The organism is Lachnospiraceae bacterium (assembly GCA_022794035.1).
Lineage (GTDB): Bacteria > Bacillota > Clostridia > Lachnospirales > Bianqueaceae > CALWPV01.
On record JAAWDX010000003.1, the window covers coordinates 346,029 to 400,406 of the forward strand.

General features: G+C 45.6%; 71 protein-coding genes, 1 tRNA gene and 1 pseudogene (2 of these 73 running past the window's edge). 56 read left to right on the forward strand and 17 right to left on the reverse strand.

The window, feature by feature from the left end:
• The 9 genes from HFE64_03435 to HFE64_03475 form a co-directional block, all read left to right on the forward strand.
• Positions 1 to 1,472: the end of a tape measure protein gene (locus HFE64_03435; protein MCI8632522.1), read on the forward strand. The gene continues 2,449 nt to the left of window position 1, outside the view; 1,472 of the gene's 3,921 nt are visible here — the last part of the coding sequence; the start codon falls outside the window, past its left edge; it ends in the stop codon at positions 1,470 to 1,472.
• 22 nt (positions 1,473 to 1,494) lie between these two features.
• Positions 1,495 to 3,540, forward strand: a complete 2,046-nt coding sequence (locus tag HFE64_03440) for a phage tail family protein (GenBank protein ID MCI8632523.1) — start codon at positions 1,495 to 1,497, stop codon at positions 3,538 to 3,540.
• Positions 3,537 to 7,079, forward strand: coding sequence for a hypothetical protein (locus HFE64_03445; protein ID MCI8632524.1), 3,543 nt, complete (start codon positions 3,537 to 3,539; stop codon positions 7,077 to 7,079). Before HFE64_03440 ends, HFE64_03445 begins: the two co-directional genes overlap by 4 nt.
• 2 nt (positions 7,080 to 7,081) lie before the next feature.
• Positions 7,082 to 8,971: an InlB B-repeat-containing protein gene (locus HFE64_03450; GenBank protein ID MCI8632525.1), complete on the forward strand. Its 1,890-nt coding sequence runs from the start codon at positions 7,082 to 7,084 to the stop codon at positions 8,969 to 8,971.
• Between the two features lie 25 nt (positions 8,972 to 8,996).
• A complete protein-coding gene (locus HFE64_03455) occupies positions 8,997 to 9,290 on the forward strand; it encodes a hypothetical protein (protein ID MCI8632526.1) in 294 nt (97 codons plus the stop codon).
• The gene (locus HFE64_03460; GenBank protein ID MCI8632527.1) at positions 9,287 to 9,544 is read left to right on the forward strand and encodes a holin; all 258 of its coding nucleotides are present in this window, start codon (positions 9,287 to 9,289) and stop codon (positions 9,542 to 9,544) included. The genes HFE64_03455 and HFE64_03460 overlap by 4 nt, the downstream gene beginning before the upstream one ends.
• A gap of 69 nt (positions 9,545 to 9,613) precedes the next feature.
• Positions 9,614 to 10,357: an N-acetylmuramoyl-L-alanine amidase gene (locus tag HFE64_03465; GenBank protein ID MCI8632528.1), complete on the forward strand. Its 744-nt coding sequence runs from the start codon at positions 9,614 to 9,616 to the stop codon at positions 10,355 to 10,357.
• Positions 10,358 to 10,759: 402 nt separating this feature from the next.
• Complete coding sequence (locus HFE64_03470) at positions 10,760 to 10,942, forward strand: hypothetical protein (protein MCI8632529.1); 183 nt, start codon at positions 10,760 to 10,762, stop codon at positions 10,940 to 10,942.
• A gap of 90 nt (positions 10,943 to 11,032) precedes the next feature.
• Complete coding sequence (locus tag HFE64_03475) at positions 11,033 to 11,302, forward strand: hypothetical protein (protein MCI8632530.1); 270 nt, start codon at positions 11,033 to 11,035, stop codon at positions 11,300 to 11,302.
• Positions 11,303 to 11,550: 248 nt separating this feature from the next.
• Here HFE64_03475 and HFE64_03480 read toward each other — a convergent pair whose 3' ends face one another.
• From HFE64_03480 to HFE64_03490, 3 genes are all read right to left on the reverse strand, one after another.
• Positions 11,551 to 12,156 carry a hypothetical protein gene (locus HFE64_03480; protein MCI8632531.1) on the reverse strand — a complete coding sequence of 202 codons (606 nt, stop codon included), beginning with the start codon at positions 12,154 to 12,156 and terminating at the stop codon, positions 11,551 to 11,553.
• Positions 12,157 to 12,163: 7 nt separating this feature from the next.
• Complete coding sequence (locus HFE64_03485; protein MCI8632532.1) at positions 12,164 to 12,481, reverse strand: hypothetical protein; 318 nt, start codon at positions 12,479 to 12,481, stop codon at positions 12,164 to 12,166.
• 134 nt (positions 12,482 to 12,615) lie between these two features.
• Positions 12,616 to 12,768, reverse strand: a complete 153-nt coding sequence (locus HFE64_03490; GenBank protein MCI8632533.1) for a hypothetical protein — start codon at positions 12,766 to 12,768, stop codon at positions 12,616 to 12,618.
• A 170-nt stretch (positions 12,769 to 12,938) separates the two neighbouring features.
• On the opposite strand from HFE64_03490, the gene HFE64_03495 reads away from it, so the two are divergent.
• From HFE64_03495 to truA, 39 genes and pseudogenes are all read left to right on the forward strand, one after another.
• The gene (locus tag HFE64_03495; protein ID MCI8632534.1) at positions 12,939 to 13,079 is read left to right on the forward strand and encodes a hypothetical protein; all 141 of its coding nucleotides are present in this window, start codon (positions 12,939 to 12,941) and stop codon (positions 13,077 to 13,079) included.
• Positions 13,080 to 13,160: 81 nt separating this feature from the next.
• A complete protein-coding gene (locus tag HFE64_03500; protein MCI8632535.1) occupies positions 13,161 to 13,367 on the forward strand; it encodes a hypothetical protein in 207 nt (68 codons plus the stop codon).
• A 45-nt stretch (positions 13,368 to 13,412) separates the two neighbouring features.
• A complete protein-coding gene (locus HFE64_03505; GenBank protein MCI8632536.1) occupies positions 13,413 to 13,610 on the forward strand; it encodes a hypothetical protein in 198 nt (65 codons plus the stop codon).
• A gap of 29 nt (positions 13,611 to 13,639) precedes the next feature.
• Positions 13,640 to 13,798: a hypothetical protein gene (locus HFE64_03510; protein MCI8632537.1), complete on the forward strand. Its 159-nt coding sequence runs from the start codon at positions 13,640 to 13,642 to the stop codon at positions 13,796 to 13,798.
• Positions 13,799 to 14,035: 237 nt separating this feature from the next.
• Positions 14,036 to 14,359 (forward strand): annotated as a pseudogene (locus tag HFE64_03515) (exodeoxyribonuclease III).
• Between the two features lie 409 nt (positions 14,360 to 14,768).
• Positions 14,769 to 15,092: a 30S ribosomal protein S10 gene (gene rpsJ, locus HFE64_03520; GenBank protein MCI8632538.1), complete on the forward strand. Its 324-nt coding sequence runs from the start codon at positions 14,769 to 14,771 to the stop codon at positions 15,090 to 15,092.
• Between the two features lie 136 nt (positions 15,093 to 15,228).
• The gene (rplC, locus tag HFE64_03525) at positions 15,229 to 15,861 is read left to right on the forward strand and encodes a 50S ribosomal protein L3 (GenBank protein ID MCI8632539.1); all 633 of its coding nucleotides are present in this window, start codon (positions 15,229 to 15,231) and stop codon (positions 15,859 to 15,861) included.
• 60 nt (positions 15,862 to 15,921) lie between these two features.
• On the forward strand, positions 15,922 to 16,542 hold the full coding sequence (gene rplD, locus HFE64_03530) for a 50S ribosomal protein L4 (protein MCI8632540.1): 621 nt from the start codon (positions 15,922 to 15,924) through the stop codon (positions 16,540 to 16,542).
• Positions 16,542 to 16,841: a 50S ribosomal protein L23 gene (rplW, locus tag HFE64_03535; protein MCI8632541.1), complete on the forward strand. Its 300-nt coding sequence runs from the start codon at positions 16,542 to 16,544 to the stop codon at positions 16,839 to 16,841. Before rplD ends, rplW begins: the two co-directional genes overlap by 1 nt.
• A 72-nt stretch (positions 16,842 to 16,913) precedes the next feature.
• Entirely contained in the window at positions 16,914 to 17,753 is an 840-nt protein-coding gene (gene rplB, locus HFE64_03540; GenBank protein ID MCI8632542.1) for a 50S ribosomal protein L2, read from the forward strand.
• Positions 17,754 to 17,766: 13 nt separating this feature from the next.
• Positions 17,767 to 18,048 (forward strand): 30S ribosomal protein S19, encoded by a 282-nt coding sequence (gene rpsS, locus HFE64_03545; GenBank protein MCI8632543.1) that lies wholly within the window; start codon positions 17,767 to 17,769, stop codon positions 18,046 to 18,048.
• 48 nt (positions 18,049 to 18,096) lie between these two features.
• Positions 18,097 to 18,498 carry a 50S ribosomal protein L22 gene (rplV, locus tag HFE64_03550; protein ID MCI8632544.1) on the forward strand — a complete coding sequence of 134 codons (402 nt, stop codon included), beginning with the start codon at positions 18,097 to 18,099 and terminating at the stop codon, positions 18,496 to 18,498.
• 11 nt (positions 18,499 to 18,509) lie between these two features.
• Positions 18,510 to 19,169, forward strand: coding sequence for a 30S ribosomal protein S3 (rpsC, locus tag HFE64_03555; GenBank protein MCI8632545.1), 660 nt, complete (start codon positions 18,510 to 18,512; stop codon positions 19,167 to 19,169).
• Positions 19,169 to 19,606 (forward strand): 50S ribosomal protein L16, encoded by a 438-nt coding sequence (rplP, locus tag HFE64_03560; GenBank protein ID MCI8632546.1) that lies wholly within the window; start codon positions 19,169 to 19,171, stop codon positions 19,604 to 19,606. Before rpsC ends, rplP begins: the two co-directional genes overlap by 1 nt.
• A 34-nt stretch (positions 19,607 to 19,640) precedes the next feature.
• A complete protein-coding gene (gene rpmC / locus HFE64_03565; protein MCI8632547.1) occupies positions 19,641 to 19,844 on the forward strand; it encodes a 50S ribosomal protein L29 in 204 nt (67 codons plus the stop codon).
• Positions 19,845 to 19,894: 50 nt separating this feature from the next.
• Entirely contained in the window at positions 19,895 to 20,125 is a 231-nt protein-coding gene (gene rpsQ, locus HFE64_03570; GenBank protein MCI8632548.1) for a 30S ribosomal protein S17, read from the forward strand.
• Between the two features lie 23 nt (positions 20,126 to 20,148).
• The gene (gene rplN / locus HFE64_03575; protein ID MCI8632549.1) at positions 20,149 to 20,517 is read left to right on the forward strand and encodes a 50S ribosomal protein L14; all 369 of its coding nucleotides are present in this window, start codon (positions 20,149 to 20,151) and stop codon (positions 20,515 to 20,517) included.
• Positions 20,518 to 20,541: 24 nt separating this feature from the next.
• On the forward strand, positions 20,542 to 20,865 hold the full coding sequence (gene rplX, locus HFE64_03580) for a 50S ribosomal protein L24 (protein ID MCI8632550.1): 324 nt from the start codon (positions 20,542 to 20,544) through the stop codon (positions 20,863 to 20,865).
• 27 nt (positions 20,866 to 20,892) lie between these two features.
• Positions 20,893 to 21,423: a 50S ribosomal protein L5 gene (gene rplE, locus HFE64_03585; GenBank protein MCI8632551.1), complete on the forward strand. Its 531-nt coding sequence runs from the start codon at positions 20,893 to 20,895 to the stop codon at positions 21,421 to 21,423.
• Between the two features lie 27 nt (positions 21,424 to 21,450).
• Positions 21,451 to 21,645: a type Z 30S ribosomal protein S14 gene (locus HFE64_03590; GenBank protein ID MCI8632552.1), complete on the forward strand. Its 195-nt coding sequence runs from the start codon at positions 21,451 to 21,453 to the stop codon at positions 21,643 to 21,645.
• Positions 21,646 to 21,681: 36 nt separating this feature from the next.
• Positions 21,682 to 22,083, forward strand: a complete 402-nt coding sequence (rpsH, locus tag HFE64_03595) for a 30S ribosomal protein S8 (protein ID MCI8632553.1) — start codon at positions 21,682 to 21,684, stop codon at positions 22,081 to 22,083.
• 29 nt (positions 22,084 to 22,112) lie between these two features.
• Positions 22,113 to 22,652, forward strand: a complete 540-nt coding sequence (gene rplF / locus HFE64_03600) for a 50S ribosomal protein L6 (protein ID MCI8632554.1) — start codon at positions 22,113 to 22,115, stop codon at positions 22,650 to 22,652.
• A gap of 22 nt (positions 22,653 to 22,674) precedes the next feature.
• Positions 22,675 to 23,037 carry a 50S ribosomal protein L18 gene (locus HFE64_03605; GenBank protein ID MCI8632555.1) on the forward strand — a complete coding sequence of 121 codons (363 nt, stop codon included), beginning with the start codon at positions 22,675 to 22,677 and terminating at the stop codon, positions 23,035 to 23,037.
• Positions 23,038 to 23,054: 17 nt separating this feature from the next.
• Complete coding sequence (rpsE, locus tag HFE64_03610) at positions 23,055 to 23,567, forward strand: 30S ribosomal protein S5 (GenBank protein MCI8632556.1); 513 nt, start codon at positions 23,055 to 23,057, stop codon at positions 23,565 to 23,567.
• A 14-nt stretch (positions 23,568 to 23,581) separates the two neighbouring features.
• Entirely contained in the window at positions 23,582 to 23,767 is a 186-nt protein-coding gene (gene rpmD / locus HFE64_03615; protein ID MCI8632557.1) for a 50S ribosomal protein L30, read from the forward strand.
• A 16-nt stretch (positions 23,768 to 23,783) separates the two neighbouring features.
• Positions 23,784 to 24,227 (forward strand): 50S ribosomal protein L15, encoded by a 444-nt coding sequence (gene rplO, locus HFE64_03620; protein ID MCI8632558.1) that lies wholly within the window; start codon positions 23,784 to 23,786, stop codon positions 24,225 to 24,227.
• A gap of 53 nt (positions 24,228 to 24,280) precedes the next feature.
• On the forward strand, positions 24,281 to 25,543 hold the full coding sequence (gene secY / locus HFE64_03625) for a preprotein translocase subunit SecY (GenBank protein MCI8632559.1): 1,263 nt from the start codon (positions 24,281 to 24,283) through the stop codon (positions 25,541 to 25,543).
• Positions 25,544 to 25,562: 19 nt separating this feature from the next.
• Entirely contained in the window at positions 25,563 to 26,192 is a 630-nt protein-coding gene (locus tag HFE64_03630) for an adenylate kinase (GenBank protein ID MCI8632560.1), read from the forward strand.
• 61 nt (positions 26,193 to 26,253) lie between these two features.
• Complete coding sequence (infA, locus tag HFE64_03635) at positions 26,254 to 26,472, forward strand: translation initiation factor IF-1 (protein MCI8632561.1); 219 nt, start codon at positions 26,254 to 26,256, stop codon at positions 26,470 to 26,472.
• A 28-nt stretch (positions 26,473 to 26,500) separates the two neighbouring features.
• Positions 26,501 to 26,614: a 50S ribosomal protein L36 gene (gene rpmJ, locus HFE64_03640; GenBank protein MCI8632562.1), complete on the forward strand. Its 114-nt coding sequence runs from the start codon at positions 26,501 to 26,503 to the stop codon at positions 26,612 to 26,614.
• Between the two features lie 16 nt (positions 26,615 to 26,630).
• Positions 26,631 to 26,999 (forward strand): 30S ribosomal protein S13, encoded by a 369-nt coding sequence (gene rpsM / locus HFE64_03645; protein MCI8632563.1) that lies wholly within the window; start codon positions 26,631 to 26,633, stop codon positions 26,997 to 26,999.
• Positions 27,000 to 27,015: 16 nt separating this feature from the next.
• The gene (gene rpsK, locus HFE64_03650) at positions 27,016 to 27,414 is read left to right on the forward strand and encodes a 30S ribosomal protein S11 (GenBank protein MCI8632564.1); all 399 of its coding nucleotides are present in this window, start codon (positions 27,016 to 27,018) and stop codon (positions 27,412 to 27,414) included.
• Between the two features lie 18 nt (positions 27,415 to 27,432).
• Positions 27,433 to 28,062, forward strand: a complete 630-nt coding sequence (gene rpsD, locus HFE64_03655) for a 30S ribosomal protein S4 (protein MCI8632565.1) — start codon at positions 27,433 to 27,435, stop codon at positions 28,060 to 28,062.
• Positions 28,063 to 28,094: 32 nt separating this feature from the next.
• On the forward strand, positions 28,095 to 29,054 hold the full coding sequence (locus tag HFE64_03660) for a DNA-directed RNA polymerase subunit alpha (GenBank protein ID MCI8632566.1): 960 nt from the start codon (positions 28,095 to 28,097) through the stop codon (positions 29,052 to 29,054).
• Between the two features lie 158 nt (positions 29,055 to 29,212).
• Complete coding sequence (rplQ, locus tag HFE64_03665) at positions 29,213 to 29,749, forward strand: 50S ribosomal protein L17 (GenBank protein MCI8632567.1); 537 nt, start codon at positions 29,213 to 29,215, stop codon at positions 29,747 to 29,749.
• Between the two features lie 58 nt (positions 29,750 to 29,807).
• Positions 29,808 to 30,659 carry an energy-coupling factor transporter ATPase gene (locus tag HFE64_03670; protein ID MCI8632568.1) on the forward strand — a complete coding sequence of 284 codons (852 nt, stop codon included), beginning with the start codon at positions 29,808 to 29,810 and terminating at the stop codon, positions 30,657 to 30,659.
• A complete protein-coding gene (locus tag HFE64_03675; protein MCI8632569.1) occupies positions 30,644 to 31,543 on the forward strand; it encodes an energy-coupling factor transporter ATPase in 900 nt (299 codons plus the stop codon). The genes HFE64_03670 and HFE64_03675 overlap by 16 nt, the downstream gene beginning before the upstream one ends.
• A gap of 4 nt (positions 31,544 to 31,547) precedes the next feature.
• Complete coding sequence (locus HFE64_03680) at positions 31,548 to 32,381, forward strand: energy-coupling factor transporter transmembrane protein EcfT (GenBank protein MCI8632570.1); 834 nt, start codon at positions 31,548 to 31,550, stop codon at positions 32,379 to 32,381.
• An 11-nt stretch (positions 32,382 to 32,392) separates the two neighbouring features.
• Positions 32,393 to 33,130 carry a tRNA pseudouridine(38-40) synthase TruA gene (gene truA / locus HFE64_03685; protein ID MCI8632571.1) on the forward strand — a complete coding sequence of 246 codons (738 nt, stop codon included), beginning with the start codon at positions 32,393 to 32,395 and terminating at the stop codon, positions 33,128 to 33,130.
• A 20-nt stretch (positions 33,131 to 33,150) separates the two neighbouring features.
• Here the strand turns inward: truA and HFE64_03690 are convergent, their stop codons facing one another.
• The 3 genes from HFE64_03690 to HFE64_03700 are packed head-to-tail and all read right to left on the reverse strand — an operon-like array spanning position 33,151 to position 35,432.
• A complete protein-coding gene (locus HFE64_03690) occupies positions 33,151 to 33,936 on the reverse strand; it encodes an ABC transporter permease subunit (protein ID MCI8632572.1) in 786 nt (261 codons plus the stop codon).
• On the reverse strand, positions 33,933 to 34,814 hold the full coding sequence (locus HFE64_03695) for an ABC transporter ATP-binding protein (GenBank protein ID MCI8632573.1): 882 nt from the start codon (positions 34,812 to 34,814) through the stop codon (positions 33,933 to 33,935). The genes HFE64_03690 and HFE64_03695 overlap by 4 nt, the downstream gene beginning before the upstream one ends.
• A gap of 6 nt (positions 34,815 to 34,820) precedes the next feature.
• Positions 34,821 to 35,432, reverse strand: a complete 612-nt coding sequence (locus HFE64_03700) for a TetR/AcrR family transcriptional regulator (protein ID MCI8632574.1) — start codon at positions 35,430 to 35,432, stop codon at positions 34,821 to 34,823.
• 272 nt (positions 35,433 to 35,704) lie between these two features.
• Here HFE64_03700 and HFE64_03705 point away from each other — a divergent pair, with 272 nt between their 5' ends.
• A complete protein-coding gene (locus HFE64_03705) occupies positions 35,705 to 36,760 on the forward strand; it encodes a winged helix-turn-helix transcriptional regulator (GenBank protein MCI8632575.1) in 1,056 nt (351 codons plus the stop codon).
• Here HFE64_03705 and HFE64_03710 read toward each other — a convergent pair.
• The 5 genes from HFE64_03710 to HFE64_03730 all read right to left on the reverse strand — a co-directional run bounded on the left by HFE64_03710 (position 36,757) and on the right by HFE64_03730 (position 41,681).
• A complete protein-coding gene (locus HFE64_03710) occupies positions 36,757 to 37,950 on the reverse strand; it encodes an aspartate aminotransferase family protein (protein MCI8632576.1) in 1,194 nt (397 codons plus the stop codon). The two genes, HFE64_03705 and HFE64_03710, sit on opposite strands and share 4 nt — an antisense overlap.
• Complete coding sequence (gene argB / locus HFE64_03715; GenBank protein ID MCI8632577.1) at positions 37,947 to 38,825, reverse strand: acetylglutamate kinase; 879 nt, start codon at positions 38,823 to 38,825, stop codon at positions 37,947 to 37,949. The genes HFE64_03710 and argB overlap by 4 nt, the downstream gene beginning before the upstream one ends.
• A 38-nt stretch (positions 38,826 to 38,863) precedes the next feature.
• Entirely contained in the window at positions 38,864 to 40,084 is a 1,221-nt protein-coding gene (gene argJ / locus HFE64_03720; protein ID MCI8632578.1) for a bifunctional glutamate N-acetyltransferase/amino-acid acetyltransferase ArgJ, read from the reverse strand.
• A gap of 70 nt (positions 40,085 to 40,154) precedes the next feature.
• Positions 40,155 to 40,586 carry a GNAT family N-acetyltransferase gene (locus HFE64_03725; GenBank protein MCI8632579.1) on the reverse strand — a complete coding sequence of 144 codons (432 nt, stop codon included), beginning with the start codon at positions 40,584 to 40,586 and terminating at the stop codon, positions 40,155 to 40,157.
• 54 nt (positions 40,587 to 40,640) lie between these two features.
• Complete coding sequence (locus HFE64_03730) at positions 40,641 to 41,681, reverse strand: N-acetyl-gamma-glutamyl-phosphate reductase (protein ID MCI8632580.1); 1,041 nt, start codon at positions 41,679 to 41,681, stop codon at positions 40,641 to 40,643.
• A 180-nt stretch (positions 41,682 to 41,861) separates the two neighbouring features.
• Here HFE64_03730 and HFE64_03735 point away from each other — a divergent pair, with 180 nt between their 5' ends.
• A complete protein-coding gene (locus tag HFE64_03735) occupies positions 41,862 to 42,734 on the forward strand; it encodes a DegV family protein (protein MCI8632581.1) in 873 nt (290 codons plus the stop codon).
• A gap of 17 nt (positions 42,735 to 42,751) precedes the next feature.
• The gene (locus tag HFE64_03740; GenBank protein MCI8632582.1) at positions 42,752 to 43,324 is read left to right on the forward strand and encodes an acetyltransferase; all 573 of its coding nucleotides are present in this window, start codon (positions 42,752 to 42,754) and stop codon (positions 43,322 to 43,324) included.
• 52 nt (positions 43,325 to 43,376) lie between these two features.
• On the opposite strand, the gene HFE64_03745 is transcribed toward HFE64_03740, so the two are convergent.
• From HFE64_03745 to HFE64_03755, 3 genes are all read right to left on the reverse strand, one after another.
• The gene (locus tag HFE64_03745) at positions 43,377 to 44,111 is read right to left on the reverse strand and encodes a nucleotidyl transferase AbiEii/AbiGii toxin family protein (GenBank protein ID MCI8632583.1); all 735 of its coding nucleotides are present in this window, start codon (positions 44,109 to 44,111) and stop codon (positions 43,377 to 43,379) included.
• Between the two features lie 10 nt (positions 44,112 to 44,121).
• A complete protein-coding gene (locus tag HFE64_03750) occupies positions 44,122 to 44,790 on the reverse strand; it encodes a helix-turn-helix domain-containing protein (protein ID MCI8632584.1) in 669 nt (222 codons plus the stop codon).
• 198 nt (positions 44,791 to 44,988) lie between these two features.
• Positions 44,989 to 45,987 carry a glycosidase gene (locus HFE64_03755; GenBank protein ID MCI8632585.1) on the reverse strand — a complete coding sequence of 333 codons (999 nt, stop codon included), beginning with the start codon at positions 45,985 to 45,987 and terminating at the stop codon, positions 44,989 to 44,991.
• Positions 45,988 to 46,181: 194 nt separating this feature from the next.
• Here HFE64_03755 and HFE64_03760 point away from each other — a divergent pair, with 194 nt between their 5' ends.
• Both HFE64_03760 and HFE64_03765 read left to right on the forward strand, forming a co-directional pair.
• Positions 46,182 to 48,371, forward strand: a complete 2,190-nt coding sequence (locus HFE64_03760) for a PQQ-binding-like beta-propeller repeat protein (protein ID MCI8632586.1) — start codon at positions 46,182 to 46,184, stop codon at positions 48,369 to 48,371.
• Between the two features lie 17 nt (positions 48,372 to 48,388).
• Complete coding sequence (locus HFE64_03765) at positions 48,389 to 49,006, forward strand: sugar O-acetyltransferase (GenBank protein MCI8632587.1); 618 nt, start codon at positions 48,389 to 48,391, stop codon at positions 49,004 to 49,006.
• Positions 49,007 to 49,060: 54 nt separating this feature from the next.
• Here HFE64_03765 and HFE64_03770 read toward each other — a convergent pair whose 3' ends face one another.
• Together HFE64_03770 and HFE64_03775 are read right to left on the reverse strand one after the other, a co-directional pair.
• The gene (locus HFE64_03770; GenBank protein ID MCI8632588.1) at positions 49,061 to 49,582 is read right to left on the reverse strand and encodes an NUDIX domain-containing protein; all 522 of its coding nucleotides are present in this window, start codon (positions 49,580 to 49,582) and stop codon (positions 49,061 to 49,063) included.
• Positions 49,583 to 49,644: 62 nt separating this feature from the next.
• A tRNA-Trp gene (locus tag HFE64_03775) sits at positions 49,645 to 49,715 on the reverse strand.
• A gap of 127 nt (positions 49,716 to 49,842) precedes the next feature.
• Here HFE64_03775 and HFE64_03780 point away from each other — a divergent pair.
• Positions 49,843 to 51,006: an SAM-dependent methyltransferase gene (locus tag HFE64_03780; GenBank protein MCI8632589.1), complete on the forward strand. Its 1,164-nt coding sequence runs from the start codon at positions 49,843 to 49,845 to the stop codon at positions 51,004 to 51,006.
• Complete coding sequence (gene pulA / locus HFE64_03785; GenBank protein MCI8632590.1) at positions 51,006 to 53,021, forward strand: type I pullulanase; 2,016 nt, start codon at positions 51,006 to 51,008, stop codon at positions 53,019 to 53,021. The genes HFE64_03780 and pulA overlap by 1 nt, the downstream gene beginning before the upstream one ends.
• Positions 53,022 to 53,055: 34 nt before the next feature.
• Here the strand turns inward: pulA and HFE64_03790 are convergent, their stop codons facing one another.
• Positions 53,056 to 54,138 (reverse strand): hypothetical protein, encoded by a 1,083-nt coding sequence (locus HFE64_03790; GenBank protein ID MCI8632591.1) that lies wholly within the window; start codon positions 54,136 to 54,138, stop codon positions 53,056 to 53,058.
• A gap of 226 nt (positions 54,139 to 54,364) precedes the next feature.
• Here HFE64_03790 and HFE64_03795 point away from each other — a divergent pair, with 226 nt between their 5' ends.
• Positions 54,365 to 54,378, forward strand: partial view of a hypothetical protein gene (locus tag HFE64_03795; protein MCI8632592.1) — the 5' portion only. It continues 910 nt past the right edge of the window; only the first 14 of its 924 coding nucleotides appear in the window; its start codon is at positions 54,365 to 54,367; its stop codon lies beyond the right edge, outside the window.

Sequence of the window (54,378 nt, forward strand, 5' to 3'; positions counted from 1 at the left end):
CCGAGGTTGGTGGGCTTAAAAAAGCATTTTCCGGATTCGATGTGATCGGATCAGCAGTAAAGGATTTCGCTGATGGGCTGACAGCTGTTTCTATGGTTGGCGGAACAGCAGCGGCATCAATTATCATGATCTCAAGGGGGGCCACGCCTCTCGCTGCAGCTCTTGTTTTGATGGTTTCGCCTCTTGGCGTGATAGTTCCAGCTATGAATAAGTTTGCAGTAGCATCCACGACAGCAGCAACGGGGATTTCGAGTTTTAGTCAAAGTTTATTTGCGGCGTTTAGCGTTGCTGTGGCATTTGGCTTGCTATTAACTACATTATCAGGAAATGTGATAGTGCTTAAAACCTCGCTGGTGCTGTTATCTTCTATGGTACTAACTGCCTCTAAGTCTATTATGATATGCTCTACGATGATTTCTACGATGTGCAGTGGTATGAAGATACTTTCAGGCGCAATACTCAATGCCAGCTCATCAGGAACCAGACTATCAGGCGTTTTAACATCTGCCTCGAAATCAGTAACTGTTTTGTCTGCATCTTTGATGGCTCTTATGGGAGTATCGACAGCACTTAGTGCAGCTCTGTTGATGCTGTCCTCTGCCGTGTTTTCTATGCTTCCCGCTGCGGCGTCTGGTGCGATTGGTGTGGCAGCGTTTGGAACTGCTATGATGAGTGCCTTGGGCGGGACCGTTGCTATTGCGGGTGCATTATTACTTGTCGGGTCTTCTATGGCTGACATTGCGGATGATGCAAAAATGGCAGAAAAATCACTCACCAGCATGCGGCAGTCTATGGATATCGTGGATGAAGGTCTATCTGCACTTGGGGATATGGCAAATAATGCGATGGATGCTCTTTGTGGTTCGTTTAGTGCTGCGGAAAAAGATGCAAAGCAATCAGGAAAAGAACTGGCGAACGGATTTACAAACGCCGTTAAAAATGGTCTTGCAAAAGTACCCGTTATTGCAATGGCATCCGTTCAAGGCATTATTAGAATGTTAAAATCCGGTTATTCTGGCGCATACAGTGCCGGAGCCTATATAAGCCAGGGATTTGCACAAGGTATGCTCTCAGCAGTTGGTACAGTTCAGAATGCCGCTGCACAGCTTGCCGCAGCTGCAGATGCTGCTATAAGAGCAAAGGCTAAAATCGGGAGCCCTTCAAAAGTCGCCGATGATAACGGTGTGTATTATGGTGAAGGCCTTGAAAATGGTTTGTTGTCTAAGGTTAGGGATGTTTGGAGGGCGGCAGAGAAACTTGTATCTCTTCCATCTGTTCAAACGCCTGATCTTTCCATGTCCTATGGTGGAGAAATGAATATGGATTACGACTATTATCAGAACGCACGGTACACCGTTGAGGTTCCGCTGTATATTGATGGTAAGGAGTTTGCAAAGGCTACTGCAGACGATATGCAAAACGAGATCGGAAAGAAGTCTATAAGGGTAGGCCGTAAACACGGTATTGTATAAAAGAAAGGGGCAGTATAATTCTATGTATGATTTTATTGATGTAACTGAAACTTCAGACGGGGTTATGCTGCCCGCCGAAGCCATGAAAATCAATGGCGAATATATTGAAAATATGATTCCCGGCTATAGGACGATCTCTGTGTCCGGCCGGGAATCTCTTTCACCTAAAATTTCAACATACGAAACTGGGGTAATGGATGGCTCAAAAATTAAGAGCCGGAAATATCCTTCGCGGACAATAACAGTCCGATATCAGCTGATTGCAGAATCAAACGAGTCTTTTCGATCGGCCTACAATATGTTAGGTGGAATTCTGAACACGGAAAATGCGCAGCTGATATTTGACGATGAACCAGATAAATTTTTCATTGGCACGCCGTCAACCATTGGGGATGTGGCACCGGGATTAAACAGCGTGACAGGTGAATTTGAAATATTATGTGTGGATCCGTTTAAGTACTCGGTATACGAATACGAGGCTGTTCCGGAGTTTGGAGAAAACAGCGTATTGATTGATTATGGTGGAACGCATAAGTCATACCCAAAGCTAGAAGCTGATTTTTACAGTGAGGATGATGGAAACGGAGCGGCGTTGACCGGAAAGGGCGATTGCGGATATGTTGCGTTTTTCACGGAGAATGAAAAAATAATACAGCTCGGTGATCCTGACGAAGTGGACGGGGAAGAGTTTCCAAAGTCACAAACACTGCTCAATCAGATATTTCAGTCTAATACAGCATGGGGATCAACTGCTCAATCTTTATGGTCCGCGAACAATGGCACGATTTTAGGCTATGATGTTGTGCAGTCGGGAGCTGCAGGAATGGGCGGGGCATCGTTTACAGCAGCAGGAAAGCCTCAAAACGCAGTTATTTTGAATACGCAAAGTAAAGCAAGTGCTCCATATGTTAACTATAAAATTTCTTCAATGGAATCATATAGGGGTGCTGACTATGTAGTTCTTAGTGTTACGGTTATGACCTCACTTGCAAATACTAGTTCATACTTTGGAAATGGGTATACACTGAAAGGATCATTATACATCGGTGGCGCATGGCGCGATATCCAGATTAAAAGTGCTGCGGAATACTGGAGTGGCACAAGTGGCCATGCAATATGTCTGAGCATAAAAGTCACGGGTATTTCAGCAACGACAGCCTCTATAACCGGAATCAAATTCAAAGTGACACGTCCTGATGGTCTTGGCACGACGGGAGTCCTTTCCGAAACATCCTGTGCCAATATCCCGATCAGTCAATATATGGGCACGCCTACTTCGTATTATTTGACTGCTGCTGATTTTGGTACATTTTCAGGGAATAAATGGCATGGTCCGTCTATTACCCGGACAATAGGGGCAGATGCGAACGGAGAGACAGGTGCAATAAACTTCACATTTTCCTACAAACAAAAAATGGCTATCGGAAATGGCAGCAGCGATCAAAATCAGCTTGGAGGTTTCCATTGCAATTTGACTGCTGCAGATGGGAGCGTTGTGGCTGGAATCCGCATTGTAAAAAATAAAACAGGAAAGACAGCGCTTTTGATGATGCACGTAAACGGCGTTAAAGTTCATCAGGTAAATCTTGATCTGTCATACAATAATAAATACTTTGGGAATGCATCTAATTCTGTAATGACCTCGACGATCCAGAAAAGTGGCAGCGAGGTTATTTTTAATATTGGCGGATATCGAAAAGTATTTACGAACTCAGCGATTGCGGCAACGAAGGTTGTTAAAATCACATTCATGTTTGAAAAGTGGATGAGTCGTACCCCCCTTGCATTTAATGGTCTGTACTGGGCGAAATTTACGAAGGACAATTGTACAACATTTAAGGATATTCCAAACAAATTCGGAGCAAACGATGTTTTGATCGCAGATTGCAGCGATGCAAAAGTATATCTGAATGGTAGTTTAAATGAAGATCTCGGAGCTCTTGGCAATGATTGGGAAGATTTTGTATTAACGCCCGGCTTGAATCAGATTTTTTTCTCTTACTCTGATTTTGTGGAAGAAGGATATGAACCGACAATCAAAGTGCGGTACCGTGAGGTATTTTTATGATTATCTATTTTGCAGATCGACAGTTGAATATCATAGGCAGCGCAAGCACGAGTCTGCCTGATGGTTTGACGGTTACGGATGATAAGAAAACGGAGGATGTCGAAACCGGCGTTTCGATTTTTGAATGTAAAATCCACTTTGAAGACGGCACTAGAGGCGATGTAAAGCGCTCTGTAGAGGTTGGAAATTATTTACTGCGCAGCAACGGAAAAGAAAACGAATTTTATCAGATCATTGAAACGGAAGAAGACACTAAAAAGCAAAATATCTATGCCTATGCTGAAGATGATGGAATGGATTTGCTTAATGAGGTAGTGGGTCCATACAAGGCGGATAAAGCGTATAATATTGCCCACTATATCAGCAAATTTGCATCCGGATCTGGTTTCGTTATCGGTGTGAATGAAGCGTCAACGCTTACCAGAAAGCTAAGCTGGGACGGAGAAGCGACGGCAGCGGAGCGAATTGCCAGCGTTGCAACTCAGTTTGATAATTGCGAAATATCGTATAGTTTTGATATCAAAGGTCTCACCGTCCGAAAGAAGTATATCAATATTCATAAAAAGCGGGGGCAGGATTCCGGCGTGCAGCTGCGGCTAAATTATGACATTGACAGCATCATTACGTCAAAATCAATTGCGAATCTTGCAACTGCACTGCACTGCGAAGGCGGAACGCCTGACAATGCAGAGGATCCCATAACACTGGGCGGTTATAGTTATGACGATGGGGATTTCTATGTTGAAAATGGCGTTTTGAAGTCAAGGGAGGCCTTAAAAAATTGGTCACGCTATCTTTGGAAGATTGATGATTCGCATCTGTCAGGCGCACACATTACAAAACGATATTCCTACGACACGCTCAGTCAATCAACACTTTGTGCTCATGCGATTACGAAGCTTAAAGCACTTCGACAAATCGAGGTGAATTATGAAGTTGATATCAAGAAATTGCCGGATAATGTGCGAATTGGAGATCGGGTAAACATTATTGATGATGATGGCGAGTTATACCTATCTACTCGCATTTTGACGCTGGAAACATCTGTTGCAAACGAAGAAATGAAGGCTATACTCGGCGAATACCTGATAAGAAACAGCGGTATATCACAGAAAGTTTCAGATCTGGCTGCTCAGTTTTCAAAGATGTCTATTTCTGCATCTCGCGCTTTGTCGATCGCAAATAATGCAAAATCTACAGCTGATACAGCTCAATCAGCTGCAAATTCCGCTGCAGCAGAAGCGGAAACAGCACAGCAAGTGGCCAGTTCGGCGCAATCAGCTGCAAACAATGCTGCACAGTCTGCAGAGGCAGCACAGACGGCGGCCAATAATGCCCAATCTGCTGTTGATCTTGTTAAGCAAGATGTAGATGGGATTAAAACAACCGTTTCTAATGCGAAGGAAGCAGCGGAACAAGCACAGCAGGCAGCGACTACAGCAAAGAAAAAAGCTGAAGAAGCACATACAGCAGCTACAAATGCGCAATCTGCGGCGAATGGTGCAAAAACTGCCGCTGATGCTGCACAGAAAACCGCAGATGAAGCCGTAAGTAATGCCAGTACAGCGAAAAGCACCGCAGATGCAGCTAAAACGAAAGCAGAAGCTGCAGCGACTACAGCGGAAGCAGCAAAGATAGATGCAGAGGCTGCGAAGGCAGATATTGATTCATTAGGCGAAAATCTGACAACGATTGAAGATACAATGATTGCAGAGTACGCCAGAAAAACAGATCTTACCGAGGCGCAAGCAAGCCTACAAACGCAAATCACAAAAAATGCGGCAGAAATTAGTTCCACGGCCTCAAGCGTTACTCGGATAGATGAAACAGCCAATAATGCGTACAGCGAACTGCAAGGAGCTCTTGGACTGGCTGAACGGGCACAAAATGAGGCGGCAGCAGCGCAGCAAGCAGCCAATGCGGCGCAAGCGGCTGCAGATACTGCGGCAAAAGCGGCGACAACTGCACAGGCAGAAGCAGACGAAGCGCAGTCCGCAGCGAATACGGCAAAAACAGTACTTGACAATGCAAGATCAAGTCTTGCTAGTGCAAAAGAGGACCTTGCAACTGTACAGGCTAGAGCAGACGCAACAGAGGAAGAGATTGCAGCAGCGCAGGCGGCGGTTACGGCGGCGCAGACAGCAGTAGATACAGCAAAAAGCGATTGGAAAACTGCAATTGAAGAGGCTGACACTGCAAAACAAACAGCGTCAGAAGCTGCTTCGAATGCAAATAAGGCACAAGCAATAGCAAACAAAGCGGCGGCTGATGCAGCTATAGCACAAACTGTGGCAAATGAAGCGACAGGTAATGCATCAGCAGCGCAAACTGCGGCCAATGAAGCGGTGCAAACAGCGCATAATGCACAAAAAACCGCTAATCAGGCAGTTTCAGAAGCAGTTTCAGCTCAAGCTACAGCGGATACAGCTGCGGTAACAGCAGCAGCAGCTCAAGCGGTTGCGAATGATGCACAGGTAACAGCAACACAGGCAGCAGCTGATCTTGCCGCAGCACAGACCAGATTGCAGGAAGTTCTTGCAGATGTGGACGCGACAGAGGAAGAAATTGCCGCAGCACAGGCGACGGTTACGGCGGCGCAGAGCGCCGCAGATACAGCAGCGAATAATGCAACCACAGCACAGCAAGCCGCTGATGAAGCACAAGCTAATGCCGATAACGCACAAGCAGCAGCGGATAACGCAAAAAGTGCGGCGAATGTAGCACAGGCAGAAGCAGACGAAGCACAGGCTGCAGCGAATGAAGCAAAATCGATTGTATATGGTCTATCTAACCGGGTTGCAAATGCGGAAACCAATATTACACAAAATGCCCACGCTATTGCCCTTTCAGCAACAAAAAAAGAAGTAACTCAAACGCTGGGCGGCTACTATACGAAAGAAGAGACTAATGCTGCAATAAATGTTAGTGCAGATTCAATCACTCAAACAGTGAGCACTACGTATGCAACGAAACAATCACTTGCTGAAACCGACACAAAGGCTGGAAATGCACAAACATCTGCTGATGATAATTCAGAACGCATAACGACTTCCGAGTCTAAAATTCAGCAACTGGCTGGAATGATTTCGATGCTGGTCACAGATGGAAATGGTGCATCGATGATGACGCAGACAGCAGATGGGGGATGGACCTTTAGCATGGGGTCCATTGTAGAAGCACTGTCCAAGGCACAAAATGATGTGGATGCGCTTTCCGGGGATGTGAGCGAAACAAGCAGCGAACTTGCAACATTAAAGTCTACACTAGATGATCTGGGGGTGCTTGCTGACTATGTAGTTATTACAACATATAACGGTCAGCCATGTATTGAACTTGGGGAATCTGAAAACGCATTTAAACTGCGAATCACTAATACAGAAATTCAATTTGCAGATGGCACCATAATTCCGGCATATATCACTAACAGAAAACTAATGATCAATCAGGCTGAGGTCAAAGAAGAAATGCAATTTGGTGGATTTGTTTGGAAAGTTAGAGATAACGACAATCTGGGATTGATTTGGAAGGGAGATGAATGATAATGGCATCATGTAGTACGCCCCGTTGGGTATCTAGTTCCCCGTATGTTACTCTGACAGTTACGCAGCAATCACAAACCGGAGATTCTGCGGTTCTTGCATGGAATCTCAAATATATATCTGATTATGCAGCTGGCACAAGCAGTGCAAATACCTATAGGGTTGTTATCAATGGCTCAACTGTAAAATCCAGTAGTTATGACATCAATGGGAAAACCGGAACCCATACAATTGCAAGCGGAACAGTTACAGTTAGCAAGGGAACTGCAGCAAAAAATATTTCTTTTAGCGTTTCTTTTGATTGGGAGATTACTTGGTCAGGAAATTACTGCGGAACTAATTCGGCATCTGGTAGCATTTCGATATCTGCAAAAAGTTCATACACCGTTAGTTATAATGCAAATGGAGGATCCGGAGCTCCTTCCTCTCAAACAAAGTGGTATAACACAGCCTTAACACTATCAGGCACAAAGCCTACAAGAACGGGGTACACGTTCAAGGGATGGGCAACATCCTCAAGCGGGAGCGTTGTTTATGCAGCTGGTGCAAGCTATACAACAAACGCTGCTGCCACTTTATACGCTGTATGGCAGGCGAACACCTACACGGTTACATTTAATGCCAATGGTGGATCGGGTGCTCCGTCAAATCAGACAAAGACTTATGGTGTAAATTTGACGCTATCCAGCACAAGGCCGACAAGGACAAATTATAACTTTCTCGGCTGGGGCACTTCTGCATCCGCAACGACGGTTTCTTATGCGGCAGGTGCAGTCTATTCTCAAAATGCTGCAATTACGCTCTATGCGATATGGGAGCTAGCGTATACAAAGCCTAGAATTACTGGGTTATCTGCTGCACGATGCGATTCTTCTGGTACATCTTCTGATGACGGAGCTTATGTGAGGGTTTCTTTTGGCTGGCAAACAGATAAGACAGTCAGTTCGATTGCACTTGCATGGTCCTCAACATCTGGCGGGTCCGGGTCTAGCACTGTTTCGGCATCCGGCACAAGTGGCAGCGTTAGTCAGGTAATCGGTGGGGGTAATATCTCAACGGAGTATAGTTATACAATTACAGTTACGGTGTCTGATTCCGGTGGCAGTACAACTTATACGAGGACCGTTTCCGGAAAGGCATATGCCATTGATTTTTTAGGCGGTGGAAAAGGTGCTGCATTTGGAAAGGCAGCTGAAACGGATGATTTTTTGGATGTAGCTTGGAATGAGAGGGTTAGAAAGGACTTAACGGTTGAGGGCAAGATATATCCTGTATCAGGAATTTATGTTCATGATAAAAGAGACGCAGTAGCATCACCGAATATGTTTGGAGATCGAGTTTTCTTTGTGTACTTCGATCAGGAGGTGGATGGAGACTGGAAAACGATACTACATGCAAAAGGCTGGGGAGGTATTTATGATGCTTTTCAGATTGCGGGGCCGGCATCTATAGAAGATGGACGAAAGCTTTCGTGGAGGTGTGGTGGAGGAGATAGTTTCGGTGCATGGAAAACAATATTAGATGGATCAATGGTCAAGGATTATGTTGTCGAGCAAGGTACATCCGGTATCTGGATATGGCGAAAATGGAGCAACGGCGTTGCAGAGTGTTGGGGGAAAACAAATAAAACCATCAGCTGTACGCAGCTATGGGGCAGCGCGATGTATTTGGATTCAGGCGGGCGCACCTATGCAGATTACCCCTCCGGACTGTTTATAGATGTTCCTGTTTGCACTTACAGCGCGGAGGCGAAGAGTTCATCCGTAATCCCGATGTCAGCAGGTGATCTAGGGACAAAAACCAGAACGCCGCAGCTGCAGTTTTGTCGGGCAACATCATTAGCTAATATGGCGGTTACAGTATTCTGGCATGCAATGGGTAAATGGAAATGATGATGGAAAGGTGGTGAGGGGATAAATGGATTGGTCAACGATTATCGTGGCGGCGCTAGCGTTGATTGGAACAATCGCAGGGTCGTATTTTGCGAATAACAAAACAACGGCGGTGCTAGAAGTGCGGTTAAAAGCAGTGGAAGCGGCATCTGAAGCACGTTTTAATGCGTTGGAATCGGCGTTTGAAGCGCGATTTAAGGCATTGGAAGAGAAGGTAAATAAGCACAATCAAGTAGTAGAACGTACAGCCATAGCGGAACAGAGCTTAAAAGCAGCATGGCGTCAGATTGATGAAATCAAGGAGGATATTAAAAAATGAATTTAGAATTTATTACTGACATGTATATTCCGGTGGTATTAGTGGCTTGTCTGGTGGTCGGGTACATCGTTAAAAAATGGATCAGGGATGTAGACAATAAGTGGATTCCTACTATCTGCTGCATTTTAGGGATGGTACTGGCCTGTGTTGTGCAGGCGGATATCAGCGTGCAGGTAGTAGTAGCCGGCGCTGTGACAGGACTAGCCTCCACGGGGTTGCATCAGGCGTTCAAGCAGTTAATAGAAAAGGAATAATTAAAGAAAACGGCGTTTTGTTTTCCTTACAGGACGCAGAAACAATTCTAAGTAAAGAGGATTTTAATTATGAAGATCATTAAAAAAATTTATCAGTGGGCATATGCGCCGGCGAGGCGCACTGCATCCGATATTAAGTACATTATCCTGCACCACGCAGCAGCTGAGAGTTGTACGGCGGACGATATACACCGCTGGCATCTGAAAAATGGATGGGCCGGGATGGGGTACAATTACTTCATCGCGAAGGATGGTACCATTTACACGGGCCGAGATGAGCTGCAGTGCGGGGCGCACACGGAGGACTACAATACGTCCGGCATGGGGATCTGCTGCGAGGGCAATTATATGGTTGAAACGATGCCGGCGGCGCAGAAGGCAGCGTTGATCGAGCTGATTAAGGACATTCGGAAACGCTATGGCAATCTGCCGATCAAGGGGCATCGGGATCTGAATGCCACTAGCTGCCCCGGAGACAATTTCCCGATGGCTGAGATCATTGCAGCGGTGGAAGGACAAGCCGGCGCTAAACCGGGACAGACAGGCACTAAACCGGAACAAGAAGCAAATAAAACGAATCAGGAGGTATGCGAAGTGAAGGTAAGAGTATTGGGTATGGGTGACGATGGCAAGGCTGTTAGAGCGTTGCAGCGGCTGTTGATCTCCGAGGGATATAACTGTGGAGGATTCGGAGCGGATGGCGTGTTCGGCGCCGGCACGGAAAGATCCGTAAGGGCGTATCAGGGTGCCCATGGGCTGGCCGTGGATGGCATTGTTGGCGCGAAGACGTGGGGCTGCTTGCTAGGCTGCTAAGATTGACAGCGCCCTAGGGGCAAGAGCCTAGAATCATATTGATTTTAGGCTCTAATAATTAGTAACCCCGCCTGAAAATGGCGGGGTTATTTTTATTGACAAATTTAATTATAATATGTATAATTCAATTGTGTCTGTTTGTGGTTATTCAGACACAAAGTCTCCGCTTTGTGGCGGATGTGAGTAGAAATAAAGTATACAATAGTATGCGAAAAATAAGGTGGTATATGCCGCCTTATTTTTTTATAGAAACCGTTGACGTGGTGCTAGCACTATGGTATAATATAACCCGAAGAAGAAAAATAAAAGGATTCTGCCGCAAACAGAATCCTTAAAGACTCCCAGATGGCTTGCCCCATCTGGTTTCCTATTTAATAATATCATCAGGAGTGCAAAAAGTCAATGAATACACAAAATGAGTGGAAAAAAAAGAATATGACACAAATTGCAATTCGTTTGCACAATAAGAACGATAAGGAGATAATTGATCACATAAAATCACAAAAAAATATAGCTGATTACATTAGAAACCTTGTAGCTGAGGATATTGAAAAAAATATAAAAAAAGATGAAAATAACTGTTGACATAGTGCTAGCACTATGATATAATACAGACATAAGGTTGAAACAAACCTACTCACAAAACCACAAATAAAACAAAAGGAGATCAATAAAATGACAATCAAAGGAATTAAAAAAGCAGTTGGAGATTTTAACAGACTGAATGCAGGAGGAACTTATTCACCTCGATACGGCTATTTGATGTTTGATTCAGAAACAGGCGAAGTTTGGACAGATGAATTTTACGATCTTGGTCATGGAAGCTGGAACAATTACGAAAGTGAAACAATCGTAAATATCGGAAATGAAGTTATCAGAGAGTTTGGATCAGTTACTATGGCAAACGTAAAAAGATATATTGAAAGACTAATTGAAGAAAAATAAAAAGGACCTCATCTAAACAGAATGTTTTATTTATACCGGATGTTATTCATCCGGTTTTCTTTATATCTTATACGGGTGTCAATTATTTCTCAGTGAAAATATAGAAGAGGCTAAGTAGAAGTTATAACCTATTTTGCTTGAAATATTCTGAAGATTGTGTTATTATAATATTGCAGCTTGGCCATTGTGACGTTCTCCTAAATGATGAAAGGCAGTCAACCCTAAAAGGAAGACTGCCTTTTTTGTTTTTATAATGATACGGTTATTATACGATTGCTTGGATTCATTCCGTGCATCTTCATGCTCATATCGCTTGCATAGCATCGAACTGACAAAGAATTACTTTCTACGGCGTTTAGAGAGATTTGTGAATATTTCTCTCCTAATTGTTTTCGGACTTGCATGTCTATTTCATGAAATGCATTTCTAGCTTTTTCTGCATGCTCTGAGCAATATATGAAATTGTCCATCAAATTATATCTGCCTCCATTTGCGTGTACGTGATATCCATCAAATATATCTGTGACGATCATTTTCTCAAAACTGCAATGCAACTCCTCATTAACCAGCTTGAGGATCCCGGACTTACTGTACTCAAACCTTCCTTTACATTCAATCGGCAGTCGATGCTCTTCGAAATCATAATTAGGTTTACTATTTGTGATATAGTGGCAATAATCAATGAACCCATATGCCCATGAGTCTGGGAAACCTTTTGGAACTGCTTTACTAGTAATCTCAAGATATATTGACTTGCCTTTATCGTTAATAAAGGCAGTTCTGATTCTGCAATTCTCAACGTCACCTCGCGGAACGCAGCCAGCTCCTTCGAAATATAATACTTTTTTACTCATAATGTTCTCATCCTTTCACGTAAGGGGGATCAAAGCCACGTTCTTCATTTTCTCTCCGAAAACAGTGCCCGCAATACTGCCAGATGCCATTTGGGCCACTTGTGATGCGTTTGAATGTTGCAAATACAGGTCTAAACCTGCCTGCCTTCGGATCGTAATGGTGCGAATATGGCTCTCCGATCTGTGCGCTGAATGAACTCATATTTGCTGGCGGTAGCATATCCATTGCATCATCAACAACGGCCTGCTCTACATAGTCGCCAATTTGTGCTTTTGAATATGAAAATGTTTCTTCGGTGAATACCTCTTTGTTGTTATAAATCACGTTTTATCCTTTCTTATTCAGAGGCTTGATTTATTTGCCTTGTTGTGGTAAAATCTTTATTATCTGAGGTGTGCAAGGCTCACACCCCAGACCCTTTAGAAGATGTTTTCATTGGTAGTGGGCATCTTCTTTTTTTATTTTACTTTTGCTTCTCTGATCAGCTCAGCGGCTTCTTTAACCGTTTTTGCTTTGCTTTCTATCAGTTTAGCTAGAGTTTCAAGAAAAGCGTTGAATTCTGCATTTGTCATTCCTTCCATATTGCCGTTCCTTTCTGCCTTGTATTTCAAAGTGGTTTATTTCCTTTGATGATATAATTTTCCTATGAATACCCGCATAAGACAATTGATAGAATAGACTAAGATTGAATGGTATTTTTGTGCATTTCGAACTGTTACCATTTATAGATTCTCATGGGATAATAAGATCATAAAAAGGAAAGAACAAAGGAGAAATCAAAATGAAGAAACATGAGATTAAGGTTGAAGCAGTTAGTAACAAATACGCTTTATACATAAACGGAAATTACGCTGGGCTGTATAATAGAACGATTATCAATATCAAAATGCGTGCATGGAATCTTCCGGAAATCGAGTTTTAATCATCCAACTGGTAAGTCGTAAGATTATTAAAAATCTAACGTCCCGCCCCAGAAGTACGAAGGCAGAAAAGGAAGAGGAATATGTTTACTTGGTATTTTACCCCGGATAAAGAGGACATAAAGGCGTGTAAAGGCGGAATTTTCCCTTGCAGCGCTGATGAAGCGTACAAGACTGAATCTATTGCTATATGGCACGGAAAGAAGTGGATGAAGGAATGCGGACGAACGGGTGAAGTTAAAGCTATTCCGGCGGCAAATCGTACTCCATCCTATATTTTGGATTACTGAACATAACCAGACCCGGAACTTACAAGGAAAGAAAGGAAAATTAAAATGAAGGAAGCGATCAGAAGATTACAGAAAGACGGAGAATATAGATTTGAAGGCCTTGACAGGCAGGAAAGCCGTAAGGCTGCTGCGAAACTTGCGAAAGCAGCCATGCAGGAAGACCGTAAATATGGGATCGAAAGTAATTTCGGTATTGCAAGAGATGCATTCGGATATTATTTTGCGGCACAGATCAATAATTAAGAGGGACAAAGCGAAGGAGAGGAAAGAACATGTATAGAAGAGGAAGTAGAAAACAAGACAGAGAAATGCATATCAAGATCGCCATATTAAAAGGAGATATCAAAAGAGCAATCGACCTCTGTGAACGGTACGGTATAACACCAAAACGATTCGGTCAGCTTGCTGAGCAAGTAGAAAGTATTGGATAAGCATTGCATTGATCGATATAAAGAAAGGGCAGGAATAAAATTCCCGCTCTTTTTTGTATATATTTTTGTGAAGCATTTAAAAGCATTTTAAGAATAAGAGGTTGCGGTGTGTAGGAATATCGGATAATGCGCGCGAAGGCGGCTTATTTTATCGTTAAGCGCTTCTGGCTGGAGTATTTTAGACTATATTACCCATATAGATATTGTAGTAAATATAGTATATATGATAAGTGCGCAATAAACGTGGCGCATCAGGAGATCGATTTAAAAAATCCCAAAACGAACCGCAACAATGCTGGATTTACAAATGAAGAGCGTGCTAAATTTACGCAGGCAGTGCAAGCAGGAATGATCGATACCTTCCGCTATTTTTATCCGGAAAAAGAAGGGGCTTACTCATGGTGGAGCTACCAGTTTAAAGCCAGAGAAAAAAATGTCGGATGGCGTATTGATTATTTTATGGTAAGCGAAGCGTTAAAACAGAAATTGCAGGATGCCAAAATTCACCCAGAGGTGTTCGGGTCCGATCATTGTCCGGTTGAGCTGGACATTGATCTGTGAAAATCTGGCTCTGGCAAACAGATAGACAAAAGATTTGGATGGTATTGCTAAAAAATAGCGCGAAAGCAATGGAAATTTCTATAGATTTTCATGAAAAAATGGAGAAATATTGCTTGCTTTTGTAAGAAGGCTATGATACAATAGCAAGCGTGACATTGAGAACGAGGATCTGAAAGGTTGCATGGAGGCTGATAAACAGTGGTCTGTGGTAATTTTCAGGGAGCGAATGTCAAGTTCAAGAAACTGACGGCAAGGTCACTGTACAATTGATCAGAAGTTGTGTGAATCTCGATTTGCTTGTTTACAAAGAAGAAACACACGGGTAAGTGTACAGTCGTTATTGTCGCAACAACCCTGGATTCGTAGAGAGTCTCAGGGGATTTTATGCGAATAAGGAGGCTGTTTTTTTATGGCAGAGAAGAAATCTACAAAAATCCGCATTACACTGAAGGCATATGATCATCAGCTGATTGATCAGTCCGCACAGAAGATTGTGGAGACAGCAAAAAGAAATGGAGCACAGGTTAGCGGTCCTATCCCGATGCCAACTCACAAAGAAGTGATAACGATTCTGCGTGCAGTTCACAAATACAAGGATTCCCGCGAGCAGTTTGAACAGAGAACTCATAAGAGACTGATCGACATCCTGCAGCCCAATAAAAAGACTTTAGATGCGCTGAGCAAGCTGGAGCTTCCGGCAGGCGTAGATATTCAAGTCGCAGCTAAAAACTAATTGTTCTTTAACTACAACAAACAAGCAAAGGTACGAATGCAGTTGGTTATTTCAGTTGACATATAGATATCAGCTTAATGACCTAGGATGAACCGCCTTGAGCGGGTCCGCTGTAGATTATTAGGAGGTAAATACCATGAAGAAAGCCATTATGGCAAAGAAGATCGGTATGACTCAGATCTTCGATCAGGAAACGGGTGAAATGATTCCCGTAACAGTCCTGGAAGCAGGTCCCTGTGTTGTAACACAGGTAAAAACCGCTGAACACGATGGATACTGCGCGATTCAGGTTGGATTTGGCGAAATTCGTGAAAAGCTGGTGAATAAGCCTTTGAAGGGCCACTTCGCAAAGGCGGGTGTTTCGGTAAAGAGAGACATTCAGGAATTCAGAATCGAAGGCGCTGAGGGATATGAGCTTGGTGCAGAGATCAAGGCTGATGTATTTGAAGTGGGCGATAAAGTTGATGTTTCTGGTGTTTCCAAAGGTAAAGGCTATCAAGGCGCAATTCATCGCCATGGCTTTGGCCGCGGACCGATGGAGCATGGTTCCAAATATCATCGCCATGCAGGTTCTATGGGTGCATCCAGTGATCCGGCACGTGTATTTAAAGGCAAGAAGCTGCCCGGTCATATGGGACATGTACAGACAACGGTTCAGAATCTAGAAGTAGTTCGAGTAGATGCAGAGCGCAATCTGCTTTTGATCAAGGGTTCTGTACCAGGACCAAAGAAATCTGTCGTAACTGTTATCGACAGCGTAAAAGCATAATCATAATCGATCAAAAGAATCGAATTTTGCCGGCGCTTGCCGGCTGAAGGAGGAAAAAACATGGCGAAAGTAGCTGTTTATACAATGGACGGCGCTGAGAACGGTCAGATTGAATTAAAAGACAGTGTTTTCGGCGTAGAAGTAAACGTTCACGTAATGCATGAAGCTGTAGTAGCTCATCTGGCTAATATGAGACAGGGAACGCAGAGCGCTAAAACTCGTGCAGAAGTTCGTGGTGGTGGCAGAAAGCCTTACCGTCAGAAAGGAACCGGTAGAGCCCGTCAGGGAAGTATCCGCGCTCCGCAATGGGTTGGAGGCGGCGTTGTTTTCGCTCCCAAACCGCGTGATTATTCTAAGAAGATGAACAAAAAAGCACGTCGTTTGGCAATTCGCAGTGCGCTTACCACTCGCGTGCAGGATAATAAGCTGATTGTTCTGGAAGAGATGAATTTGGCTGAAATTAAAACAAAAGCAATGCAGAATGTACTGAATCAGTTCAGTCTGGAAAAAGCTTTGATTGTTTTAAACGGAGAAAATACAAACGCAGTGTTATCTGCTCGTAATATTCCCGGCGTCAAGACCATTCGCGCAGAGCAGATCAATGTATACGACATCCTGAAGTACGAGAATTTCGTTGCAACTAAGGATGCCATTGCGAAGATTGAAGAGGTGTTTGAATAATGGCAGATATCAAATATTATGACGTACTTTTAAAGCCTGTGATCACCGAAAAAAGTATGGAGCTGATGGGCGAGAAGAAATACACCTTCCTGGTACATCCTGAAGCCAATAAGATTCAGATCCGTGAAGCTGTAGAAAAGATGTTTGAAGGCACCAAAGTCCTGAAGGTAAATACCATGAATCGTCGTGGTAAGAACAAGAGAAGAGGTTACATCGTGGGCCGTACCAATGCTATTAAAAAAGCAATTGTAACTCTGACTCCTGACAGCAAGGACATTGAGTTTTTTGAAGGAATTTAATCAATAGAATTAAGATTAAATCCCGGTAATTCCATTCTTAGAAATGAAGTATACCGAAAGGAGAAATAGATAATGGCTATTAAGACTTATAAGCCTTATACCGCTTCTCGGAGAAATATGACAGGTTCCGCTTTCACGGAAATTACAAAGAGCGAGCCTGAGAAATCTCTGGTTGTTCGTGTTAAGAATACGGCTGGCCGCAACAGCTACGGAAAGATTACAGTACGTCATCATGGCGGCGGTCACAAGAAGTTATACAGAATTATTGATTTTAAGAGAAATAAAGACGGGATTCCGGCTAAGGTTGTTGGAATCGAGTATGATCCTAATCGCAGTGCCAACATTGCCCTGCTTGCTTATGCGGATGGAGAAAAACGCTATATGTTAGCTCCGGAAGGACTGAAGGACGGCGACGTTGTAATCAGCGGTGAGAATGTAGAAATTAAAGTAGGCAACTGCCTGCCCCTGAGAAATATCCCTACCGGTTCCAGTGTGCACAATATCGAAATGAAACCCGGAAAAGGTGGTCAGATGGTGCGTGCAGCAGGAAATGCCGCGCAGCTCATGGCAAAAGAAGGAAAGTTTGCAACACTGCGTCTGCCCTCTGGCGAGATGAGAATGGTTCCGATTGACTGCAGAGCAACCATTGGTACAGTTGGAAATGGCGACCATGAGTTGATTAAAATTGGTAAAGCAGGACGTAAAAGACATATGGGAATTCGTCCCACCGTTCGCGGTTCTGTTATGAATCCTAACGACCATCCGCATGGTGGTGGTGAAGGTAAGGCGCCTGTTGGACGTCCCAGCCCGATGACTCCTTGGGGTAAACCGGCTTTGGGTCTGAAGACGCGTAAAAAGAAGAAACAGTCTAACAAATATATCGTACGCAGCCGTGCGAAGAACAGTAAATAAGGAGGCATAACAGATGGCACGTTCTTTAAAGAAAGGTCCCTTTGCGGACGCATCTTTGTTAAAGAAAGTTGATGCAATGAACGCATCCGGCGACAAACAGGTTATTAAAACATGGTCTCGTCGTTCCACTATCTTCCCCTCTTTCGTTGGTCATACCTTTGCCGTACATGATGGAAGAAAGCATGTTCCGGTATACGTGACAGAGGATATGGTAGGTCATAAGCTGGGCGAGTTCGTTTTGACCCGTACCTATCGCGGTCATGGAAAAGATGAGAAGAAAGGATCGGTAAGATAATCACAAAAGTTTGGTGATATCTTGCGATTGAAATAAGGAGGAAATATCATGGCGAAAGGTCATAGAAGCCAAATTAAGAGGGAGCGTAATGCGCAGAAGGATCAGCGTCCGAGAGCAAAAGTTACGTTTGTCCGTATCGCTCCCACTAAGGCAAAGATTGTATTAGACACCATTAAAGGTAAAGACGTAGCGCTTGCTTCCGCTATTCTTGCAGCTACCCCCAGAGAAGGTGCTCGAATCATTGGCAAAGTTTTGGATTCGGCAGTGGCAAATGCTGAATATGCTGCAGCAGAGCGTGATATGGATATTGATGTTTCTAAACTTTACGTACAGGAAGCATTTGCAAATCAAGGTCCCACTTTGAAAAGAATTATGCCCAGAGCACAGGGTAGAGCAGATAGAATCCTGAAAAGAACCAGTCATATCACGATTATTTTGAATGAGAGATAAGGAGGAGACTCATGGGTCAGAAAGTTAATCCGCATGGACTTAGAGTCGGCGTTATTAAGGATTGGGATGCGAAATGGTACGCAGATGCAAACCAGTTTGGCGATCTCCTGATTGAGGATCATAAGATTCGTACCTTCCTGAAGGAAAAGCTTTATCAGGCGGGAATTTCCAAGATCGAAATCGAGAGAGCCGCGGGCCGTATTAAAGTTATTATTATGACTGCAAAGCCTGGCATTATCATTGGAAAGGAAGCAGTTGGCGTTAAGCTGCTGAAGGATGAGCTGCAGGCACTGACAGATGCAAAGGTATCTTTGAATATTATCGAAGTAAAGCGTCCTGAAAAGGATGCACAGTTGGTAGCAGAAAATATTGCACAGCAGCTTGAAAACCGTGTTTCCTTCCGTCGTGCATTAAAGCAGGCTATGAGCCGGGCTATGAAAGCAGGCGCTAAAGGTGTGAAGACGACGGTGGGCGGCCGTGTAGGCGGCGCTGAGATTGCGCGTAGCGAATCCTATAATGAAGGCAATCTTCCGCAGCAGACTCTGCGCGCTAACATCGATTATGGCTTTGCTGAAGCGAATACCGCTTATGGTAAGCTGGGCGTAAAAGTTTGGGTTAACCATGGTGAGGTTCTTCCTGCCAAGGCTAATAAAGAAGGGAGCGATAACTAATGTTAATGCCGAAGAGAGTTAAACATCGTAAGCAATTTCGCGGCAGCATGGCTGGTAAAGCTTTGCGCGGAAATCGGATTACGTATGGTGAATTCGGTTTGATTGCTACAACTCCTGCATGGGTTAAATCAAATCAGATTGAGGCGGCCCGTGTTGCGATGACTCGTTATATCAAGCGTGGTGGTAAAGTTTGGATTAAGATTTTCCCAGACAAGCCTGTAACTGCAAAGCCGGCGGAAACTCGAATGGGTTCTGGTAAAGGTTCTACAGAGTATTGGGTAGCTGTTGTAAAACCGGGTCGTGTTATGTTTGAAATTGCCGGCGTACCGGAAGAAGTAGCGCGTGAAGCACTTCGTCTGGCTATGCATAAGCTTCCCGTCAAGTGTAAAATTGCCTCTCGTCAGGAGTTGGATGCAGAGCTTGATGCAGCTAACTAATGTCGAATGAAATGATAGAGGATGGTGAATAGAAGTGAAGAAAACCGAATTTTTGGATGAATTAAAGGTAAAAAGCTGTGAACAGTTGGAAATGGAACTCGTTTCCGCAAAGAAAGAGCTTTTCAATCTCCGTTTTCAGAATGCCACCAATCAATTGAATAATACTGCCAGAATTAAAGAGGTTCGCAAGAACATTGCTCGGATTCAGACAGTGCTTACCCAAAAGGCGCATCAGTAACGGATGAGTTAAGGAGGACTTTATAAGTGGATAGAAATTTAAGAAAAACCATGGTTGGCCTTGTTTCCAGTGACAAGATGGATAAAACAATTGTGGTTAGCGTTCAAAATAACGTAAAACATCCCGAATATGGTAAAATCGTTAAAAGAACCTACAAGCTGAAGGCGCATGATGAAAACAACGAATGCCGCATTGGTGATCGTGTTCGTGTTATGGAAACCAGACCCTTGTCTAAAGATAAGAGATGGCGTGTAGTTGAGATTATCGAAAGAGCAAAATAATTGATTGAGGAGGTTACCCTGCCATGTTACAGCAAGAAAGCAGGATGAAAGTTGCCGATAATACCGGCGCCAAAGAGCTTTTGGTGATTCGTGTATTAGGCGGATCTACTCGTAGATATGCCGCTGTTGGTGATGTGGTGATTGCTGCGGTTAAAGAAGCAACACCCGGCGGAGTTGTAAAGAAGGGCGATGTTGTGCGCGCCGTTGTGGTCAGAACCGTAAGACCGGTTCGCCGTAAAAATGGAGCCTATATCCGCTTCGATGAAAACGCTGCTGTTATTATCAAAGAAGATTTAAATCCCAGAGGAACTCGTATATTTGGCCCTGTAGCCAGAGAGCTGCGTGAGAAGAAATTCTTGAGAATTCTTTCCTTAGCTCCCGAAGTACTTTAATTTGGAGGTGTACAGATGGGAAAGATGAAAATTAAAAAGGGTGATACCGTACGTGTAATCACTGGTAAGGATAAAGGAAAAGAAGGTAAGGTGCTGGCCGTTGATCTGAAAAACGAGCGCGTCATCGTTGAGAATGTCAATATGGCTACCAAGCATCAGAAGCCTAACGGTGCGAATCAGGGCGGAATTGTCCATCAGGAAGCTCCGATCCATGTTTCTAACGTTATGTACCTTCATGAAGGCAAGCCCACCCGTGTGGGAATTAAGTCTGAGAGCAAGACCGTAGACGGCAAAGAGGTTACAACTCGCGTGCGCTTCGCTAAGTCTACCGGTGAAGTGATTGACTAATAGGAGGTATCAAGAGTGAGTAGCCGAATGAAAGATTTTTATAAGACTGAGGTTGTTCCCGGACTGATTAAGAAATTTAATTATAAAAATCCGATGGAAGTACCGAAGCTGGATAAGATCGTAATCAATATGGGGGTTGGAGAAGCTAAAGAAAATCCGAAGGCTTTGGAGAGCGCTGTTTCTGATCTGACGATTATCTCTGGTCAGAAGCCCATCATTACAAAAGCAAAAAAATCTATTGCAAACTTTAAATTGCGTGAAGGAATGTCAATCGGTTGTAAAGTAACGCTTCGCGGAGAAAAAATGTATGATTTTGCAGATCGTCTGATCAGCTTAGCATTGCCGCGTGTAAGAGACTTTCGTGGTGTGAGCGCTAATTCCTTTGATGGCCGCGGCAATTACGCCCTGGGTATTAAAGAACAGCTTATTTTCCCGGAAATTTCTTATGATAAGATTGATAAAGTTCGCGGTATGGACATTATTTTTGTTACTACAGCAAAAACCGATGAAGAAGCAAAAGAACTGCTTTCTCTGATGGGAATGCCTTTTGTAAAATAAGCGCATCATTTTTAGGAGGTTTATTACATGGCTAAAACATCCATGAAAATTAAACAGCAGCGCCAGAATGCAAAGCCCAAATTTTCCACGAGAGCTTATAGCCGCTGCAAGATTTGCGGACGTCCGCATTCTGTACTGCGTAAGTATGGTATCTGCCGTATCTGTTTCCGTGAACTCGCTTATAAAGGCGAAATTCCGGGTGTAAAAAAAGCAAGCTGGTAAGCTTGGCATCATAGTAAATAAGGAGGTAATTTCCAGATGACGATGAGCGATCCTATTGCCGATATGCTGACACGCATCCGTAACGGAAACGTAGCAAAGCATGACACCGTTGACGTTCCTTCTTCTAAGGAGAAGTTAGCGATTGTGGAGATCCTGGTCAAAGAGGGATATATTAAAAAATACGAAGTGGTTACTGATGGAAATTTTAAGACCATTCGCATGACATTGAAATATGGTAAAGACAAGAATGATAAAGTCATTACTGGACTCAAAAGAATTTCTAAGCCTGGTTTGCGAGTATATGCAGGCAAAGATGAGCTGCCTAAGGTGTTGGGCGGATTAGGCACTGCAATCATCTCTACAAACAAAGGTATTTTGACTGACAAAGAAGCACGTAAAGCCGGTGTTGGCGGCGAAGTTATTGCATTTGTTTGGTAAGAAACGCATTAAATTAGGAGGTAAAAAGCATGTCTCGAATCGGGAGAATGCCTGTAGAAATTCCTGCTGGCGTAGAAATCACAATTGCTGAGCATAACAATGTGACTGTAAAGGGACCGAAAGGAACCTTGAGCCGTGAATTACCGCAGGAAATGACGATTACACAGGAAGATGGAAAGATTATTGTGGCGCGCCCCAATGATCTGAAGAGAAATAAAAGCCTTCATGGTCTGACGAGAACACTGATTCACAATATGGTGGTTGGCGTTACACAGGGCTATGAAAAGCATTTGGAAATCAATGGTGTTGGCTATAGAGCGGCTAAGCAGGGAAATAAATTGAACCTGACGCTCGGATACTCACATCCTGTTATTATGGAAGATCCGGAAGGCATCGAAACAGAAGTACAGGATCAGACCAAAATCATTGTTCGTGGTATCAATAAGGAAAAGGTTGGCCAATTTGCAGCTGAGATCCGCTTCAAGCGTCCGCCGGAGCCCTATAAAGGCAAAGGTATTAAATATGCTGATGAAGTGATTCGCCGCAAAGAGGGTAAGACCGGTAAATAAGGTAAAGGGGTGACATTTCAATATGGTTAAGAAAGCATCAAGCAATCGTGTTCAGAAGCATTACAGAATGCGTAAAAATATTAACGGAACAATGCAGCGCCCTCGCCTTAGCGTTTTCCGCAGCGATAAGCACATCTATGCTCAGATTATTGATGATACAAGCGCTACGACTTTGGTAGCAGCCTCCACTGTTGAAAAAGCAGTAAAAGAAAAGGTTGAGTTTACCAATAATGTAGAGGCTGCCAAAGCTGTCGGCGAATTAGTAGCAAAGCGTGCAGTCGAAAAGGGAATCAATACAGTGGTATTTGATCGCGGCGGTTTTCTGTATCATGGAAAAATTAAAGCTTTAGCCGATGCCGCCAGAGAAGCTGGCTTGCAGTTTTAAGAATCGGAGGCAGATGAATGAATAACAATAGAATTGATCCCAATACTCTGGGTGAGTTAGAATCCAAAGTAGTGACTATCAAACGTGTTACCAAGGTTGTAAAGGGTGGACGTAATATGAAATTCACAGCTTTGGTAGTAGTAGGAGATAAAAACGGTCATGTAGGATTTGGTCTGGGTAAATCTCTGGAGATTCCGGAAGCGATTCGTAAGGGAGAAGAAGCAGCGAAAAAGAACATGATTACTGTTCCGAGAAACGATGCTAATTCTATTCCGTATACGACCAAAGGAGTACATGGAAGTGCACAGATTCTTCTGATGACAGCAGCAGAAGGTACTGGTATTATTGCAGGAGGTCCCGCACGTACTGTTTTGGAATTGGCGGGCGTTCAAAATATCAGAACTAAGTCCTTAAGTTCTAATAATAAGAATAACGTGGTTGCTGCAACGGTTAAAGGGTTAAAAGGGCTGTGTACTCCGGAGGAGATTGCCAGAAAACGCGGCAAGACCGTTGCTGAGATTTTAGGATAAGGGAGATTGATGGCATGGCAAAACTTAAAATTACACTTGCAAAGTCCACAATCGGAGCGATTCCCAAGCATAAGAAAACTGCAATTGCTTTAGGCCTGAAAAAGACGCAAAGATCGGTGATTCAGCCGGATAATGCAGCAATTCGCGGTATGATTGCTTCGATTCAGCATTTGGTTAAAGTAGAAGAAATTCAGGAATAATAGGAGGCACAAAAGCATGAACTTACAAGATTTAAAGCCCGCTGAAGGCTCTAAACAGAGTGCTTTCCGTGTAGGCCGCGGCCATGGTTCGGGAAATGGCAAAACCTCTGGCAGAGGTCATAAGGGTCAGAAGGCACGCTCCGGCGGCGGTGTTCGTCTTGGCTTTGAAGGTGGTCAGATGCCTTTATACAGAAGACTTCCGAAGAGAGGTATCAAGAAAAAGACGCATAGAAACTTTGTTGAGATCGTTTCTATTAACGTAGAGCGGTTAAATCAGTTTGAAGACGGTGCCGTGGTAACGGTAGAAGCTTTAAAGGCTGCCGGTATTATCAACAATCCGAAAGACGGCGTGAAGATCCTTGGAAATGGCGAACTGACAAAGAAGCTGACGGTTAAAGCTGATTATTATAGCGCAAGCGCAAAAGAAAAGATTGAAGCTGCCGGCGGTACTGCTGAATAATAAGATGCAAGACGACCCGTAAAGGGAAGGTTGCATAAAGGAGGGCAACACATTTGTTTAAAACAATTAGAGACATTGTCAAGATCCCGGATCTTCGCAGAAGAATCCTTTATACTTTGATGATGTTAGCCCTTGTCCGTTTAGGCTCATTGATCCCCAGCCCCCTGATGGATGCTGCGGTAGTGAAAAACTACTTTGCATCCGCAGGCGGTGTGATGGCACTTTTCGATATTATGTCCGGTAATGCATTCAGTAATATGAATCTTTTTGCGATGGGAATTCAGCCCTATATCAATGCTTCCATTATTATTAGCTTGCTTACGGTAGCGATTCCCAAATTGGAGGAGCTTCAAAAAGAAGGCGAATCCGGGCGAAAGAAAATTTCACAATATACAAGAGTGCTTACAGTTGCGCTTGCCCTGCTACAATCCTTCGGTATATCTTACGGACTTCGCAGTGGATTTACCAGTGATCTTGGTACAGCATGGTCGATCATTGTTTCCATGTCTGTATTCACAGCAGGCAGCGTTTTCGTCATGTGGATTGGTGAAAACATTACGGAAAAAGGTATAGGTAACGGCATTTCGCTGATTATTATGATTAACGTTCTGTCAAGAGTACCTTCAGCGGTGGGTGCGCTTGTAAGCTATGAGAACTATTGGATGCTGGGAGTTATTGTCGTGATCCTCGTATTGGTAGTTGCATTCATCGTAGTTTTGGAACTTGCAGAACGCCGGATTCCCATCCAATATGCAAAGCGGATGCAGGGACGTAAGACATATGGAGGCAGCTCCACTTATATTCCGATTCGAGTTAATATGGCTGGCGTAATCCCGATTATTTTTGCTATATCCATTATGAGCCTGCCGGGGATTATCACCGGTTTTGTAACGGCAACGCCTACCGGATGGTGGGCAACAACCCTGCGCTGGCTGAATACCGCTCATCCGTTTGGAGCCTGTTTGTATGTGGTACTCATCATCTTCTTCACATACTTCTATGCATCCATCACCTATAATCCGCGGGATATTGCGGATAACCTGAAGAAGAACGGCGGTTTCATTCCCGGTTTTCGTCCCGGAGCTCCGACGTTAGACTATTTAAAGAAAACATCTCATTACGTAGTCTTTATCGGTGCTATCATGCTGGCGATTGTCGCAAGTATTCCGGTGATTCTTTCATTTGTCTTCAAGATTGACAATTTGTCTATTGGAGGTTCCTCTCTGATGATTTGTATCGGCGTAGCGCTTGAAACCGTGAAGCAGATCGAAGGTCAGATGGTGATGCGTCATTATAAAGGATTTTTATCTAAGTAAGAAGCATGGAGGTAAAGGGATGAAGCTCATATTGCTTGGCGCCCCTGGCGCCGGAAAAGGAACGCAGGCGACACGCCTGGCAGATGCCTACCATATTCCGCATATTTCCACCGGAGATATTTTCAGAGCCAATCTGAAAAAGGAGACTCCGCTGGGATTAAAGGCAAAGGAATATATGGATCAGGGCCTGCTGGTTCCTGATGAACTTACGGTGGATCTGGTCATGGATCGGCTGCAGGCAGCTGATTGTGAGAACGGATATATTTTAGACGGTTTTCCCAGAACATTGGTGCAGGCAGCTGCACTGGATGCCAAGGTGGAAATCGACGCGGCTGTGAATGTTGAAGTTCCGGATGAGCAGATTGTGAAGCGGATGGCAGGAAGGAGAGTTTGCCCTAAGTGCGGCGAGCCCTACCATACTGAATACAAAATTCCTCAGAAGGAGGGCATTTGTGATCGGTGTGGAGCGTCCCTGATGATCCGTAAAGATGATGAAGCAGAAACAGTAAAGAAGCGCCTGACGGTCTACCATGAGCAGACAGCGCCTTTAATTGGTCATTATCAAACTGCTGGAAAGTTGATTACTGTGGATGGTACCAAAGCGGTGGAAACCGTTACAGAAGATATCATAAAGGCTTTAGAAGCTTAAGGTATGTAAGCCCTTAGGATTGGACTCATCAAAGGGTCAGCAACAAAGCAGGAGGTTAAGCATGTCAAAGAACGATGTTGTAGAGATGGAAGGCACTGTTGTGGAGAAGCTTCCTAATGCCATGTTTCTGGTTGAGCTGGAGAATGGGCATCGGGTGCTATCTCATATCAGCGGCAAGCTTAGAATGAACTTCATTAAAATATTACCTGGAGATAAGGTCACACTTGAACTTTCTCCCTATGATTTATCGAAAGGCCGTATTGTTTGGAGAGCTAAATGATCCAAGCAGGCAAGAAAGGAGCGATGACATGAAAGTACGTTCATCAGTAAAGCCTATGTGTGAAAAGTGCAAGGTCATCAAACGCAAAGGTAAGATTATGATCATTTGCGAAAATCCGAAGCATAAGCAAAAACAAGGTTGATTAGGAGGAAAAATATATGGCACGTATTTCAGGCGTAGATTTGCCTAACGAGAAACGAGTTGAAGTTGGCCTGACTTATATTTATGGAATCGGCCACACCAGTGCCGTTCGCATTTTGAAGGAAGCCGGCGTAAATCCTGACACTCGCGTTCGTGATTTGACAGATGACGAAGTCAACAAGATCCGCAGCATTATTGATGAATCTCAGATGGTAGAGGGCGATCTTCGCAGAGAAATTGCACTGAATATCAAACGACTGACTGAGATTGGCTGCTATAGAGGCGTTCGTCACAGAAGAAGCCTGCCCGTTCGTGGACAAAATACCAAGAATAATGCACGTACGCGCAAAGGCCCGCGTCGCACGATCGCTAATAAGAAGAAATAATTAGGAGGGTTTAAACGTGGCACCTAAGAAAGGTCTTAAAAAGACAACGCGCCGTCGTAACCGCAAAAATATTGACAGAGGTCAGGCGCACATTCAATCTACATTCAACAATACGATTGTTACTTTAACAGATACTGCCGGTAATGCTCTTTCCTGGGCAAGCGCAGGTGGACTTGGCTTCCGCGGTTCTCGTAAGAATACTCCTTATGCAGCACAGATGGCTGCTGAGACGGCAGCAAAGGCTGCTATGGAGCATGGTTTAAAGACGGTAGAAGTGAGTGTAAAGGGTCCTGGAGCTGGCCGTGAGGCTGCGATCCGTGCTCTGCAGGCTGCTGGTCTGGAAGTTACCGCAATTCGGGATGTGACGCCCGTACCTCATAACGGATGTCGTCCTCCCAAACGCAGAAGAGTATAATTGGAGGTATAGGAGAATATGGCAAGATATATTGGATCTGTATGCAGACTTTGCCGTCGTGAAGGCGAAAAGCTTTTCCTGAAAGGCGAGAGATGCTACAAGAGTGATAAATGCGCGGTAGAAAAGCGTGCGTATGCACCTGGTATGCATGGTCAGGCAAGAAAGAAGATGTCTGAGTACGGTATGCAGCTGCGTGAGAAGCAGAAAGCTAAAAGAATTTATGGAATTTTGGAAACACAGTTTCATAATTACTTTGTGACCGCAAGCGCTCAAAAGGGTATTGCCGGTGACAACCTGTTAAAGCTGCTGGAGCGTCGCTTAGATAATGTGGTTTATCGTGCAGGCTTTGGCCGTTCTCGCACAGAGGCTCGTCAGGTCATTCGTCATAATCATATTCAGGTAAATGGTAAGAAAGTGAACATTCCTTCTTATCAGGTAAAACCCGGTGATGTGATTACTTTGAAGGAAGGCTCTGTTTCTATGCAGCGCTTCAAAGACATTTTTGATACGACTGCCGGTCGTGTAATTCCTGAATGGATCGCAGTGGATCAGGAAAATGCCAAGATTAACGTGCAGGCAATCCCGACCCGTGAGCAGATTGAAATTCCGGTAAATGAAACGCTGATCGTCGAGTTGTATTCTAAATAATAAAGAGCTCTAGAGAGTGAAGGAGGTTCCCTGTGTTAGAATTTGAGAAGCCACGTATTGACGTGATGGATATCAGTGAAGACGGTACCTATGGCAAGTTTGTTGTCGAGCCTTTAGAGAGAGGCTATGGTACGACACTCGGAAATTCTCTCCGCAGAATTATGTTGTCATCGCTTCCAGGCGCAGCGATTTCCACAATCAAAATCGATGGTGTGCTCCATGAATTCTCAGTGATTCCTGGTGTGAAGGAAGATGTTTCTGAGATCATTCTGAATTTAAAAAATGTAGCGGTAAAGGCACATACAGAAAGCAATGAGCCTAAGACAGCCTACATTGAATATGAGGGTGAAGGAGTCATCAGAGCTAGGGATATTAAGATGGATCAGGACTATGAGATCATTAATCCTGATCAGGTGATTGCAACGCTGAGCGGCGGTCCGCAGTCGAAGCTGTTTATGGAACTGACCATCACAAAGGGCAGAGGCTATGTGGGCGCTGATAAGAATAAGGATGACAATCAGCCAATTGGCGTAATCGCGATTGATTCTTTATACACTCCCGTAGAGCGTGTAAATTTCATCGTTGAGAATACTCGTGTAGGTCAAATTACCGATTATGATAAATTGACGATGGAGATTTGGACCAACGGAACGATTAAGCCGGATGAAGCGGTTAGCCTGGCAGCAAAGGTTTTGAACGACCATCTGGCTCTGTTCATCGACCTTTCCGACAGCGCTAAAAATGCGGAAATTATGGTTGAAAAGGAAGAAGATCAGAAAGAGAAAGTCTTAACGATGACAATCGAAGAGATGGATCTGTCTGTTCGTTCTTATAACTGCTTGAAGAGAGCGGGTATTGATACTATTGAAGATCTGACCAACAAAACGGAAGATGAAATGATGAAAGTCCGTAATCTGGGACGCAAGTCCTTAGATGAGGTATTGAGCAAATTGCATGAGGTTGGGCTTTCCCTGAAGCCTCATGAAGAATAATGCTCAGCTTTTAGCAGAAATGCTGAAAGCAGTAGTATCTTATTTCTTTAGCCGGAGATAAGATCACGGTTTTGAGCTGCATTTGGTAGCCGTAAAGACCGGGGGCTCCGTCAAATTTGAGGAAGGCGGCGCCTTGTTGATCATAGGAGGATATTATAATGGCTGGATACAGAAAGCTTGGAAGAACCTCTTCTCAGCGAAAAGCACTGCTGCGCAATCAGGTGACGAACCTGTTATACCATGGCAGAATTACCACTACTGTTACTAAGGCAAAGGAAATTCGCCGCGAGGCAGAAAAGCTGATTACCTTAGCAATTCGTGAAAAGGATCATTATGAGACCGTTGAAGTAAATGTACGCGTTCCTAAGAAGGACAAAGATGGAAGAAGAGTAAAAGAAGTCGTAGACGGTAAGAAAGTGACCGTATATGAAGAGATCAAGAAAACGATCAAAAAGGATAGTCCTTCTCGTCTGCATGCAAGACGTCAGATGCTAAAAGTTTTTAACCCTGTTACCGAGGTACCGGCTGACGGTGTTAAAAAGAGAAGTTTGAGTAAGAAAGTTGACATGGTTGCTAAAATGTTTGATGAAGTAGCGCCTAAGTATGAAAATCGCAAAGGCGGGTATACCCGTATCATCAAAGTAGGTCCGAGAAAGGGCGACGGAGCTGAAGTAGCAATCATCGAATTAGTATAAAATGAAAAAGCAGGTCGGACTTCGGTCCTGCCTGCTTTTCTTCATCATGGAGGATGCAATGGAAGAAATGCTTCGCAGCGACAAGCTGGAATTTGCTTATGCGGCAGAGGAAGAGGAGAATGCGCAGCCCCCGGCGTTTGCTCTGCGCGGTGTGGACATGACGGTGAGACCGGGAGAATTTGTTGTGATCTTAGGACACAACGGTTCCGGCAAATCAACCTTTGCCCGTCATATCAATGCGCTGCTGCAGCCATCGGCAGGAACGCTTTGGGTTGAAGGTATGGATACAAAGCAAGAGGATAAGATATGGCTCATCCGGCAAAAGGCAGGGATGATTTTCCAAAACCCGGATAATCAGATGGTAGCATCCATTGTGGAAGAGGATGTGGCGTTTGGCCCTGAGAATTTGGGGATGCAGCCGGAAAAAATCCGCATGAACGTGAAGGAAGCATTAGAGGCCGTTGGCATGCTTTCACATCGAAAAAGCGTACCGACTCGCCTCTCAGGAGGACAGAAACAGAGAATTGCCATTGCCGGCGTGCTTGCCATGCGCCCAGAGTGTATTGTGCTCGATGAACCAACGGCTATGCTTGACCCTAAGGGGCGGCAGGAAGTCATGGAGACGCTTTGGAAATTAAATAAAGAAGAGAAGATTACAGTGATTCATATTACGCATTATATGGAAGAAGCCGTGCAGGCTGATCGGGTGATTGTGATGGATCACGGAAAAATTGTATTGGAAGGGACTCCCAAAGAGGTTTTTTCGCAGGTAGAGGAGCTTAAAAAATATGGCCTTGATGTGCCGCCCATGACAGAACTGGCATATCGGCTGCGTAAAGATGGATTGTCATTGCCGCAGGATATTTTGACGACGAAAGAAATGGTGGATGCTTTATGTCAATTGAAGTAAAGGACCTAACATATATCTATGAGCCAGGGACGCCGAATGAAAAGACGGCGCTGAAAAATGTAAATCTTACGATCCACGAAGGAGAATTTATCGGCATTATCGGGCATACCGGTTCGGGAAAATCCACACTGATCCAGCATTTGAACGGCCTGATTCAACCATCAAATGGCACGGTGCTCTGTGACGGTGAGGACATTTTCGCACCGCCGGCAATAGAAGAGGGTAAGGGATCGAAGAAAAAAGAAAGAGCCCGCAGGGCGGAAAAGTTAAAACGGATCCGGCAGAAGGTTGGATTGGTTTTTCAATATCCAGAGCATCAATTATTTGAGATGACAGTAGAGAAGGACATCGCCTTTGGTCCTAATAATATGGGACTCTCCGCAGAAGAGGTGAGTCTGAGAGTGGATGAGGCTATGCGCATGGTGGGGCTTAGCGAAGACTACAAACAAAAATCCCCGTTTGAGCTGTCCGGGGGACAAAAACGAAGAGTTGCCATTGCTGGTGTGCTTGCTATGAAGCCCGAATATTTAATCTTGGATGAACCGACTGCCGGATTGGATCCCAGGGGACGAGATGAGATTCTGGCACAGATCGAGTGGCTGCAGAAGGAGCAAAAGACAGCCGTGATTCTAGTCTCCCATAGTATGGAGGATGTAGCGAAACATGTGGACCGCATTATCGCCATGGGCGGCGGACAGGTGCGTTTTGACGGTACGCCGGCAGAGGTGTTTGCCCATGGAGACGAATTAAGAGAAATTGGGTTAGATATCCCACAGGTCACGCAGCTGGGCAATTTGCTGCGCGAAAATGGGTTTGAGCTTCCGGAAACCATTTTGAATATGGATCAGATGGAGGCATATCTGCTAAAAGTATTCAAGAGGTGATGCAATGCTGCGAGATATAACAATAGGACAATATTATGATGTGGATTCCGCAGTGCATCGGCTGGATCCGCGCACAAAGATTGTGGCAACCATGCTCTATATTATCGGTCTTTTCTGCATAAAGAATATGCTTGGCTTTGCAGTCGCCGCACTGGGGCTTTGGGGCGCGGTTAAGCTGACCAAAATCCCGTTTCGCTTCATTCTGCGGGGCCTAAAGACCATTATGATGCTTCTTTTATTTACCGTTGTTTTGAATATTTTTCTTGTGAAGGGAGATCCGATCTGGCAATGGGGCATCCTTTCTATCACGAAGCAAGGGCTTTATACAGCTGCTTTCATGGCGCTGCGTCTGATCCTGCTGATTATCGGCTGCTCTATGATGACGCTGACAACAACGCCTATCGAGCTCACAGACGGCTTAGAGCGCCTTCTGAGGCCTCTAAAAAGGATTAAAGTGCCAGTGCATGACATTGCTATGATGATGAGCATTGCGCTGCGTTTCATTCCTATATTATTAGAAGAGACCGATAAAATTATGAAGGCACAGACAGCCAGAGGCGCCGATTTTGAATCCGGCAGCCTGATCGTCAGGGCTAAGAGCCTGATCCCCGTACTAGTGCCGCTCTTCATTTCTGCTTTCCGCAGAGCGGACGAATTGGCGACGGCCATGGAGGCGCGCTGCTACCGGGGCGACGAGGGACGGACGAGGATGAAGGAACTCAAGTACGCCAAAGCCGACTACGCGGCCAAGGGGATCCTCATCGTATTCTTAGGTATTTTAATTTTTTCACGGTATCTGCCCAGCATCACCTCTGTGATCAGCAGGATCGTAGGATGAAAGAGGAAGCAATGAGAAAAGTAGCGTTAGAGCTTGGCTATGACGGATCCCGGTATGTGGGCTGGCAGAGGCAGGAAAATGGGATGAGCATCCAGCAGGCCATTGAAGATGCCATAGAGAAGCTTTTTCATGAAAAAGTGCATGTTATGGGATCGGGACGTACCGATGCCGGTGTGCATGCCAGGGGACAGGTAGCGGCTGTGGAGCTGCAGCATACGATTCCTGCAGAGCAACTGATGCGCGCGCTCAACGCTAATCTGCCTTCGGATATTCGCATCTATCGCGCCTGGGAGGCTGCTGCCGATTTTCATCCGCGGTTTCAGGCAAAACGCAAGACCTATGCCTATCGGTTTATACAGGCAGAGGTGATGCCGCCAGAATACAGGCGGTATTATACATTAATCAGAGGACCTTTAGACAGCCAAAAAATAAAGCAGGCCCTTCGGAGCCTGGAGGGAGAGCATGATTTTGCTGCTTTTCGTTCAGCCGGCGGCATGAATCTCTCTACAGTGCGCCGGATAGATAAAGCTGTGCTTTTAGCCAATGGCGAAGGACAGCGGATAGAAATAACGGGAAACGGTTTTTTGTATAATATGGTCCGCATTATTGCAGGGACGATGTTTGAGATTGGCAGAGGAAAACTGGAACCAGAGGTCGTAGAGCAGGCGCTGCGAAGCAAGCAGCGGGAAATTCTGGGTCCAACTGCTCCGCCGCAGGGATTGATGCTGATGCGAGTGGAATATGAGTAGAAGAGATTTTATATTTCTCACTAATGGATATCTTTTTTTGTGTATTTCAGATAAGCAATCATGATTCCACCAAGTCCTATGACTGCACCGATGGTAATCATTATACCGTCCAAGCTACCATTTGAAATAATATTGGCACCCTCGCAATATCCAAATGGTGTTATATATTTCAAGAAATCAACGACATCAGCAATGTTTGCAATTAGATTCAAAAAATACATTATTGCAGCAATGCCAAGTCCTACACTTGCACTGCCTTTGCGGAGGAATGCCGAGATAGCGAAGCAGATACCCGCAAGTTCAGTTTGTAGGAGATAATAAGCGAGATGGAGCAGACTGATTTCCCTCCAAGGAATTGCTTCACCGATAATGGCTATGGAGCCGATAGCAATAGTATAGATAATGATATTCATAGATGTGATTTGAATGAATGTGGCAATCAGCTTTTCTGTAATAATTCTTTTGCGGCTGACAGGATGAGTCAGCAGAAATTCGGCTGTTTTGTTCTTTTCTTCTTTGCTGAGAATACCGACGGCACAAAGAGATGCGTAAAATGCACCGCCAAGACCTAAAATATTGTCGCATTCAACAGTGTAAAATCCAATGAACGTTCCAAAGTTCAATTGATCCATACCGAATGCTTTGGTAAAAGAACCCATAGAGGCGAACATGTCAGTAATACTGTTCATCTGCCCCCTCATTTCTGGAAACAGAAAAATGCAGATTGCAAAAAGAAAGCCAATGGAAGCCGTCCATATTATAAAGGAAGTTTTGCCTTGCTTTAATTCATGTTTTACAAGTGTCATACTATTTTACCGTCGCTTTCATAATACTGTAAGAATACATCGTCAAGATCCGGCTCTGTAACCGTAAGGTCATCAATCTGACCTAAAGACAGAGTATGCAGTAAGGTGCCCATATCTCCACTGTAAAGAAAACTGACAGAGCCTTTCATTTCTTTTCTATCACGAATACCGCTTAGATGCTCAAGATCTACAATGCCGTGAACGGTAATGCGTTTTGTACTTGTTTGTGAGAGAATATCTACTCGGTTGCATGCTATTATTCTGCCGTCACGGATAATCGCCGCATGGGTACAGTTATGCTGAATTTCTGAGAGAATATGGCTGGATAAGAAAATTGTTGCACCTGCCTTATTTCTTTCTCGCAGAATGTCAAAAAACTCTTTCTGCATTAGCGGATCTAATCCACTGGTTGGCTCATCTAGAACAAGCAGCTTTGGCCGGTGTTGTAAAGCACAGACAATAGCTACTTTCTTTCTGTTACCCAAAGACAGATCATCAATTTTTCGGGTCGTATCAAGTTGTAAACGTTCACAAAGCAGTTTGGATTCATCAGTGCAATCTTTTTTCCTCAGATCGGCGGACAGCTTCAGGATATCTTTTACTTTCATTCCTTGGTAAAATAATGCCTCCGAGGGAAGGTAACCGATATCCTGCAAAATGGCTTTCTTTTCTTTTGTGATGTTTTTTCCCAATATCATTGCGCAGCCTGAGGTGGGGAGAATTAGTCCGAGAAGTGCCCGGATTGTCGTGGACTTTCCCGCACCATTTGGGCCGATGAAGCCAAAGAATTCGCCTTGTGTTACTGTCAGGTCAAGGTCAATGATACCTTTTATTTTACCATAGTATTTTGTGAGCTTTGTTGTTTTAATAATTTCCATATTCCATCACTCTTTCCGAAGATAGATACTCTTCCAAAAATTCATCAACTTTGAAAAGCCCCTTTCCATTTGTTCTATATTCACATTGCCACACTGAATCATCTCCCAAATATACCCTTCGGAAGCTAAATACATTTCACGGTACATCATCGGAATATCCAATCCGGGAATAAACTGCTCTGGATCCATATTCAGCCGTGTTTTATCCGCCTTCAGATTAAAGTATCTGTGGTAGCTTTCCTGCACAGCAGCGGAAATATCTGCATCCTTTTCATAAAAGGCTTTGATGGTGAAGTTGGCCATATCGGGATAGAGATGAATCATTTCCAGCTTAGCTCGCATTCCTTTTTCCATGCTTGCGAACAGGTGCTTTTGTTCGTAACAGCCATATTTTGTCAGATAGTCGATGGTGGTCTTTGCACATTTGTCCCATAAAAACATATACAGCTCTTTTTTGTTGTGAAAGTAATGAAAGAGCAAGGATTTGCTGATTCCGGCAGCATCTGCAATTTCACTCATAGGACTGTTTTTATAAGAGTTTTGAGAAAATATCCGATATCCTGCGTTTATGATAGCCTGCTGCTTTTCTGCGGGCAATGAAAAGAACTTTTCGTTCATAGCATAACCTCCGTTAACCGAATCGATCAATTTTATTTTAATTCTATTGACCGATTTTGAGAAGCCCCTTTCAGAAAATTTTGCTGGTAACTGAGGAAATATGAATTCTGCAGTTCTGCATTTTCATTTGGCGAATTTTTCCAGGTCTCTTTTTATTTTGCAAAAACCGCGCTTTAGGCTAGAAATTTACAGATAGATGAGATATAATAGCCGTATATAATTCACAAAATGAATAGTTTTATGGAAGTGTGAAAATTGAGAGAGGAAAAATGATGAAAAGTAAATTTCGAAAGGCGCCGGGCCTGCTGTATGATTGGATATCGATGTTTACGCTGAAGCTGAATGAAAGAGAGAAGTGGGTGCAGTATGTGGTCAGAGCGGGGAACGAAGCGGAGGATCTGGCATATATTTCATATTGGCTGCAGCGCTTTCCTGAGCCGGATGAAATATTGAAGCTCTTCTTTTATTTGCCTGACCGAATGACGCAGAGCTGCTTAATGCAGGTTTTTAGTGCCGCTATGCGGCAAACAGAGGGACGCATGGAGGCAGCGCAGCTATGGGAAACCATAGGCGACGTTTCAAAGATGAAGGAAGCGGTGGCACAATATTATTTGAAATACTCGGTGCAGGGTTTGAAGCTGGAGGAAATAGGAGAGATCATTCGCCATAGTAAGCTGGCAGGAGAGATTCAGTTTTTGTTACTGGAGTTTTTCTTAAATCCGTCCATTTTTGTTGCAAGTCTTCAAAGATGGGGGAAGGAATACTATGAAGAAATGGAAAGCGTGTACCGGGAAGCGGCCAATAGTATATTAAAGTGGCAGGAAAGCGTTGGCGAGGAGGAGCTGCGGGCATGCTTCTTTTATATGCATAATGAAAAGAAGCGCGCCCATCAAAAGCTGCTGGCAGGTCTTGACAGGCTTGTATATTCTGTGACGGTGATTATGAAGAATACGCTGCTGATCGATATAGGATCCAGGCAGGGAGCGGCCGGCTGGGCCCTATTGGGCACGCAATATGATCAAATGATTAAACGGCACAAAGAAAACAAGCTGATCATGGATCAGCTTGGCAACGCGGCAGGAGATCGAAATCGGACTGCCATTATTGAATATATTGTAGCCGAAGGGGAAAAGACCAGCGCTGATATTGCTAAAAAGCTGGGGATGGCGCCCAATACGGCTGCCTATCATCTGGAGGTTATGAGAAAAGCGAGGCTCTTAAACAGTCATAACAAAGGAAAGAGCACCTATTTCTGGATTAACCCCGATGCCTGCCTGATGGCTGCCAATGTATTTCAGCGCTGGGCCAGAGGAAAAGCAGAGGATTAAGGCAGGCTTTTCTCTAATTTTTGGATCATTTCATCGACGTGGCTTTCTGTGATGATGAGCGGAGGAACAAGGCGGAGCACATTGCCTCCGGCAGAAATGACAATGAGGCCATTTTCCAAAGCTTTTTTACATATGTCGCCAACAGGAAACGCAGGATCTACGACAAGGCCCTGCATGAGCCCCATGCCGCGCCGGCCGGTTAGGCAGCTATGCCGGGAAACCAGCTGGTCAAGCTGAGATTCCAGATAGGGCGTGAGCGCTTGTACATGCTCGAAGATCCGATCCTGCTCAAAAATAGAGAGAACCTTGGACACGGCAGCGCACGCGAATGGGTTGCCACCATAGGTGGTGCCGTGATCGCCTGGTGCGAGAGAGGCCTTTGAAAGCTTTTCATTCAGCAGGAAGGCACCAACCGGGATGCCGCCTCCGAGCGCCTTGGCGCAGGTGATGATATCAGGCTGAATCCCATAAACCTCATAAGCGAAGGCATGGCCGGTGCGGCCTAGTCCGCACTGAATTTCATCGAGGATGAGCACGAGGTCGTGTTCATCGCACAGTGCGCGCAGCCCCTGCAGGAAGGAGGGATCTGCGGGATAGATGCCGCCTTCACCCTGAATGGTCTCGACGATGATGGCGCAGGTGCGGTCATTAATCTGCGCTTTAACACTGTCGAGGTCATTGAACAGGGCAAATTTGACGCCGGCCATCAATGGCTCAAAGGGCTCGCGGTAATGATCGGTGCCTGTTACGGAGAGCGCGCCGATGCTGCGGCCATGGAAGGAATGCTGCATGGCAATGATCTCATGGCCTGCATGTCCTGTTTTTTGATAAGCGTATTTTTTGGCAGCCTTTAGCGCCCCCTCAATGGCCTCGGTGCCGCTGTTGGTGAAGAAAACGCGGTGCATATGGCTCAGCGCCAGCAGCTTTGTGCCAGCGTCAATGGAGGGCTGATGATAGTAGAGATTGGACGTGTGAAGCAGCTTGTCAATCTGCGCCTTCAGCGCTTCGTCATAGCCGGGATAGTGATAGCCAAGCGCGCACACGGCAATGCCGGCGGCAAAATCGAGATAGGCCTTGCCGTCCGTATCATACAGATAGCAGCCCTGGCCGTGGTCTAATACAATAGGGAAGCGCGTGTAGGTATGGAGCAGTGTGTGTTCTGCCTCGTTGATTTGCTGAAGCTGTGTCATGAGTCAAGCTCCTTTCGTAAAATGGCAGTGCCGATGCCCTTGTTGGTGAAAATTTCTAAGAGCAGGCTGTGAGGAATGCGGCCATCTAAAATATGGACGCGGTTTACGCCGTTTTCAATGGCAGCGATGCAGTTGTGCAGCTTGGGGATCATGCCGCCGCCGACAAAACCGTCTTCGATCAGCCGAGCTGCCTCTGAAACGCAGAGCTCGGAGATCAGCGTAGAGGGATCGTCCTTATCACGGTAGACGCCCTCAATATCAGTTAAAAAGGTAAGCTTTTCAGCGTGGACGGCTTCTGCCACGGCACAGGCAGCATCATCGGCATTGATGTTGTAGGTCTGAAAATTCTCATCGAGTCCGATGGGGCAAACGATGGGCAGGCAGTCATCAGCCAGCAGATCCAAAAGCAGCTTAGGATTGACATGGGTAATCTCGCCAACATAGCCGATATTCTGGCCGGCAGACAGCTTTTTCTGAACAGTGAGCAGGCCGCCGTCCTTGCCGCTGATGCCGACCGCATGAACGCCCAGCGCCTGTACAAGGGTGACGAGCTCTTTGTTGACTTTACCCAGCACCATCTCGGCAATTTCCATGGTCTCTGCATCGGTTACGCGCAGACCATTGACAAACTGCGGCTCTTTTCCCACCTTAGAGACCCAGCGGCTGATTTCCTTGCCGCCGCCATGGACAATGATGGGCTTAAAGCCGGTAAGTTTAAGCAAAACAACGTCTTGAATGACGTTCTTTTTTAATTCAGGATCCACCATGGCGCTGCCGCCATATTTCACAACCACGATCTTGCGGTTGAAGCGCTGGATATAAGGCAGGGCTTCAATGAGCACCTGAGCCTTATCCAGATATTCTTGATTGATCATTGTATTTTTCCTTTCTGTTTTGGTATTGCCTTTAAGGATTAAGAGCGGTAGTCGGCGTTGATTTTTACATAATCATAGGTTAAGTCGCAGCCCCAGGCTGTAGCGCAGGCAGAGCCCATTTTAATATCGGCGATGGCAGTGACAGCCGGCTGCGAGAGGATCCGGGTGGCCTCTTCTTCGCTGTAATCCAGTGCCACGCCGTCTTTTACCAGCTGGATTTGCCCGGCAGCGCTTTCAAAGAAAAGATCAACCTGCTGCGGATCAAAGGAGGCGCCGGAATACCCCATTGCGCAGAGGATGCGTCCCCAATTGGCATCATGTCCGTAAATCGCCGCCTTCGTGAGATTGGAAGTGATCACAGCCTTGCTCAGAAGCTTAGCCTGCTCCTTGCTCTCAGCGCCGATAACCTTTACTTCAAACAAGGCCGTAGCGCCCTCGCCGTCGCCGGCCATCTGCTTGGCCAGTGTTTCATTTACAAAATGCAGCGCCTCACAAAACAGCAGGTAATCTGCATTTTTTTCGCAGATCTGCGGATTGCCGGCCAGGCCATTGGCCAGCAGCAAACAGGTATCATTGGTGGAGGTATCGCCGTCAACGGAAATCATATTGTAGGTATCCTCCACATCATTTTGCAGCGCCTCCAGCAGCAGTGCCTGCGAGATCGCCGCGTCGGTAGTGATAAAGCTCAGCATCGTGCACATATTCGGATGAATCATGCCCGATCCCTTGCACATCCCGCCGATCGTAACCGTATGGCCGCTCAGCGTAAGCTGCACAGCGACCTCCTTTTCATGCGTATCGGTCGTCATAATCGCCAGTGCTGCCTGATGGCCGCTAGCGAGATCCTCAGAAAGCTGCGGTGCCATAGCCTGAATGCCACTGGCAATACGATCCATCGGCAGCTGCTTGCCGATCACCCCAGTGGAGGCCACCAGCACCTGATGCATGTCGATGCCCAGCTGCACGCCAGCAGCTTCCGCCGTGAGGCGGCAGTACTCCATGCCCTCCGAGCCGGTGCATGCATTGGCAATACCGGCATTGATCACCACAGCCTGCGCCGTGCCCTGCTGCACAATCTGCTGATCCCACAGCACAGGAGCCGCCTTGACAAGATTGCGCGTAAACGTGCCCGCTGCATGACAGGGCGCCTGACTATAGATCATGGCCATATCCTGCCGGTTCTGATATTTGATGCCGGCCGCTGTACTGGCGGCCGAAAAGCCCTGTGCGGCCGTAACGCCGCCCTGTATCTGTTTCATGTTATTTCTCCATTCATAAGTAGTATATAGCGCCGCTAAGCGGCAAAAGGATGGTTGCTTTGCCTTAGGGTCACGGAACAAAGTCGGTGTGGTTTTGCGGATTCAGATTGCATTCATAATAATTCACGTCGTCGCGCTGCTGCCAGCCCAGCCCCTGCCAGAAGCGGTTGCCTACGGCATTATTTTGGAAGGCAATGAGATTGACCTTATTGATTCCCTCTTTTTTCAGAGCCTCGAGGCAGGCCTGCACCATCTGCTGACCGATGCCCTGCTTACGGTACGCTTCGTGAACGCATACATGATAGAGACAGGCTCTGCGCCCGTCGTGGCCGCAGAGGATGGCGCCTATGATCTTATGGTCCTGCACGGCCACCATGCTGGTGGTAGGGTTGCGGCGGATAAAGGCCTCTATGCCTTCTTTGGAATCATCTAAGGTGCGGATGCCAAAGCCGTGGATCGAAAGCCAAAGGGCGTGTACCTCTTCATAATCGGCCATGGTCATGATGCGGATGGTCAGTTTGTGTTGATTTGCTATGCTCATGATGCACCTCAAGGCTTACGGGAACATGGGGACGGCAGTCAGGCCCTCAGTTTCCTCTAAGCCAAACAGTAGGTTCATATTTTGAACGGCTTGTCCGGCAGCGCCTTTGATGAGATTGTCCATAGCGCCCATCATGATAATCCGGTTAGTACGAGGATCGATTTTGAAATTGACATCTACAAAATTGCTGCCCTCTACCCAGCGGGTCTGTGGGCAGGCATCCTTCGGCAGTACCCGTACAAAAAACTCATGATCGTAGGCCTGATCATAGACGGCCTTTACCTCTTCATAGCTGACGGTCTTGGTTAGCGTAGCATAGGCCGTGACAAGAATGCCGCGGTTCATAGGGACAAGATGGGGCGTAAAGCTGAGGGTCAGCGGCATGCCAGCGGCAAGGCTGAGCTGATCCTCTATTTCCGGCGTATGCCGGTGGGTTGCTACGCCGTAGGCCTTGATATTTTCGTTGACCTCGCAGAATAGGTTATCCAGTTTGGCGGAGCGGCCGGCGCCGGAGGTGCCGGATTTGGCATCGATGATGATGCTCTGAGGATCGATGAGGCCGGCCTTTAACAAGGGGTAGATCGAGAGGATGGAGCAGGTAGGATAACAGCCGGGATTGGCGATGAGCCGTGCATTTTGGATGGCAGCCCGGTTGAGTTCGCACAGACCATAGACGGCTTCAGGGACAAATTGAGGCGCTCCATGGGTAAGGCCGTACCATTTTTCATATTTTGCCACATCCTGAATACGGAAATCGGCGCTTAGATCAATGATTTTGACTTTGGAAAGCAGCGCTTCGCTTACCAGGGAGGAGCAGAGCCCCTGAGGAGTGGCCGTGAAAATGACATCAACCGCATCGGCCATTTTCTCTATATTGTCATCCAGACAGGCGGCGTCTACCAGCTGAAAAAAGTTTTGATAGACCTTGGCGTAGGGCTCATCGACATAGCTGTGAGACCCATACCAGACAATCTCTGCATCTTTATGCTGCAGCAACAATCGTACAATTTCAGAACCGGCATAGCCAGTTGCACCAATAATGCCTACTTTTATCATAATTGAAGAAATCTCCTTTGAAATGTGATTGCATTATTATACATCTAAAATGAATATTATGCAATAGTAAAGATGGTAAAATGTGTGGTTTACAAAAGGAAATAATTGAGGTAAAATAAACAGATCATACTGCCGTTTGAAAGAAATGGATCAAGCGCAGTCACGAATAAGGAGTAGTATATGGCAAAAGTTGCGATCATAACAGACAGCAATAGCGGAATTACACAAAAAGAGAGCAGAGAGCTGGGGATCGAAGTCGTGCCCATGCCCTTTTATATAGACGGTAAGCTGTATTTTGAGGATATCTCGCTGACGCAGGAAGAATTTTATCAGCGTTTAGAGCAGGAAGCGGAGATTTCCACCTCACAGCCGGCGCCGGGGGATGTGATAGATCTTTGGAAAAAGGTACTGAAAAATTATGATCAGATTATACATATCCCGATGTCAAGCGGTCTTAGCAGCGCCTGTGAGACGGCGCATATGCTGGCGGAGGATTTTGACGGCCGGGTGCAGGTGGTAAACAATCAGCGCATCTCGGTTACGCAGAGACAGTCGGTGCTGGATGCGATTACGCTGGCAGCGATGGGGGCTGATGCGCTGACAATTAAGCAAAGGCTTGAAGAAACTAAGTTTGATTCCAGTATTTATATTACAGTGGAGACGCTGAAATATCTGAAAAAGGGCGGACGGATTACGCCGGCCGGCGCTGCGCTGGGGACGATTTTAAATATCAAGCCGGTGCTGCAGATTCAGGGCGGCAAGCTGGACGCGTATGCGAAAACGCGCGGGATGAAGGCGGCGCGCAAGGTCATGATTGAGGCGATGAAAAAGGATATGGAAGCCCGCTTTGCGCAGATGTATCAAAAGGGCGAGATGAGACTGCAGATTGCCTATAGCGGAGCCGATGATGCTGCGGCGCAGGACTGGAAGAGGGAGTTGTCGGCAGCTTTTCCGGGACATCATTTTGATATGTCGCCGCTGTCGCTGAGCGTTGCCTGTCATATCGGGGCCGGGGCACTGGCTGTGGCCTGTGCCAGAAAGCTTTCCGGCTGATGAGCGCAAAGGCTGATATGAAAATAGAAGCAATTGCAGCAGAGGGAGATATTCAGATTCGAAAGATGCAGGGCAGTGCTGCCGACTTTACCTTGTTTTTAAAATGGATGACCGATCCGGAAACGATGCGGTACTGGGATGGCATGCATACGCACTACACCTATGAGAAGGTAGCAAAGAAATATCAGGAGCATCTTGATGAGCATGTGACGCAGTGCATGATAGTCTACCGGCAGCGGGAGATCGGATATTGTCAGTTTTATACCCTGACTCCTGCAGAGTATGAGATTTCGGAGGAGGATTTTTTTCGCTTTGTAGCCCCCTCTGAGAAAGTATATGGGATCGATATTTTTTTAGGAGAGACGGCATATCGTGATCGAGGGATAGGAACTAAAGCACTGAAGCTGCTTATGAAGGCTTTATTTAGCCGGTATCATGCGGATGTGCTCATGATAGATCCTAAAACGCATAATCACAGAGCGATCCGCTGTTACCATAACTGTGGATTTGAGGACTATTTTGTAGCGCCTCAAAGGGAAGAGCAGGATGGTGTGCTGTATGATTCACTGATAATGGGATGCCGTATATAAAAAGGCGATGGGATAATACCCATCGCCTTTTGCTGATGTTAAATATGTTTTATTATTTAGGCTCCTGTTCATCCTTGGGGAGAATATCTTTAATATATGCTTTTACTTTTTGGTAGATTTCCTCGAAGGGTGGTTTGGTTACGTCACCTGTGAAACGGAATTTTTCATAAGAATGTCTTAAATCATCAGGTCTATAAAGAAAACCTTGAAAGCTATCTAAAGTTCTTTTGCTGTGCTGCAGAGCATTTAAAACGTTTAAGGAGTTAAATTTGAAAATCTTGGAAATATAGTACAAATCTACGACATCCTTTATTCTGCGGAATACCTTGTCAGTAGAGATTGCTGCGATTTTATCAGATACCATCTGTAACGGAGAAATCCCACAAAAACGAATTCCTTCTATTTCGTAGATTTTTGTAGGTGAAAGGGGTCTGTTTACATCAATATCCATTGTAAAAAGAACTTCAGCGGTAGAGCGTTCAATTAGTTCAAAGCCAGCGGAGCGGTTTTCTCCATACATTCTGTATAAGCGTATATCCAAATCTAAATCGATATCACTTTTTTCAATTGCCCTTTGTAAAGCGTCTACCATCTGATTAGCTGATGGCGCAGTGTCTGAGTTCCAATTAGCATCGATGTCGACAGTATGGCGCATTTCATCATCATAACCGGCTTCAAGTAAGCAGGCCCTTAAAACCATTGAGCCTTTGAAGCTAATGGGAATATTACTGTCGTATATAGCTTTCATAACCATATACATTATTTTTTCTTCTGCTGATATATTCAAAGCAATTACCTCAACTTGTGTAATACTCTATTGCATCACTTGCCAATTTTTCAAATCTATCCTGATGCTCAGGAGCAATGAAAATACCATCAAAGTTGTCTCCATTGGCATAATAGTATCTGCTAATCGCTTCAGTAATACCTTGCATATCTAAGATAGATTCATTGGCAAAAGCATCATATATTGTCCTGTTAAAATCAGTATACAGTAATCCATTTTTGCTTTTTATATAATAAGAGCTGATATGATTTCCAAGTAGAACAACACCGTTAAACCGCGTAACAGAGTCATCGCCGTAAACCCATACGATATATTCATCACTGCGACCGCCAAAGCTGCCTTGACACATAAGTGCTTCGTCTAATGCAAACACAGTGGATTCGCCAAGACATTTGTGGACGGCTTTTAACCAGGAAATGGCGCCTATATGATCACTTCGTTTTGGAAGGTCACGTTTTTGGGGATCATATTTGGGCAAGGACACAGTCTTGCGGTTAATCAAGTCCTCCTTTATACGCTGCTCCAATAGATTCATAATATATTCAGGCGGGTTGCGCATACCCGTTTCCCAATTTTGAATAGTACGAAAAGGGATATTATATCTAGCGGCAAATTCACTTTGGGTATCTCCAAGTCGTATTCTCATTTCGCGAATATTCATAGTTATCACCTCACTCATATTATACACTCAATGGGTGTATTAATCAATAGTTTCCCAAAAGCGTTATTGAGTATTCATTTTTTTAAAATAGCAGGCAATCGCTATGGAGAGGTGTAACAAGTGCTCGTAGTGTAAAAATCACCTTTCTATTATGTAAAATGACTATATAATAGAAAGGTGATTTTATGTCTAGCTGAGATTTTAACAGCTATGCCCTTAATCAAGCGCAAGCGGATGCGCTTTCATATAAGAAAGCAGTTCATCAACCGTTGTAAAGGCAAGGCCCGTGACAGTATCGGCACAGCCGTAATAGATGGCAATGCGGCCGCTGGCTGCGTCCGTCAGAGCAGCACAGGGAAAGGTAACATTCGGCACATCGCCGGTCAGCTCATACAGCTCCTGCGGGCCCAAAATGTAATACGCAGAGCGTTCCTTTACCTTCCAAGGCTCATCAATATCAAGTAGGGCGCATCCCATACGATAAACAAAGCCGTTGCAGGTATTGATTACGCCGTGATAAATCAGCAGCCAGCCCTCATCAGTTTCAATAGGAATAGGACCGGGGCCGATTTTTTTCGATTGCCATGCAGAAGCATCGCCATTCACCGTGCCCATCACATACCGATGCTTGCCCCAGTAGGTCAGATCAGGGCTGACGCTATAAAAGATATCGCCAAAAGGGGTATGGCCCGTATCGCTGGGGCGACTCAGCATAGCGTACTGGCCGTGAATTTTGCGCGGAAAAAGAACGCCGTTCCGATTATAAGGAAGAAACGCATTTTCCAGCTGATGGAAGGTCTTAAAATCCGTTGTATAGCCGATGCCGATGGTCGGGCCATGATAGCCATTGCACCAGGTGATATAATATTTGCCATCCATATAGCAAACGCGCGGATCATAGCGGTATTCACGCCTGGTAATTTCAGGATCCTCCCCTTCAAATACAATTGGCTGCGGCTCAATATTCCAATGGATGCCATCCCGGCTAAAGCCGGGGAAAATGTCCATGCTGACTGCCTTGCTGTCGCAGCGGAAAACGCCGGCAAAGCCATCTCCAAACGGTACAACAGCCGAATTAAAGATACTGTTGGAGCTAGGGATAGCGTCACGCCGGATGATGGGATTCTCTGTATAGCGCCAAACAGGCATGGAATATCCCTCTGGTTTATCCTGCCAGGGAATATTAGGTAAAGCTTGTCCAATGATATGACTCATCATAACCTCCTAGTCGTATTCTAGCGTAGCTAACTGCCTTTATTATACTATAGCGGGAAGGGGAGTACAATGTTTTGATGCAATATCTTTTTTGAAATCGAGAAAGCAGAGGGAAAGATCAAGAAATTATCAACTTCATTCTGTACTTTTTCGACAGGAACTGCTATAATGCCCTCAAAGGAGATGAAAAAGCTATGTGGAAACTAATCGTGTTGCTTCTTTTAGCTGCAGCCGCCGCGTTTGTCGGTGTATCGGAGCATAAAAGAAGGGAAAAAGCAAGGGCGCGGGCCAAGGAGCGCAGAGAAAAAAGACAAGCTTCATTAGCGGCCGCCGCCGAATCCAAAAGGAAAGCTTTTAAAAATGAACAGGACGAGGATGAGCAAGAAGACGCAGAGCTTTCATTCGATCAAACAGAGGAGAAAGCCCCTATAGAACCGGCAGCCGAAGAAAAAGAAATGCCGGCGGAGGAGAGCGAAAGCCTGCAGGAGATGGAGGAAAAGAAACCGGAAGCCGCAGCTCCCGCTAGAAAAAGAACCGGTACTATAGAAGAGTCAGCGCTGGATGTATTGATGAACGCAGACGAGGACGGGGAAAAAGAAGAAAAGCCGGTTAAAAAAATAAAGGTTTTGGCATGGGCCGTCGGTGGTGTGGCCTGTATTGCTGTTTGCGCTTTGGCGCTGGTATTTTTATTTAAATCTGGCAGCAGCAAGCCTATAGTCAGTGCCAATGGGGAAGGCACTACATCAGAAATAAGCGAAGCTGCTTCCGGCATTGTATCGAATAGCTTTGAGGATTCTGATGCAGAAGAAAGTACGCCGCCGGTTCCGGTGTTTACCCATTTAAATGAGGAGCCGCACGCCGTCGAGCAGACGCAGCCAGCGGCATGGGGCATGAACTGGGAGATTTTAAATGGAGCCTCGGAGGCACTGGAATCCTACCAAAGACCAGAGGCAATTTCATTTGCAGATCCCTCTGCTTATTTTGCATTACCGGGCATCCCTACCTTCCGGGGAAACCCATATCGGAATGACGCCAGCTATGGAACAGCGTCATTAACAGAAAAACGGTTTTCTGAAGTCGTATGGTCGCAGGGAACAGGCTCCATCCCGACAAGCGATGGGACCAGCTCCTGGACAGGTAGCGGATGGACAGGGCAGCCGCTGATTGTAGAGTGGGATGCACAGACGCGCCGTAATATGAATTTGTACGAAGATAAAAAGAATCAGGAAAGCCTGACCGAAGTCATCTATGCTACGCTGGATGGTACGATTTATTTCATGGATCTGCAGGACGGCAGCTATACACGGGATCCTCTTTATATTGGCATGACCTTTAAAGGGGCAGGGGCGCTGGATCCGAGAGGGTATCCGCTCATGTATGTAGGTTCCGGAGACTATACGGTAGAGGGTACGGCGCCGAAGATGTTTATTATCAGTTTAATTGACGGCAGTATTTTATATACCTATGGCGATTATGATCCGGCAGCGCTGCGTTCGTGGTGTGCCTTTGATTCCTCGCCGTTGGTGGATGCTCAGACCGATACGCTGATCTGGCCGGGTGAAAACGGCATTTTATACACGATTAAGCTTAATTCTGTTTATGATGCGGAGGCCGGGACTATGACGATTGCCCCGGAGCAGACGGTAAGGACGCGGTATACATCGGGGCGTTCCGGTTCCGGTTCGTATTGGCTGGGATATGAATGCAGCGTGAGCGTGATCGATCATTATGCGTACCTTTCTGAAAACGGCGGTATGTTTTATTGTATTGATCTCAATACGATGCAGCTGATTTGGGCGCAGGATACCAAGGACGATTCGAATTCAACGCCGGTAGCAGAGCTGGATGCGGCAACAGGACGCGGATATATCTATACAGCGCCGTCGCTTCATTGGACAGCTTCTGACGGGTATGGCAGCATTTCTATCTATAAGCTGGATGCTGTCACCGGTGAAGTGATCTGGAAAAATGATTATAACTGCGCAACAGTGGACGGTGTTTCCGGTGGCGTACAGGCCACGCCCGTGCTGGGAAGAAAAGGATCGGATATTGAAAATTTGATTATCTATCCGATTGCGAGAACGCCCGATGTGTGGAGCGGTGTGCTAGTGGCACTGGATAAGAATACAGGAAATGAAGCATGGCGTCTCAATATGGATTACTATGCATGGAGTTCACCGGTTGCCGTATATAATGAAGAAGGCAAAGGGTGCCTTGTACTTTTTGATTCAGAAGGCAATGGATTTTTGTTGGAAGGAACGACCGGACGCATACTGGATCAGATCAATGTAGGCTCTCTGGTGGAGGCCTCACCGGCGGTGTATGGCAATAGGCTTATTGTGGGCACCAGAGGCCAGCGGATCTGTGCAGTAGATTTGAAATAAAAGATGGAGAGTACTGAATGAGTCAGATGAAGGACAGAATGCATACAGGGGAGCTGTATCTTCCCTATGATCCCGAGATCCATGCCTTGCAGGTGGAATGTCTGGATCGCCTGTATGCATTTAATCAGACGCGGCCCACTGAAGAAGAGAAGCGAAGGACGATGCTGAAGCAAATGTTTGCCGAGATCGGCGAAAACTGCTATATCGAGCCGCCCTTTCATGCTAATTTCGGTGGTCTGCATGTGCATTTTGGAAATAGTATTTATGCTAATTTCAACCTAACGTGTGTAGATGATACGCATATCTATGTCGGCGATTATACGATGATTGGTCCTAATGTGACGATCGCAACAGCTGGACACCCCATTTTGCCGGCGCTGCGGGAAAAGGCCTACCAGTATAATGCGCCTGTCCATATCGGCAGGAATTGCTGGATCGGGGCTGGTGCGATCATTTTACCCGGGATTACGATCGGGGATGATGTTGTGATTGGAGCAGGCAGTGTTGTGACCAAAGATCTGCCCTCCGGTGTCATTGCCGTAGGAAATCCCTGCAGAATTCTGCGGGAGATCAATGATCACGATAAACAATATTATTTTAAAGACAGAAAAATTGCAGATTTGGATAACGAATAAAAAGGAAAGAGCGCCGCAGCAAATGCGGCGCTCTCTCTGAATCATAGGGCGATTTTATAGTGTACGATGACAACCATACTGGTTTTTCATATCAAAGAATAGCTGAATGAGGCTTTTATGATATGGGATGAAGGTGCCTTCCTCTAATTTCTGGCATATTTCCGCAAAGGAGGCCCATTTTACCTGTTTTACCTCCTCATACTGCAAATGGAGCTGCTCCAGCGATATTTCTTTTTCAAATAGATAGATATCGTCAAAGCCAGTATCGAAATTGATTGTTAAATGCGGACGGACATTTTGCAGATTGACCTTCAATCCGAGTTCTTCAAATAATTCCCGCTCAAGAGCCGTCTGGCTTGTATCGCCGGCTATAGCGCTTCCACCAACGGTGATATCCCACATGTTTGGCCAGCCAGCTTTAAAGGGCTGCCTCTGCTGAATGAGCATTTCTTCTTTCGCATTAAAGATGCAGGCATGCACCACTAAATGATATGTTTCGGCTTCAAAGGGATCTCCTCTGCGCATAGTCTTATTTAATTTGATCCTGTCACGGTTATATACATCCCACAGTTCCATTTTTGCCTCCTTGATGATGAAAAAACAAAAAACCGCTTATACAAGCGGTTTTTTTATGAAAACAGGGGCAACAAGAGTCGAACTCGTATCGATGGTTTTGGAGACCACTGTTCTACCATTGAACTATACCCCTAAATCAAATGCTCACCTATTTTAGCGCACTTTGCGCTGCTTGTCAAGATGTAAATCAAAATTTCTTGAAAAGGGTACAAGTTTATGATAAAATGATTTGGTGAATTTAAAGAATCAGGAGGCAGCAAATGGACATTGCAGAGGCCGTCAAACAAATTGCAGACGCAGAGATTGAAAAGCTGATTCTCAGCAATCCAAAGAATAAAAGCGTTCCTTATCAAAAAATGACGGTACGGCCGCTTCTCATTCAAAAGCAGAAAAGGTATCAGCTGGAGCGCTTTACAGAGCGACAGGCGTTTCAGGAAAATATAGAACCGGCAGCTTTAGCGCAGGTGCTCAGTCAGAGCCTGCAGGAGGAGTATTCTCAGCTTGATGGCTGGAGCCATGAGGCAAGCTACTGGATTAAGATCTCTAAAAAAGGCAAGGTGTTTTTTAAAGAAAAAAAGAAAAAGCAGCCCGGCGCTTCGCAGGAGCTGGGCCAGCAGAACCGAAAGAAGCAGTATTTGCTGGAGGCAGCGCAGGTGCCTCAGCCGCTGGTGGATCTGGGTGTGATTACAAAAGAAGGCAAAGTGGTTGCGGCAAAGTATGACAAGTATAAACAGATCAACCGTTTTATCGAAATGATCGATGAAGGGATCGGGCCGGAAGTCAAACAGATCCATATCATTGATTTTGGATGCGGCAAATCCTACTTAACATTTGTTTTATATCATTATTTGACGCAGGTGCGGCAGATAGAGGCTCAGATGGTGGGGCTGGATCTGAAGGCGGATGTAATCGAGAAATGCAATCAAATAGCAGAGCGCTACGGATATGACGGCCTGCATTTTGAGGTGGGCAATATCGAAGGGTACACCCCTCATTTTTCTGTGGATATGGTGATCAGCCTGCATGCATGCGATACAGCGACAGATTTTGCCTTATACAATGCCGTGCAGTGGAAAACCGCGCGCATTTACAGCGTGCCCTGCTGTCAGCATGAGCTGTGTCATCAGATGAGACGGCAAAGCGCAGGCAGCTTAACGGAGTATGGTCTTTTAAAAGAACGGTTTGCAGCCCTGCTGACCGATGCGCTTCGGGCCGATCTTCTGCGTGCGCAAGGGTATCAGGTTGACCTGCTGGAGTTTGTCGATATGGAGCATTCGCCTAAAAACCTGTTAATCCGCGCTGTAAAAAAGACAGAATCCCTCAGTCAAAATCAGAGCGCAAAGGAGAGAGCAGAGGCGGCCATGGCTGCGTATCAGGTCATGCCCACCCTGTACCGGCTGCTTTATGAAGAGGATATGAAGTAATGGAGCGAGTGGATATCCGTTCATTTTCCGTGCCGGAGCTATCGGCTCTGTATGCATCTCCTGCCTTTGAGCAGCGTTTTACCTATGAAGGAGAAGACTTAGGCGCGGTCTACACCTATGAATATACGACATGGAAGCTTTGGTCGCCGGCAGCGGAGAAGGTTATGCTTCAGCTGTATGCGACAGGGAGCGATGAAGAGGCCGGTGCCCGTCTGATTGGCCGATATCCGATGGAAGCGCCCAAGGCAGCCGGCGTGTGGGAGCTGCGGCTGCAAGGCGATTATCGGAATGTGTATTATACCTATGCGGTCACAACGGCAGGCAGCACTGAAGAAACGGCAGACCCCTACGCCAAGGCAGCCGGCGTCAATGGCCGGCGCAGCATGGTGGTTGATTTAAAGAAAACCAATCCTGCAGGCTGGGAGCGGGATACTTATTATTTTGCAAAGCCGTCAACCGAGGCAATCATCTGGGAGACGCATGTCAGAGACTTTTCAATTGCAGAAAATTCAGGCATGCGCTACAAAGGAAAGTTTCTGGCATTTACTGAAACAGGGACCACCGTCGCACAGGACGGCTGCCATCCGACAGGTATTGATTATCTAAAGGAGCTGGGCATTACCCATGTGCATTTAATGCCGGTATTTGACTTCGCCAGTATTGACGAAGCCAAAGAAAGCAATGAGGCCTATAACTGGGGGTATGATCCGCTTAATTATAACGTACCGGAAGGCTCCTATGCGACCAATCCTTATGACGGCAATATTCGCATTCGGGAGATGAAGGCGATGATTCTGGCCCTTCATCAAGCCGGGATCGGCGTGATCATGGACGTAGTGTATAATCATACCTATTACACCGAAGAATCCTGGTTTCACAAAACCATGCCCTATTATTACCATCGAACGATGCCGGACGGACGGTTTGGCAATGCCTCCGGATGCGGCAATGAAACAGCCTCCGAGCGCAGTATGATGCGGCAGTATATGATCACCTCCCTCAAATACTGGGCCACAGAATATCATATCGATGGCTTCCGTTTTGATTTAATGGGGATACACGATGTAGATACTATGAACGAGATCCGAAGAGAGCTGGACAGCCTTCCGCACGGCAGAAGCATTTTAATATATGGAGAGCCGTGGTCGGCACTTCCTCCCTGTCTGCCGGAGGGCTGCATAGCAGCCAATAAATGGAATGCGGCCTGCCTTGACGAGCGGATTGCTGTTTTTGATGATGAAACGCGGGACTGCATTAAAGGCAGCGCCTTCGATGTTGAGCATGTGGGGTTTGTCAATGGGGGACAAAACATGGAAAATCAGCTTGAATGGGCCATCCGTGCTCATTCAGGAGAGAGCAGGCGCCTGAAATCGCCTTCTCAGGCAGTGACCTATGTGTCCAGCCACGATAACTATACGCTGTGGGATAAAATCTCATTGACCGTGCATGGGGATCAATCCGGCTATGATATTCCGGAGCTGATCCGTCTTGCCGTCAACAAAATGGCAGCGGCCATTGTATTGACGTCTCAGGGAATTGCATTTTTTCAGTCCGGAGAGGAATTCGGCAGAACCAAATACGGCGATCATAACAGCTACTGCTCACCGGATCAGATCAATCAGCTGGACTGGCAGCGTACAATTGTATTTGCAGAGCTCCTCGACTACTACAAGGGTCTGATTCGGATCAGAAAAAGCTTTTCTGGATTTACCGACTGGCGGGCAGCGCATGTGGAGAAAATTCATTTTACCGCGCTGGAGGAGTATCTGGTGGCCTACACGCTCGAAGGCAGTCGGGAAGGAGAGCCCGAGATGGCAGTGGTTTGTTTTAATGCCGGAGGCTTTAGCCGCGAGGTAGAGCTAAAGACATGGGATGGCCGGCCGGCCTCAGCTTGCTGGCAGATCATGGCCAATGAGACAAGTGCCGGCACGGAGCCTCTGAGCATAGTGCAGGGAGACAGGCTGTCAGTGTATATCCGCGGTGTTTTGATTGCCTTTTCTGAAAAGAAAAAATGATTGATGATCAGCCAATATTAAAAGCGATGGACGGTTAAAGGTCCATCGCTTTTTCATAAGCAAGGGCAAAAGCATCGATATCCGCATAACGCCGCACTTGGATATCTGCTTTTTTGTATTCGCTCAAATATTCATTTAGCATATCATCATACGCCTTTGCCGTTTCATGCAAATCCTGTGCATTGTACGCTTTTAGGGCGTCATATCTGCTTATATCGGCTTCCTCACGGATCTCTGAGAACATAGCATTGGAGCTGATTAAGCTCATAAAGGCAAGATGACGATTCTCCGTTTTGGCGGCAGCATACATTTTATTGCGCCAATTGGAATACATCTCCTCATAGGTGCCCGTCAAGGCTTCTTTTGTTACGGGCTTTCTGGGAGGCATAAGCGATTCTTTTACACGCTGAAATACGGCCAGTGTTTCTCCCATCAGGACAGATAAATGCTTTTGCACCGAGGCAGCAGAAGGGGCGGATATGATGGCTTCTATCCGGTCACAGATCCTTTCCGGCCGGTACTGCAATTGCTTTAGCTCGTCATAGGTGCGATTTACGCCATAGTGAAAATACTGCTTGTTCAGCATAGCAAGCGCATTTTCTATATAATAAATCGTCCTGCCTGCGCCATCTAATACTTCCGTCCTTTGCTGCGAGACCATAGCTGCTGTATAAGCATGCTCCGCCTCTTTTAACAGCGTCTCGGCTTTCAGATAGTCCTCTTCCGAGAAGGGAGCTGCCAGAATGGCCCTGGCCATTTGCCGCAGGGCGTCCAAACGGTTTCTGTGTTTTTCATCTGCGCAATAAACGATTTTGGCATCCATAAGCTTAGAGATATGAGGATGCTCATACCGGGCATCGCTTTCCAGACGCTCCCAGGTAGTACAGTAGATGTCATGTCCAACCTGCAGGTCATCCTGTATAAAAGCACAGGCTAACGGGCAGTCTCTGTCATCATTGACGAGAACGAGCAGATCCAAATCTGATTTTTCATAAAAATCTCCGCGCATAAAGGAGCCATTGATCCCGATCAAGGCGAGGGCATCCGGGCACAGATGATTGGCTTTTTTTATGATGGCTTCTATCATCTTTTGATTTCTTTTTTCTAACGGCAGCATTACAAAGTCTCCTATCCTTTTTTGATGCTTTTAGTTTATCAGGAGTCAAAGACAGGGACAAGGGAAAGAATCGTTCAACAAAAAGTCACCAGCAAAATAAAGCAAAAAATTTTTACAAAAATTCCCTTTCTTTATCATATGACAGCAGGTTTCGGCAAAATCTGCGCCGTATGTTGAAGACAAAAGGAGGCGCCGCCTTTATAATAACAAAAAAAGGACCTATGAGATGAAACCAATTAC

Bases quoted from the DNA above. Each gene is read 5' to 3' on its own strand.
- HFE64_03750 (MCI8632584.1), bottom strand. From the start codon at position 44,790: ATGAGTGAGGTGATAACTATGAATATTCGCGAAATGAGAATACGACTT.
- HFE64_03500 (MCI8632535.1), top strand. From the start codon at position 13,161: ATGTTTACTTGGTATTTTACCCCGGATAAAGAGGACATAAAGGCGTGT.
- HFE64_03695 (MCI8632573.1), bottom strand. From the start codon at position 34,814: ATGGAAATTATTAAAACAACAAAGCTCACAAAATACTATGGTAAAATA.
- HFE64_03455 (MCI8632526.1), top strand. From the start codon at position 8,997: ATGGATTGGTCAACGATTATCGTGGCGGCGCTAGCGTTGATTGGAACA.
- rpsS (MCI8632543.1), top strand. From the start codon at position 17,767: ATGGCACGTTCTTTAAAGAAAGGTCCCTTTGCGGACGCATCTTTGTTA.
- rpsQ (MCI8632548.1), top strand. From the start codon at position 19,895: ATGGTTGGCCTTGTTTCCAGTGACAAGATGGATAAAACAATTGTGGTT.
- HFE64_03690 (MCI8632572.1), bottom strand. From the start codon at position 33,936: ATGACACTTGTAAAACATGAATTAAAGCAAGGCAAAACTTCCTTTATA.
- rpsE (MCI8632556.1), top strand. From the start codon at position 23,055: ATGAATAACAATAGAATTGATCCCAATACTCTGGGTGAGTTAGAATCC.
- HFE64_03450 (MCI8632525.1), top strand. From the start codon at position 7,082: ATGGCATCATGTAGTACGCCCCGTTGGGTATCTAGTTCCCCGTATGTT.
- pulA (MCI8632590.1), top strand. From the start codon at position 51,006: ATGGAGCGAGTGGATATCCGTTCATTTTCCGTGCCGGAGCTATCGGCT.
- HFE64_03760 (MCI8632586.1), top strand. From the start codon at position 46,182: ATGTGGAAACTAATCGTGTTGCTTCTTTTAGCTGCAGCCGCCGCGTTT.
- HFE64_03460 (MCI8632527.1), top strand. From the start codon at position 9,287: ATGAATTTAGAATTTATTACTGACATGTATATTCCGGTGGTATTAGTG.
- rplE (MCI8632551.1), top strand. From the start codon at position 20,893: ATGAAAGATTTTTATAAGACTGAGGTTGTTCCCGGACTGATTAAGAAA.
- HFE64_03780 (MCI8632589.1), top strand. From the start codon at position 49,843: ATGGACATTGCAGAGGCCGTCAAACAAATTGCAGACGCAGAGATTGAA.
- rplC (MCI8632539.1), top strand. From the start codon at position 15,229: ATGAAGAAAGCCATTATGGCAAAGAAGATCGGTATGACTCAGATCTTC.
- rplP (MCI8632546.1), top strand. From the start codon at position 19,169: ATGTTAATGCCGAAGAGAGTTAAACATCGTAAGCAATTTCGCGGCAGC.
- HFE64_03705 (MCI8632575.1), top strand. From the start codon at position 35,705: ATGAAAAGTAAATTTCGAAAGGCGCCGGGCCTGCTGTATGATTGGATA.
- HFE64_03670 (MCI8632568.1), top strand. From the start codon at position 29,808: ATGGAAGAAATGCTTCGCAGCGACAAGCTGGAATTTGCTTATGCGGCA.
- HFE64_03735 (MCI8632581.1), top strand. From the start codon at position 41,862: ATGGCAAAAGTTGCGATCATAACAGACAGCAATAGCGGAATTACACAA.
- HFE64_03755 (MCI8632585.1), bottom strand. From the start codon at position 45,987: ATGAGTCATATCATTGGACAAGCTTTACCTAATATTCCCTGGCAGGAT.
- HFE64_03480 (MCI8632531.1), bottom strand. From the start codon at position 12,156: ATGAGTAAAAAAGTATTATATTTCGAAGGAGCTGGCTGCGTTCCGCGA.
- HFE64_03445 (MCI8632524.1), top strand. From the start codon at position 3,537: ATGATTATCTATTTTGCAGATCGACAGTTGAATATCATAGGCAGCGCA.
- HFE64_03465 (MCI8632528.1), top strand. From the start codon at position 9,614: ATGAAGATCATTAAAAAAATTTATCAGTGGGCATATGCGCCGGCGAGG.
- rpsC (MCI8632545.1), top strand. From the start codon at position 18,510: ATGGGTCAGAAAGTTAATCCGCATGGACTTAGAGTCGGCGTTATTAAG.
- rplQ (MCI8632567.1), top strand. From the start codon at position 29,213: ATGGCTGGATACAGAAAGCTTGGAAGAACCTCTTCTCAGCGAAAAGCA.
- HFE64_03470 (MCI8632529.1), top strand. From the start codon at position 10,760: ATGAATACACAAAATGAGTGGAAAAAAAAGAATATGACACAAATTGCA.
- HFE64_03630 (MCI8632560.1), top strand. From the start codon at position 25,563: ATGAAGCTCATATTGCTTGGCGCCCCTGGCGCCGGAAAAGGAACGCAG.
- rpsM (MCI8632563.1), top strand. From the start codon at position 26,631: ATGGCACGTATTTCAGGCGTAGATTTGCCTAACGAGAAACGAGTTGAA.
- HFE64_03590 (MCI8632552.1), top strand. From the start codon at position 21,451: ATGGCTAAAACATCCATGAAAATTAAACAGCAGCGCCAGAATGCAAAG.
- rplN (MCI8632549.1), top strand. From the start codon at position 20,149: ATGTTACAGCAAGAAAGCAGGATGAAAGTTGCCGATAATACCGGCGCC.
- HFE64_03505 (MCI8632536.1), top strand. From the start codon at position 13,413: ATGAAGGAAGCGATCAGAAGATTACAGAAAGACGGAGAATATAGATTT.
- rpsD (MCI8632565.1), top strand. From the start codon at position 27,433: ATGGCAAGATATATTGGATCTGTATGCAGACTTTGCCGTCGTGAAGGC.
- HFE64_03605 (MCI8632555.1), top strand. From the start codon at position 22,675: ATGGTTAAGAAAGCATCAAGCAATCGTGTTCAGAAGCATTACAGAATG.
- rpmJ (MCI8632562.1), top strand. From the start codon at position 26,501: ATGAAAGTACGTTCATCAGTAAAGCCTATGTGTGAAAAGTGCAAGGTC.
- HFE64_03475 (MCI8632530.1), top strand. From the start codon at position 11,033: ATGACAATCAAAGGAATTAAAAAAGCAGTTGGAGATTTTAACAGACTG.
- rpsJ (MCI8632538.1), top strand. From the start codon at position 14,769: ATGGCAGAGAAGAAATCTACAAAAATCCGCATTACACTGAAGGCATAT.
- HFE64_03440 (MCI8632523.1), top strand. From the start codon at position 1,495: ATGTATGATTTTATTGATGTAACTGAAACTTCAGACGGGGTTATGCTG.
- rplW (MCI8632541.1), top strand. From the start codon at position 16,542: ATGGCAGATATCAAATATTATGACGTACTTTTAAAGCCTGTGATCACC.
- HFE64_03725 (MCI8632579.1), bottom strand. From the start codon at position 40,586: ATGACCATGGCCGATTATGAAGAGGTACACGCCCTTTGGCTTTCGATC.
- HFE64_03765 (MCI8632587.1), top strand. From the start codon at position 48,389: ATGAGTCAGATGAAGGACAGAATGCATACAGGGGAGCTGTATCTTCCC.
- infA (MCI8632561.1), top strand. From the start codon at position 26,254: ATGTCAAAGAACGATGTTGTAGAGATGGAAGGCACTGTTGTGGAGAAG.
- rplF (MCI8632554.1), top strand. From the start codon at position 22,113: ATGTCTCGAATCGGGAGAATGCCTGTAGAAATTCCTGCTGGCGTAGAA.
- HFE64_03495 (MCI8632534.1), top strand. From the start codon at position 12,939: ATGAAGAAACATGAGATTAAGGTTGAAGCAGTTAGTAACAAATACGCT.
- HFE64_03710 (MCI8632576.1), bottom strand. From the start codon at position 37,950: ATGACACAGCTTCAGCAAATCAACGAGGCAGAACACACACTGCTCCAT.
- rplO (MCI8632558.1), top strand. From the start codon at position 23,784: ATGAACTTACAAGATTTAAAGCCCGCTGAAGGCTCTAAACAGAGTGCT.
- HFE64_03700 (MCI8632574.1), bottom strand. From the start codon at position 35,432: ATGAACGAAAAGTTCTTTTCATTGCCCGCAGAAAAGCAGCAGGCTATC.
- HFE64_03770 (MCI8632588.1), bottom strand. From the start codon at position 49,582: ATGGAACTGTGGGATGTATATAACCGTGACAGGATCAAATTAAATAAG.
- rplX (MCI8632550.1), top strand. From the start codon at position 20,542: ATGAAAATTAAAAAGGGTGATACCGTACGTGTAATCACTGGTAAGGAT.
- HFE64_03675 (MCI8632569.1), top strand. From the start codon at position 30,644: ATGTCAATTGAAGTAAAGGACCTAACATATATCTATGAGCCAGGGACG.
- rplV (MCI8632544.1), top strand. From the start codon at position 18,097: ATGGCGAAAGGTCATAGAAGCCAAATTAAGAGGGAGCGTAATGCGCAG.
- truA (MCI8632571.1), top strand. From the start codon at position 32,393: ATGAGAAAAGTAGCGTTAGAGCTTGGCTATGACGGATCCCGGTATGTG.
- rpsH (MCI8632553.1), top strand. From the start codon at position 21,682: ATGACGATGAGCGATCCTATTGCCGATATGCTGACACGCATCCGTAAC.
- argJ (MCI8632578.1), bottom strand. From the start codon at position 40,084: ATGAAACAGATACAGGGCGGCGTTACGGCCGCACAGGGCTTTTCGGCC.
- HFE64_03790 (MCI8632591.1), bottom strand. From the start codon at position 54,138: ATGCTGCCGTTAGAAAAAAGAAATCAAAAGATGATAGAAGCCATCATA.
- argB (MCI8632577.1), bottom strand. From the start codon at position 38,825: ATGATCAATCAAGAATATCTGGATAAGGCTCAGGTGCTCATTGAAGCC.
- HFE64_03740 (MCI8632582.1), top strand. From the start codon at position 42,752: ATGAAAATAGAAGCAATTGCAGCAGAGGGAGATATTCAGATTCGAAAG.
- rpmD (MCI8632557.1), top strand. From the start codon at position 23,582: ATGGCAAAACTTAAAATTACACTTGCAAAGTCCACAATCGGAGCGATT.
- HFE64_03730 (MCI8632580.1), bottom strand. From the start codon at position 41,681: ATGATAAAAGTAGGCATTATTGGTGCAACTGGCTATGCCGGTTCTGAA.
- HFE64_03680 (MCI8632570.1), top strand. From the start codon at position 31,548: ATGCTGCGAGATATAACAATAGGACAATATTATGATGTGGATTCCGCA.
- HFE64_03510 (MCI8632537.1), top strand. From the start codon at position 13,640: ATGTATAGAAGAGGAAGTAGAAAACAAGACAGAGAAATGCATATCAAG.
- rplB (MCI8632542.1), top strand. From the start codon at position 16,914: ATGGCTATTAAGACTTATAAGCCTTATACCGCTTCTCGGAGAAATATG.
- rplD (MCI8632540.1), top strand. From the start codon at position 15,922: ATGGCGAAAGTAGCTGTTTATACAATGGACGGCGCTGAGAACGGTCAG.